General features: G+C 59.2%; 56 protein-coding genes (2 of these 56 running past the window's edge). 26 read left to right on the plus strand and 30 right to left on the minus strand.

Features of this window, described 5'->3' with window-relative positions:
- The 3 genes from rplM to BLQ98_RS04780 form a co-directional block, all read left to right on the plus strand.
- On the plus strand, positions 1-424 hold the 3' portion of the coding sequence (gene rplM / locus BLQ98_RS04770; protein ID WP_093732202.1) for a 50S ribosomal protein L13. 38 nt of this gene lie to the left of the window's left edge; 424 of the gene's 462 nt are visible here — the last part of the coding sequence; the start codon falls outside the window, past its left edge; its stop codon occupies positions 422-424.
- Between the two features lie 2 nt (positions 425-426).
- On the plus strand, positions 427-927 hold the full coding sequence (gene rpsI, locus BLQ98_RS04775) for a 30S ribosomal protein S9 (RefSeq protein WP_093732203.1): 501 nt from the start codon (positions 427-429) through the stop codon (positions 925-927).
- A 177-nt stretch (positions 928-1104) separates the two neighbouring features.
- Positions 1105-2085 carry an LLM class flavin-dependent oxidoreductase gene (locus BLQ98_RS04780; RefSeq protein ID WP_093732204.1) on the plus strand — a complete coding sequence of 327 codons (981 nt, stop codon included), beginning with the start codon at positions 1105-1107 and terminating at the stop codon, positions 2083-2085.
- Between the two features lie 5 nt (positions 2086-2090).
- Here BLQ98_RS04780 and BLQ98_RS04785 read toward each other — a convergent pair whose 3' ends face one another.
- The 8 genes from BLQ98_RS04785 to guaA form a co-directional block, all read right to left on the minus strand.
- Positions 2091-2708 (minus strand): TetR/AcrR family transcriptional regulator, encoded by a 618-nt coding sequence (locus tag BLQ98_RS04785; RefSeq protein ID WP_093732205.1) that lies wholly within the window; start codon positions 2706-2708, stop codon positions 2091-2093.
- Positions 2701-3570 carry a polyphosphate kinase 2 gene (ppk2, locus tag BLQ98_RS04790; protein WP_093732206.1) on the minus strand — a complete coding sequence of 290 codons (870 nt, stop codon included), beginning with the start codon at positions 3568-3570 and terminating at the stop codon, positions 2701-2703. The genes BLQ98_RS04785 and ppk2 overlap by 8 nt, the downstream gene beginning before the upstream one ends.
- Positions 3571-3622: 52 nt before the next feature.
- On the minus strand, positions 3623-4591 hold the full coding sequence (locus BLQ98_RS04795; protein ID WP_093732207.1) for an alpha/beta fold hydrolase: 969 nt from the start codon (positions 4589-4591) through the stop codon (positions 3623-3625).
- 1 nt (position 4592) lies between these two features.
- Entirely contained in the window at positions 4593-5525 is a 933-nt protein-coding gene (gene metA, locus BLQ98_RS04800) for a homoserine O-acetyltransferase MetA (RefSeq protein ID WP_093732208.1), read from the minus strand.
- An 81-nt stretch (positions 5526-5606) separates the two neighbouring features.
- Positions 5607-6461, minus strand: coding sequence for an ATPase (locus BLQ98_RS04805; protein WP_093732209.1), 855 nt, complete (start codon positions 6459-6461; stop codon positions 5607-5609).
- 134 nt (positions 6462-6595) lie between these two features.
- Complete coding sequence (locus BLQ98_RS04810; protein WP_244148371.1) at positions 6596-7726, minus strand: OmpP1/FadL family transporter; 1131 nt, start codon at positions 7724-7726, stop codon at positions 6596-6598.
- A 144-nt stretch (positions 7727-7870) separates the two neighbouring features.
- Positions 7871-8704, minus strand: coding sequence for a DMT family transporter (locus BLQ98_RS04815; RefSeq protein WP_093732211.1), 834 nt, complete (start codon positions 8702-8704; stop codon positions 7871-7873).
- Between the two features lie 103 nt (positions 8705-8807).
- Positions 8808-10370, minus strand: a complete 1563-nt coding sequence (guaA, locus tag BLQ98_RS04820; protein WP_093732212.1) for a glutamine-hydrolyzing GMP synthase — start codon at positions 10368-10370, stop codon at positions 8808-8810.
- Positions 10371-10568: 198 nt separating this feature from the next.
- Here guaA and BLQ98_RS04825 point away from each other — a divergent pair, with 198 nt between their 5' ends.
- Positions 10569-12107: a trimethylamine methyltransferase family protein gene (locus BLQ98_RS04825; protein ID WP_093732213.1), complete on the plus strand. Its 1539-nt coding sequence runs from the start codon at positions 10569-10571 to the stop codon at positions 12105-12107.
- A gap of 4 nt (positions 12108-12111) precedes the next feature.
- Here the strand turns inward: BLQ98_RS04825 and BLQ98_RS04830 are convergent, their stop codons facing one another.
- Positions 12112-12411 carry a DUF6477 family protein gene (locus BLQ98_RS04830; RefSeq protein ID WP_093732214.1) on the minus strand — a complete coding sequence of 100 codons (300 nt, stop codon included), beginning with the start codon at positions 12409-12411 and terminating at the stop codon, positions 12112-12114.
- 243 nt (positions 12412-12654) lie between these two features.
- Between BLQ98_RS04830 and BLQ98_RS04835 the strand changes: the two genes are divergently transcribed.
- Positions 12655-13758, plus strand: coding sequence for a DUF6456 domain-containing protein (locus BLQ98_RS04835; protein ID WP_093732215.1), 1104 nt, complete (start codon positions 12655-12657; stop codon positions 13756-13758).
- Positions 13759-13873: 115 nt separating this feature from the next.
- Positions 13874-14821 carry a lipoyl synthase gene (gene lipA / locus BLQ98_RS04840; RefSeq protein WP_093732216.1) on the plus strand — a complete coding sequence of 316 codons (948 nt, stop codon included), beginning with the start codon at positions 13874-13876 and terminating at the stop codon, positions 14819-14821.
- Between the two features lie 124 nt (positions 14822-14945).
- Here the strand turns inward: lipA and BLQ98_RS18220 are convergent, their stop codons facing one another.
- Complete coding sequence (locus tag BLQ98_RS18220; RefSeq protein ID WP_167354508.1) at positions 14946-15119, minus strand: hypothetical protein; 174 nt, start codon at positions 15117-15119, stop codon at positions 14946-14948.
- Positions 15116-15652: a hypoxanthine phosphoribosyltransferase gene (hpt, locus tag BLQ98_RS04845; RefSeq protein WP_093732217.1), complete on the minus strand. Its 537-nt coding sequence runs from the start codon at positions 15650-15652 to the stop codon at positions 15116-15118. Before hpt ends, BLQ98_RS18220 begins: the two co-directional genes overlap by 4 nt.
- A 67-nt stretch (positions 15653-15719) precedes the next feature.
- Between hpt and BLQ98_RS04850 the strand changes: the two genes are divergently transcribed.
- Complete coding sequence (locus tag BLQ98_RS04850) at positions 15720-16175, plus strand: type II toxin-antitoxin system RatA family toxin (protein ID WP_093732218.1); 456 nt, start codon at positions 15720-15722, stop codon at positions 16173-16175.
- A gap of 61 nt (positions 16176-16236) precedes the next feature.
- Here the strand turns inward: BLQ98_RS04850 and BLQ98_RS04855 are convergent, their stop codons facing one another.
- The 4 genes from BLQ98_RS04855 to BLQ98_RS04870 all read right to left on the minus strand — a co-directional run bounded on the left by BLQ98_RS04855 (position 16237) and on the right by BLQ98_RS04870 (position 19675).
- A complete protein-coding gene (locus BLQ98_RS04855; protein WP_093732219.1) occupies positions 16237-17418 on the minus strand; it encodes an ammonium transporter in 1182 nt (393 codons plus the stop codon).
- 160 nt (positions 17419-17578) lie between these two features.
- Positions 17579-18046, minus strand: a complete 468-nt coding sequence (locus BLQ98_RS04860; protein WP_093732220.1) for a CinA family protein — start codon at positions 18044-18046, stop codon at positions 17579-17581.
- Entirely contained in the window at positions 18039-18536 is a 498-nt protein-coding gene (locus BLQ98_RS04865; RefSeq protein WP_093732221.1) for a phosphatidylglycerophosphatase A family protein, read from the minus strand. The genes BLQ98_RS04860 and BLQ98_RS04865 overlap by 8 nt, the downstream gene beginning before the upstream one ends.
- Complete coding sequence (locus BLQ98_RS04870) at positions 18533-19675, minus strand: bifunctional 2-C-methyl-D-erythritol 4-phosphate cytidylyltransferase/2-C-methyl-D-erythritol 2,4-cyclodiphosphate synthase (protein WP_093732222.1); 1143 nt, start codon at positions 19673-19675, stop codon at positions 18533-18535. Before BLQ98_RS04870 ends, BLQ98_RS04865 begins: the two co-directional genes overlap by 4 nt.
- A gap of 182 nt (positions 19676-19857) precedes the next feature.
- On the opposite strand from BLQ98_RS04870, the gene dusB reads away from it, so the two are divergent.
- The 5 genes from dusB (at position 19858) to ntrX (ending at position 27072) form a co-directional block, all read left to right on the plus strand.
- Complete coding sequence (dusB, locus tag BLQ98_RS04875; protein WP_093732223.1) at positions 19858-20844, plus strand: tRNA dihydrouridine synthase DusB; 987 nt, start codon at positions 19858-19860, stop codon at positions 20842-20844.
- A complete protein-coding gene (locus tag BLQ98_RS04880; RefSeq protein WP_093732224.1) occupies positions 20844-21935 on the plus strand; it encodes a two-component system sensor histidine kinase NtrB in 1092 nt (363 codons plus the stop codon). Before dusB ends, BLQ98_RS04880 begins: the two co-directional genes overlap by 1 nt.
- Positions 21936-21938: 3 nt before the next feature.
- Positions 21939-23312, plus strand: coding sequence for a response regulator (locus BLQ98_RS04885; RefSeq protein ID WP_093732225.1), 1374 nt, complete (start codon positions 21939-21941; stop codon positions 23310-23312).
- A 132-nt stretch (positions 23313-23444) separates the two neighbouring features.
- Positions 23445-25667, plus strand: a complete 2223-nt coding sequence (locus BLQ98_RS04890) for a sensor histidine kinase NtrY-like (RefSeq protein ID WP_093732364.1) — start codon at positions 23445-23447, stop codon at positions 25665-25667.
- The gene (ntrX, locus tag BLQ98_RS04895) at positions 25660-27072 is read left to right on the plus strand and encodes a nitrogen assimilation response regulator NtrX (protein WP_093732226.1); all 1413 of its coding nucleotides are present in this window, start codon (positions 25660-25662) and stop codon (positions 27070-27072) included. The genes BLQ98_RS04890 and ntrX overlap by 8 nt, the downstream gene beginning before the upstream one ends.
- 10 nt (positions 27073-27082) lie before the next feature.
- Here ntrX and BLQ98_RS04900 read toward each other — a convergent pair whose 3' ends face one another.
- Complete coding sequence (locus tag BLQ98_RS04900) at positions 27083-27553, minus strand: hypothetical protein (protein ID WP_093732227.1); 471 nt, start codon at positions 27551-27553, stop codon at positions 27083-27085.
- Between the two features lie 152 nt (positions 27554-27705).
- Here BLQ98_RS04900 and trkA point away from each other — a divergent pair, with 152 nt between their 5' ends.
- The 5 genes from trkA (at position 27706) to BLQ98_RS04925 (ending at position 32842) form a co-directional block, all read left to right on the plus strand.
- Entirely contained in the window at positions 27706-29082 is a 1377-nt protein-coding gene (gene trkA / locus BLQ98_RS04905; RefSeq protein WP_093732228.1) for a Trk system potassium transporter TrkA, read from the plus strand.
- A gap of 34 nt (positions 29083-29116) precedes the next feature.
- A complete protein-coding gene (locus BLQ98_RS04910) occupies positions 29117-30652 on the plus strand; it encodes a TrkH family potassium uptake protein (RefSeq protein WP_093732229.1) in 1536 nt (511 codons plus the stop codon).
- Between the two features lie 140 nt (positions 30653-30792).
- Positions 30793-31032, plus strand: a complete 240-nt coding sequence (hfq, locus tag BLQ98_RS04915; protein ID WP_005853497.1) for an RNA chaperone Hfq — start codon at positions 30793-30795, stop codon at positions 31030-31032.
- On the plus strand, positions 31029-32327 hold the full coding sequence (hflX, locus tag BLQ98_RS04920; RefSeq protein WP_167354509.1) for a GTPase HflX: 1299 nt from the start codon (positions 31029-31031) through the stop codon (positions 32325-32327). Before hfq ends, hflX begins: the two co-directional genes overlap by 4 nt.
- Before the next feature lie 113 nt (positions 32328-32440).
- Positions 32441-32842: a DUF2177 family protein gene (locus tag BLQ98_RS04925; RefSeq protein ID WP_093732231.1), complete on the plus strand. Its 402-nt coding sequence runs from the start codon at positions 32441-32443 to the stop codon at positions 32840-32842.
- A gap of 77 nt (positions 32843-32919) precedes the next feature.
- On the opposite strand, the gene BLQ98_RS04930 is transcribed toward BLQ98_RS04925, so the two are convergent.
- Together BLQ98_RS04930 and BLQ98_RS04935 are read right to left on the minus strand one after the other, a co-directional pair.
- Positions 32920-33483: a pseudouridine synthase gene (locus BLQ98_RS04930; RefSeq protein ID WP_093732232.1), complete on the minus strand. Its 564-nt coding sequence runs from the start codon at positions 33481-33483 to the stop codon at positions 32920-32922.
- Entirely contained in the window at positions 33480-35948 is a 2469-nt protein-coding gene (locus BLQ98_RS04935) for a penicillin acylase family protein (RefSeq protein WP_093732233.1), read from the minus strand. Before BLQ98_RS04935 ends, BLQ98_RS04930 begins: the two co-directional genes overlap by 4 nt.
- Before the next feature lie 48 nt (positions 35949-35996).
- Here BLQ98_RS04935 and BLQ98_RS04940 point away from each other — a divergent pair, with 48 nt between their 5' ends.
- On the plus strand, positions 35997-36920 hold the full coding sequence (locus BLQ98_RS04940) for an NAD(P)-dependent oxidoreductase (RefSeq protein WP_141135302.1): 924 nt from the start codon (positions 35997-35999) through the stop codon (positions 36918-36920).
- Between the two features lie 45 nt (positions 36921-36965).
- Here the strand turns inward: BLQ98_RS04940 and BLQ98_RS04945 are convergent, their stop codons facing one another.
- On the minus strand, positions 36966-37532 hold the full coding sequence (locus BLQ98_RS04945; protein WP_093732235.1) for a lipid-binding SYLF domain-containing protein: 567 nt from the start codon (positions 37530-37532) through the stop codon (positions 36966-36968).
- Between the two features lie 143 nt (positions 37533-37675).
- On the minus strand, positions 37676-38674 hold the full coding sequence (gene hemB / locus BLQ98_RS04950) for a porphobilinogen synthase (protein ID WP_093732236.1): 999 nt from the start codon (positions 38672-38674) through the stop codon (positions 37676-37678).
- Positions 38675-38826: 152 nt separating this feature from the next.
- Here hemB and BLQ98_RS04955 point away from each other — a divergent pair, with 152 nt between their 5' ends.
- The gene (locus BLQ98_RS04955; RefSeq protein WP_093732237.1) at positions 38827-39354 is read left to right on the plus strand and encodes a component of SufBCD complex; all 528 of its coding nucleotides are present in this window, start codon (positions 38827-38829) and stop codon (positions 39352-39354) included.
- A gap of 31 nt (positions 39355-39385) precedes the next feature.
- Positions 39386-42874 (plus strand): transcription-repair coupling factor, encoded by a 3489-nt coding sequence (gene mfd / locus BLQ98_RS04960; protein ID WP_093732238.1) that lies wholly within the window; start codon positions 39386-39388, stop codon positions 42872-42874.
- 49 nt (positions 42875-42923) lie between these two features.
- On the opposite strand, the gene BLQ98_RS04965 is transcribed toward mfd, so the two are convergent.
- The 5 genes from BLQ98_RS04965 to mazG form a co-directional block, all read right to left on the minus strand.
- The gene (locus tag BLQ98_RS04965; protein ID WP_093732239.1) at positions 42924-43742 is read right to left on the minus strand and encodes a tellurite resistance TerB family protein; all 819 of its coding nucleotides are present in this window, start codon (positions 43740-43742) and stop codon (positions 42924-42926) included.
- Between the two features lie 142 nt (positions 43743-43884).
- The gene (locus tag BLQ98_RS04970) at positions 43885-45297 is read right to left on the minus strand and encodes a protein adenylyltransferase SelO (RefSeq protein WP_093732240.1); all 1413 of its coding nucleotides are present in this window, start codon (positions 45295-45297) and stop codon (positions 43885-43887) included.
- A 42-nt stretch (positions 45298-45339) separates the two neighbouring features.
- Positions 45340-45789: a GNAT family N-acetyltransferase gene (locus tag BLQ98_RS04975; protein ID WP_093732241.1), complete on the minus strand. Its 450-nt coding sequence runs from the start codon at positions 45787-45789 to the stop codon at positions 45340-45342.
- Entirely contained in the window at positions 45786-46727 is a 942-nt protein-coding gene (locus BLQ98_RS04980) for a nucleoside hydrolase (RefSeq protein WP_093732242.1), read from the minus strand. Before BLQ98_RS04980 ends, BLQ98_RS04975 begins: the two co-directional genes overlap by 4 nt.
- A gap of 72 nt (positions 46728-46799) precedes the next feature.
- Positions 46800-47624: a nucleoside triphosphate pyrophosphohydrolase gene (gene mazG / locus BLQ98_RS04985; protein WP_093732243.1), complete on the minus strand. Its 825-nt coding sequence runs from the start codon at positions 47622-47624 to the stop codon at positions 46800-46802.
- 62 nt (positions 47625-47686) lie between these two features.
- On the opposite strand from mazG, the gene BLQ98_RS04990 reads away from it, so the two are divergent.
- The 3 genes from BLQ98_RS04990 (at position 47687) to BLQ98_RS05000 (ending at position 50339) form a co-directional block, all read left to right on the plus strand.
- Positions 47687-48856 carry a M20 aminoacylase family protein gene (locus tag BLQ98_RS04990; RefSeq protein ID WP_093732244.1) on the plus strand — a complete coding sequence of 390 codons (1170 nt, stop codon included), beginning with the start codon at positions 47687-47689 and terminating at the stop codon, positions 48854-48856.
- Between the two features lies 1 nt (position 48857).
- Positions 48858-49835, plus strand: coding sequence for an agmatinase (gene speB, locus BLQ98_RS04995; RefSeq protein ID WP_093732245.1), 978 nt, complete (start codon positions 48858-48860; stop codon positions 49833-49835).
- 72 nt (positions 49836-49907) lie between these two features.
- Entirely contained in the window at positions 49908-50339 is a 432-nt protein-coding gene (locus BLQ98_RS05000) for a DUF1499 domain-containing protein (protein WP_093732246.1), read from the plus strand.
- On the opposite strand, the gene BLQ98_RS05005 is transcribed toward BLQ98_RS05000, so the two are convergent.
- Positions 50280-50585 carry a hypothetical protein gene (locus tag BLQ98_RS05005; protein WP_208596020.1) on the minus strand — a complete coding sequence of 102 codons (306 nt, stop codon included), beginning with the start codon at positions 50583-50585 and terminating at the stop codon, positions 50280-50282. The two genes, BLQ98_RS05000 and BLQ98_RS05005, sit on opposite strands and share 60 nt — an antisense overlap.
- 62 nt (positions 50586-50647) lie before the next feature.
- Here BLQ98_RS05005 and prfA point away from each other — a divergent pair, with 62 nt between their 5' ends.
- The 3 genes from prfA (at position 50648) to BLQ98_RS05020 (ending at position 53433) form a co-directional block, all read left to right on the plus strand.
- On the plus strand, positions 50648-51703 hold the full coding sequence (prfA, locus tag BLQ98_RS05010; RefSeq protein ID WP_093732247.1) for a peptide chain release factor 1: 1056 nt from the start codon (positions 50648-50650) through the stop codon (positions 51701-51703).
- Positions 51700-52542, plus strand: coding sequence for a peptide chain release factor N(5)-glutamine methyltransferase (prmC, locus tag BLQ98_RS05015; protein ID WP_093732248.1), 843 nt, complete (start codon positions 51700-51702; stop codon positions 52540-52542). Before prfA ends, prmC begins: the two co-directional genes overlap by 4 nt.
- A 216-nt stretch (positions 52543-52758) precedes the next feature.
- The gene (locus BLQ98_RS05020) at positions 52759-53433 is read left to right on the plus strand and encodes a DUF4167 domain-containing protein (protein ID WP_093732249.1); all 675 of its coding nucleotides are present in this window, start codon (positions 52759-52761) and stop codon (positions 53431-53433) included.
- 77 nt (positions 53434-53510) lie between these two features.
- Here BLQ98_RS05020 and rsmA read toward each other — a convergent pair whose 3' ends face one another.
- The 4 genes in view from rsmA to BLQ98_RS05040 are tightly spaced (at most 40 nt apart) and all read right to left on the minus strand, a layout consistent with a single transcriptional unit that may run on beyond the window.
- Positions 53511-54353 (minus strand): 16S rRNA (adenine(1518)-N(6)/adenine(1519)-N(6))-dimethyltransferase RsmA, encoded by an 843-nt coding sequence (gene rsmA, locus BLQ98_RS05025; protein ID WP_093732250.1) that lies wholly within the window; start codon positions 54351-54353, stop codon positions 53511-53513.
- A 40-nt stretch (positions 54354-54393) separates the two neighbouring features.
- Complete coding sequence (pdxA, locus tag BLQ98_RS05030) at positions 54394-55380, minus strand: 4-hydroxythreonine-4-phosphate dehydrogenase PdxA (RefSeq protein WP_093732251.1); 987 nt, start codon at positions 55378-55380, stop codon at positions 54394-54396.
- Positions 55377-56594, minus strand: a complete 1218-nt coding sequence (locus tag BLQ98_RS05035; protein WP_093732252.1) for a peptidylprolyl isomerase — start codon at positions 56592-56594, stop codon at positions 55377-55379. Before BLQ98_RS05035 ends, pdxA begins: the two co-directional genes overlap by 4 nt.
- 5 nt (positions 56595-56599) lie before the next feature.
- A protein-coding gene (locus BLQ98_RS05040) for an LPS-assembly protein LptD (RefSeq protein ID WP_093732253.1) crosses the window boundary here: on the minus strand, positions 56600-56727 show its final stretch. The gene runs 1987 nt beyond the window's last position; 128 of the gene's 2115 nt are visible here — the last part of the coding sequence; the start codon falls outside the window, past its right edge; the stop codon is at positions 56600-56602.

Here is a 56727-nt window from a genome sequence, read left to right on the forward strand (position 1 = left end):
GAAATGGATCATCGTCGACGCTGAAGGCGTCGTCCTTGGTCGTCTTGCATCGATCATTGCCACTCGTCTGCGCGGCAAGCACAAGCCTTCCTTCACCCCTCACATGGATTGCGGTGACAACGTCATCGTCATCAATGCCGAGAAAATCCAGATGACCGGCAAGAAGCGTGAAGAAAACTTCTACTGGCACACAGGTCACCCCGGCGGGATCAAAGAGCGGACCAAAGCTCAGATCCTCGAAGGCGCCCACCCAGAGCGCGTTGTGACCCAAGCGGTCAAGCGCATGCTGCCCGGCAACCGCCTGAGCCGCCAGATCATGACCAACCTGCGCGTTTACGCCGGTTCCGAACACCCCCACGAGGCGCAAAGCCCCGAGGTTCTGGACGTGAAATCCATGAACTCTAAAAACACGCGGAGTGCATAAGCATGGCTGATGAAATCAAAACACTCGAAGGCCTCGAAGCGGCCGTAACCGAGAACATCGGTGGCGTTCAGGGTACAGAAGTTGACATGACCCCGCGCGAGCCCGTTCGTGACGCGCTTGGCCGTGCCTATGCAACCGGTAAGCGTAAAGATGCGGTTGCCCGCGTCTGGATCAAACCAGGTTCCGGTAAAGTCATCGTAAACGGCAAGCCGCAAAACGAATATTTTGCACGCCCCGTTCTGCAGATGATCCTGGCACAGCCCTTCACCATCACAGGCACCGACGGTCAGTTTGACGTTGTTGCAACTGTGAAAGGTGGCGGTCTGTCCGGTCAAGCGGGCGCGGTAAAGCACGGTGTTTCCAAAGCACTGCAGCTTTATGATCCCTCGCTGCGCGGCGCGCTGAAAGCGGCAGGCTTCCTGACACGCGACAGCCGTGTTGTTGAACGTAAGAAGTACGGTCGTGCAAAAGCGCGTAAGAGCTTCCAGTTCTCCAAGCGTTAAGCTTTACTTTACAGTATTTGGAAAAGGCCGCTCCGGTATGGGGCGGCCTTTTTCGTTTGAGCATGGGGCCAGCCGACCCTTCGGGGAGAGTTTATTTCGCAAAATGAAGCGGGCGAGGTGGTTTTGTTTTCAAGGCAGCGTGCTTAGGTAAAGGATACGTAAAAACGGAGCCATCCCATGCAATTTTCAGTTCTTGATCTTTCCCCCGTGCCGGAAGGGTCAGATGCCCGCCAAGCCATTGCAAACACAATTGATCTGGCGAAGCGTGCCGAGGCTGCGGGCTACCATCGCTACTGGATGGCAGAGCATCACAACATGCCAGGTATCGCATCGGCTGCGACATCGGTATTGATCGGGCATGTCGCTGACCATACATCGACTATCCGCGTCGGCGCGGGGGGAATCATGCTCCCCAACCACGCGCCCTTGGCCATTGCAGAGCAATTTGGCACATTGGCCACGATCCATGGTGACCGGATCGACCTGGGCCTTGGCCGTGCGCCCGGCGGTGATCAGGCGGTGTATCATGCATTGCGACGTGGGATGCAGGGGGGCGACCGGTTCCCCGAAGATGTAGCCGAGCTGATCGGCTATCTGGGCGACGCCCCTGCCGGTGCACGGGTCATGGCCCATCCTGGACAGGGCACCCATGTGCCGGTGTGGATCTTGGGGTCGTCGCTTTATGGCGCACAACTGGCTGCGCATTTCGGTCTGCCCTATGCCTTTGCCTCGCATTTCGCGCCAGACGCACTGGAGGATGCGGTGGCGATCTACCGCCGCGATTTCAAACCATCCGCCCAGTGTGAAAAACCTCATTTCATGCTCGCGGCGAATGTATTCGCTGCCGATACCGATGAAGAGGGCGCTTACCTGCGCACATCCATGCAGCAAGCGTTCGTGCGTCTGCGCACCGGCACTCCGGGCAAGCTGCCGCGTCCGGTCCGTGATATTGATGCCGAGGTTGGCATTCAGATGCGGCAGGCCGTCGATCAGGCGCTGCGGATCACGGCAGTTGGCAGCCCCGAAAGCGTAGAGCGTCAACTGTCGCAGATGATTGAGAGATATCAACCTGATGAGCTGATCCTGACAGGGCAGATCCATGACCATGCCGCGCGCCTCAAGTCGTTCGAGATTGCCGCCAAAATACTGGCCGGATAAGCCGTTCAGTCGTCCGGGCCAATCAGGCCGAGGCCTCGAAGGTAGATACCGATGCCGCTTTCCAGCAGTTCATCTGCTGGAAAGGGTGACGCACGCCCCGGAGAGTTGCGCGCAAAAAGTTCTACCACGCCATGGCTCAGTGCCCAAATATGGGCCGAAAACATGGATGCTGGCGGTCGTTTTTCGAAAGGGATATGCTGGCTCAGATCGCTCGCGGCCTGCTCAAGCACCCCACTGGCACGCGCCGCTGCAGCGGCCAGATCGGGCGTGCGGTTGACCGAGATACCGCTTTCGAACATTGCGATGTAATGGCCGGGGTAATCGCGGGCAAATGCGAGGTAGGCACGGCCTGTCGCTTCGAACGCCTTTAACGCCGAGGGTTGGCCGGATTGATAAGCCGCCTCCATCAGTTCGGCAAAGATATGATACCCTTGCAGCGCGCCTTCAGCGATCAGGTCTTCGCGGCCTTCGAAGTGGCGATAGACGGCGGCGGGGGTCACGCCCGCCTGCTTTGCCGCCTCTGACAGCGTAAACCCTGTGGGGCCGCGATCTTCGATCAGTTTTAGCGCGCCGTCGATGAGCGCCTGTCGGAGGTTGCCGTGGTGATAGCCGCGTTTAGGCATCCCAGATATCGGGGGCACCGCAAATTTGGTCGTCAATGGTCCCAATCGCCTTTGGGTCTTTATCGGCGTAGTCAAAGGCATGCAGCACGGTACGAATGGCGGCCAGCCGCGCGCGACGTTTGTCGTCAGAGCGGATCACGGTCCAAGGTGTCCGGGCTGTATGGGTGCGCTGCAAGGTCTCTTTGATCGCGGCACTGTATTCATCCCATTTTGCCAAGCCTTTGACATCGATCAGACTGAGCTTCCACTGTTTCAACGGGTCGTGTTCGCGCGCAAGCATCCGGCGCAGCTGTTCGCCGCGGCCGACGTTCAGCCAGAATTTGAACAGATGAAGCCCGTCGTCCACCAGCATCTTTTCAAGCGGCACGACCTGTTCGAAAAACGCCTCTCGTTCGGTGTCGGTGCAAAACCCGAACACCGGTTCGACAACGCCGCGATTGTACCAACTACGGTCAAAAAAAACCATATCGCCTGCCGTCGGCAAGTGCTTGATATAGCGCTGAAAATACCACTGTCCGGCTTCGGTTTCGGTGGGTTTCGGCAAGGCAACTACATGAGCTGCGCGTTGGTTCAGATTATGACGGAACCGCGCAATGGTGCCGCCTTTGCCTGCCGCGTCGCGCCCCTCGAATATCATTGCGATGCGCGTGCCGGTGTCGCGGGCCCATGCTTGCAGTTTGACCAGTTCGATCTGAACGCGGTCCATTTCGCGGTCATACTGCTTGCGTCCCAGACGTTCGCAATGGGGGTAGCTGTTGCTGAGGATGTCATCCTTATCGGCACGCTTGATCGCTTTGTTGATCGGCGCGGGGGCGTCGTTTTCGAAATAGGCGCTGATCGCACCGTCAAAGGGCAGGTCCATGGGGGCCTCCTCAAAAATCCTGTTCACCCTAACTTATGGAGCGTTCTGCGCCCTAGCGCAAACCCGCACGTGTCGCCGCGCGGTCGATGGCCGCGACAACCTCGGGTTGAGAGACATGTTGCGGCATATGGCCGATCCCGGGCAGGGTGGTCAGTATTGCATCGGGCAGTTGCGGGGTCGCAATGGCGGCGTGTACCTCTAGCGGGACGATGGTGTCTGCTGTCCCGTGGACCAGTTCTATCGGCATGGTCAGCGTGGCATATTGTGCGACCATCTTTTTGATCTCGGGCAGCAAGGTGTTTACCTGCTGTGCGTTGGCACGCATGGAGGTTCGGCGAAGGGCCAGACCTGTGCCGATATGATCGTTGTAACCGTCGGGCGTATCTTGTGGTGCAAAGATAGCGTTGACGCTGGCGCGGATGAACCCTTGGGGCAGAAAGGCGGTGACCAACGGGATCACGATGCCTGACCCAAAGGCAGACCCTGTCAGCTTGTACTGCCAGCCAAGATCACCCTCCCACGGCTCTGACACGCCCGAGGCGAGCACCAGCGCCGCCGTTTCATCGGGACGCAAGAGCCCCCATGCCAGCGCAACCGCCCCGCCATAACTGTGGCCCAAGACGATCGGATTGCTCACCCCAAGGCGGTCCGCTGCCTTTTGCAACAGTGTGGCCTGTTCGTGCGGCGTCGCTGCGGTGGCATTCCATGCGCCCGCATGTTGGGGCAGGTTGTCGGTCCAACCGAGCCCCGGACGGTCGAACAGGATAACGCGGTAGCGGTCGGCAAGCTGGTCCACCATATCAAAGGTGAAATCCCGCATGTTCCCAGAGGCCCCGTGGATCAGTACCAGATCCGGCCCACCGCCTTGCACCCTAGCATGCACCGTGACGCCATCGATATCGATTAACTCGCCAATCGGGGGATAGGCAGCGTCGGCTGCGGCCTCGCGCGTAGTGGCCCGCCATTGCACCAAGATGACCAGCCCCAGCACAACCGCAATAATCGTCAGACTAAACAGCATGCTACGTCCCAAATGAGCCACGACCGATGTCGTTCAGGTCATAGTGGGTCGTCTGGTAGATCTCGTTTATCCAATTGCCGTAGAGCAGATGCGCGTGGCTGCGCCAACGATTCAGCGGCACCTGTGTGGGATCGTCGTCGGGATAGTAATTACACGGAACGTTGATCGGCGTGCCTTGGGCGACGTCCCGGTCATATTCGTCCTTCAAGGTGTCGCGGTCATATTCGAGATGATTAAAGATATACAGCGCGCGGTGGCCGGCATCTTCAACGAGACAGGGGCCGACCTCCTTGCTGCCGAGCAAGGTTGTCAGGCTTGGCACCGCGTCGACCTCTGCTGCGCGCATTTCAGTCCAGCGGCTGACGGGCACCACAAGATCGTCCGAAAATCCCCTCAGGTAGGGTGACGACGGCTCAAGGTTGCTGTGCCGGAAGCACCCGAACGCTTTATCTTCCAGCAGGTGTTTCTTGATGCCGTGGAAATAATTGATCATCGCCATGCCGCCCCAGCAGACGCCAAAGGTCGAATGGACATTGGTTTGCGTCCAGTCAAAGACGCGGGTGAGCTCTTCCCAATAGGTGACATCATCGAAATCAAGATGTTCGATTGGCGCGCCGGTGATGACCAGACCGTCGAATTTTTCATCCGTGACCTCTTCGAAGGGCCGGTAGAAGCTTTCAAGGTGGTCGGCGGCGGTATTGCGTGACTGGTGGTCCGACATGCGGATCAGGCTGAATTCGATTTGCAGCGGTGTCGCCCCGATCAGCCGTGCGAACTGGTTCTCGGTCTGGATTTTCTTGGGCATGAGATTGAGCAAGGCAATACGCAGCGGACGGATATCCTGACGCGCCGCCATTTCCTCGTCCAGCACCATGACACCCTCGCGCGTTAGCACGTCATAGGCAGGCAGGTCTGAAGGCAGTTTAATCGGCATGTCAGTATTCCACGTCTTGGGTCATTGCTTGAATTCTCTGCGCTGCATTTAGATAAGCGCCCGCACAAAGGGCGCCAAGGGTCACGCGCCTAACGTCCCCGCGATCAGATCGACGAAGTCATCCTCGGACCTGAGCTGGGCCACCTGATCCGCAGTCACCGTTACGCCCCAACGCGACATCGCCTCGTAGCGGGGCTGTCGGTGAGCCAAGGCTTGGGCGTAGGTCCAGCGAATAAAGGCATCCGGATCAACATCGTCCTCTTGACAGTTGTTTTCATTTAGATATTCCTGCCAGACACGCAGCAGGAATTCGGGCTGGTAGGCCATCGGTTTGGGCGCTTTATCAAAACGGCGGATCAGCTCTTGGGTGTGGGCATCGTCGCCCTTGATCCAGACCGGCAGACATTCCGCCGAAAGCGTTTGCATCAGCGGATCATTGTCGTCGTCGGGGTCCACCCATTCGCAGATCGACCCGCCGGTGTCACAGATGAAATGCGGGTATCCATATAGCATCTCGCCGCGGCGGGCGAAGTAACCAGTGTCACGCAGCGCCGCGATCTCTGCCTGTTTGAACGCCTCTTGCCGCGACGCATATTCCGTCATGGGCAACCCGCCCTTGGCCGGATCACCGGGTTTTCCCAGCCAGGTGGCGACAGGCGACAGGTTATCAAAGGTAATATTGGACCCGATATAGATACTATCGCTCAGCAACAGATCGCGCAGGAAAGGCACCTTCATCGCCTCGGCCTTGGCGTTATCTGCGATGGTTTCGCCCAAGTAGCGGGTGCCAATCCGGTAATCGATGGAATAGTGGAACCAATCGCCCGACTGCCGCAACAAATGGGCCATATGCGTCTTGCCCAGACCCGACATGCCAAAGACCAGCACATGTTTATGCGGCGCAGCACGCCACGCAGCGGCAGAGGGGTAAAGCATCGGTCGTCATCCTTGGAACGTCTTGTTTCGCAATGAGTACCGCAGCCAGACACAAGACGCCAGTGACCGCATTCTCACGAAAAAGCCCGCCACATTACTGCGGCGGGCTGACATCGGGTTCGGTGTGGTAGGGCTTAGAACGTGAAGCCGACTTTTACGCCGATTGCGACGGCATCATTGTCTTCGAAGACCGCTGCTGTTTGCCCGCCCCCGAGCGTTGTTTCCGCATCGCCGATGTTGATGTAACGGATGCCCGTCGTGATCTTCATGCTGTCGCGGGTATAGGTCGCTGCCAGACCGAGGCTCTTGTTGCCATCAGTCGGGCCGAGGTCGCTCGAGAAACCACCGTTGGATTTTTCATAGCCAGCAACTGCGGCGACGGACCATGTGTCGTTCAGGCGGCGACCGACACCTAGGCTGTAGGTATATACGTCATCTTCATAGCTCAGCAGTGGAGGATTTCCAGTACCGCCGCCGAAAGCAAAGGGGGCAATCTCAAACGATGACCAATCGACCCAACGAACGCCGCCAAATACCAGTGTGTCCGCCGCAATACCTGTTTGGAATTCGAGGTTAACCGACTGCGGCGTTTCAATATGCGTTGGTCGAGTAGAAACCGTTGCGCCGTTTACGCGCTCGACAGTATCAACATCGTACTTAATCTTTGAACTATAGGTCAGCGATACGCGCATAGCGATCTCTGGCTTTTCGTAGGCGACACCTGCGACATAGCCGACACCGGTGTCACGATCTCCCTCGACATTGTAAGTTGCTCCCGGCGCAGGGCGATTTGGAAGAGTAGCTGTCGCTTCGATTGTCTGGACACGAATACCGCCGTGTACGCTAAAATTATTCGGCATTTTGTACCGCAGCAGACCGGTTAGGGCATTGCTATTGAATTCAGCCTTAGACCCTTGGGCAAAATAGCCAGTGCCGGCTGGATAATCCACATCAGCGCCAAAGGGCTGGTCATAGATGATTGCATAGGAAAGCTGATCATTGATGTCGGCCTTGTAAGCGGCACCAAAGGTCAGAAAGTTGTCCGTCATGTTGCCGGAATTCGCACCCGGCGTCGGCGCGGCAGCAGACCGAGGCCCTGCACCAACACCTGACGTGTCAGGGGACACCGACCCAAGGCTAAATTCAGCATAGCGGCCGCTCTCAAACAGGGCCGTGATCGACTGACCAGACCTGTCGATGCCACCCGCATGCACCGTGGACGCGCTGCCCAACAGGGCTGCCATTGCGATTACTCGATACGTCATCGTAGAATACTCCTCCCCAGAAGCGATGCAGCCACGGGGTCGCGGCTACAAGTTATAGAGCAACTGAACGGCAGGGTGCGTCAATCTGTCAATTCTTGACCAAGGGGAAGCCAGCGGGGCTGTCGCAAAACTGTTGCAGTTTCGTTACGCAACGCGTCGTGCTTCGACCCAAAGGTTCAAATAATTGCCTGCAAAGATTATCGCGCCACCGATGAAGACCCAGATATCCAAGGCCTCGGCGTAAACCAGCATCCCGATTACGGCAATCAAAGGCAGGCGGATGAAATCAATTGGTACGACCACCGTCGCGGGCGCAATGGAAAGCGCGTTGGTCAAACAGAAATGCGCCAAAAGCCCCGCAATCCCGATCAACAACAGCAATGGCATCTGCGCGGTATCCGGCACCGCAATTTCCCCATCATAACCAGCCATGACTACCCCAAAGACCAGCTGCGTTACCGTTAGATAGAACAGGATGCAGGTGATCGTCTGGCTGCGCGTCAGACGTTTGGTCAGCATGATCGTCAGCGCAAAGAAGATCGCCGATGAGGCGGCGGTAATTACCCCCGTGTTCAGACCAGCGATCGTGGGGCGCGCGACACATAGGATGCCCACAAATCCAAGCACCGCTGCCAAGGCGCGCACTTTGGTCAGCCGTTCGCCAAGGATAAAGGGTGACAGCACGATCACCCAAAGCGGAGACGTGAATTCAAGCGCGAACACCTGCGCCAGCGGGATCACCGTGACTGCATAAAACCACAGGTTTTGTCCGGTAAAATGCGCCAGATTGCGCCCGATCTGTATCCCGAAGTTCCGCCGGTTGATCTGCCCCCATGTGCCATACAAACTGGCCAGCGTGACGACAGTGATCACCCCGACCAGTGACCGATACATCATGATCTCGAAGGTATCGAGGTGGCCGCCAAGCTCGCGCCCGGCGACGGCCATCGCAGAAAACGACGTGATCGACCCCATCATCCACAAAGCTGCCCTTAGCGTGGGCGTCACGGTCTATTTTCCAAATGGAAAAAAATCCCCGCCGGAGGCATCTTCGTCATGCGGCCGATCACAGCCATTCAGATCATTCCCATTCAATGGTCCCGGGAGGTTTCGACGTGATATCGTAGGTCACACGGTTGATACCGGGGATCTCGTTGATGATCCGCGTCGCTGTCTCGCCCAGGAATTCATGGGTGAACGGATAGTAATCCGCAGTCATCCCGTCGACGGATGTCACCGCGCGCAGTGCACAGGCAAAATCATAAGTCCGGCCATCGCCCATGACACCGACGGTGCGCACGGGCAGAATTGCCACGAAGGCCTGCCAGATATCATCATAAAGCCCGTGTTTGCGGATTTGGTCGATATAGACCGCATCGGCTTCGCGCAGGATGTCCAGCTTTTCGCGGGTGATTTCGCCCGGGCAGCGGATCGCGAGGCCGGGTCCAGGGAAGGGGTGACGCCCGATAAACGACGGCGGCAGCCCCAGCTCGCGGCCGAGCTCGCGCACCTCGTCCTTAAAGAGTTCGCGCAAAGGTTCGACCAGCTTCAGCCCCATCTTTTCGGGCAAACCGCCGACATTGTGGTGCGACTTGATCGTGACGGAAGGACCGCCCGAGAAAGACACCGATTCAATAACATCGGGGTAAAGTGTACCCTGCGCCAGGAAGGTCGCATCGCCGACGTCTTTGGCATGCTTCTGGAACACGTCGATGAACAGCTTGCCGATGATCTTGCGCTTGGTTTCCGGGTCCGAGACGCCGTCAAGCTGGCCAAGGAAAAGCTCCTGCTCTTCCGCGTGGATCAGCGGCATATTATAGTTGTCGCGGAACATGGTTACGACTTCTTCGGCTTCGCCCTTGCGCAGCAGGCCGTGGTCCACAAACACGCATGTCAGCTGGTCGCCGATGGCTTCGTGGATCAGCACGGCAGCGACAGAGGAATCGACTCCGCCGGACAAACCACAGATGACCTTTTGATCGCCAACCTGCTCGCGGATCGCCGCGATGGCTTCATCGCGATAGGCGCTCATTGTCCAGTCGCCCTTGAAGCCCGCGAGACGGACAAAGTTTTCGTACAGGCGTGCGCCGTTGGGGGTGTGGTGGACTTCGGGGTGGAACTGCACAGCGTAGAAATTGCGCGATACATCACCGGTCACCGCGAAGGGCGCATGCGGTGAGGTGCCATAGACTTCGAATCCGGGGGCGATGGCACTGACGTGGTCGCCGTGGCTCATCCAGACTTGTTCTTTTTCGGTGAGGAACCAGCCTTCGAGTAGCTCAAGACGAGCCTCGGATGGTGTCACAAAGGCGCGGCCGAATTCAGCAGTACCGTGACCGCGTTCAACCTTGCCGCCCAGGCAATGCATCATGACCTGTTGGCCATAGCAGATGCCAAGGATCGGCACGCCAAGCTCGAACACCGATTGCGGTGGCATCGGCGCACCTTCGGCGAAGACCGAGGACGGCCCCCCCGACAGGATCACCGCCTTGGGCGCAAAATCCTTGAGAAAGGCATCATCCACCGTGTTGAACGGGTGGATTTCGCAGAACACATTAAGTTCACGCAAACGGCGGGCGATCAGCTGGGTGACCTGGCTGCCGAAGTCGATGATGAGAAGGCGGTCATGGGAGATATCTGTCATGCAGTCTGATTATGGGCGGATGGCCTTCGTGGCAAGAGTGGAGTGGGGGCCAGCCCCCAGACCCCCGGAGTTTATTTAGCAAAATGAACGGGCGGCGGATCACGATGTCGGTTTTTGACCTTTAAGGCCGTAATCCGCGTAAAGGCCGCTGCGCGAATGGGGTAGCTAGACCTCAGTTTTGGCGAAAAGGAATACCTCATGGCGGAATCAGCAAGACGCGGGCGCGGTGGTGGCGGTGCAGCACGGCGGGCAGCGCGGTCGGCTGTGTCGTTCGAGACAGCAAAGTACATCGAACGCAACATCCCCAACTATGAGGTGCTAACCGAAGAAGCGCTGGAGGTCATCGAATATAATGCCGATACAGTATTGGAAGAAATCGGCGTAAACTTTCCTGACAACCCAGAGGCCTTGGCGCTGTGGCGCGCGGCCGGGGCCGAGGTGACCGGCGACCGTGTGCGTATTCCACGTGGGCTGGCGCGCGAACTGTGCAAGACCGCCCCGTCGCAATTTACCCAACATGCCCGCAATCCCGCCCGTAACGTCGAGATCGGCGGGCGCAATCTGGTGCTGGCACCGGTCTATGGCCCGCCGTTTGTGCGCGATACGGCCGGTGGCCGTCGCTATGCAACGATGGATGATTTCAATAAATTCGTGAAGCTGGGCTATATGTCCAAATGGCTGCACCATTCTGGCGGCACAGTTTGCGAACCGACGGATGTGCCCGTGAACAAGCGCCATCTGGATATGTTGCACGCGCATATGACGCTGAGTGATAAGCCGTTCATGGGGTCGGTGACTGAACCCAGCCGCGCACAGGATTCGGTGGATATGTGCAAGATCCTGTTCGGGGCCGATTTTGTCGACCAGAACACGGTCATGACATCGCTGGTCAACATCAATTCGCCCCTGACCTTTGATGACGTGATGATGGGGGCGCTGAAGGTTTTCGCCGAAAACAATCAGGCCTCGATCATTTCGCCCTTTATTGTTGGCGGTGCGATGGCGCCGGTTTCCGTCGCGGGGACGTTGACCCAGGTTCTGGCAGAGGTCATGGCCGGAATCGCCTATAGCCAACTGATCCGCAAAGGCGCACCGGTGATCTTTGGGGCGTTTGTGACCTCGATCGACATGAATTCGGGCGCGCCAACCTTTGGGACGCCGGAGGCCGCGCATATCACCTATGGTGCGGGGCAACTGGCGCGGCGGATGAACCTGCCGTTCCGGTCTTCGGGGTCGTTCTGCGGGTCAAAGCTGCCCGATGCGCAAGCCGCGTACGAAACAGCCAACAGCCTGAACATGGGGCTGCTATCGGGTGTGAACTTTATGCTGCACGCCTGCGGCTGGCTGGAAGGCGGACTGGTTGCGTCGTTCGAGAAGTTTGTAATGGATGCCGATCAATTGGGCGCTTTGCACCATCTGGCACGTGGCGTGCAGATTGATGAAAATGCGCAAGCAATGGACGCGATCCGCGAAGTTGGTCCCGGTGGGCATTATCTGGGCTGCGCCCATACCCAAGCCAACTTTAAGGAAGCGTTCTGGAAATCCGACCTGCTGGACTACAAGCCGTTCGAGACATGGTCGGACGAAGGCGCGCGCGATACGCAAGCACTGGCGGCGGCGCGGGTTGAAAAGCTGTTGGGCGACTATGTGCAGCCCGAAATGGACCCTGATACCCGCGCGGCGCTGGATGCCTTTGTCGCTAACCGCAAGGCAGCCGAACCCGACAGCTTTATGTAGGCGGTCAATCAGGCGCGCTGCGCGGGGTGGCGCGCAAAAGCTCTGCTTCAGCGACAATCGCGATCATGACTTCGATATGACGGACCAGGTTATAACCTGCGTCCGTCTTTTTACGTCTGGTGTTCAGGTCTGCTTCGATCTCGATCAGTTGCAACAGCGCGACGGCGCTGCGAGGTAGGGCGGTGCGCCCCAAAATACGACGCAAGAGTGGCCCGCGCCGATACCCGTCTTTGCCAATATTAGCAGCACGAACAAGAATGGCAGGGCGGTGGATGTTGCCAAGCCGCGTCATAATATCTTGCATGAATTCATATCCTTGAATGACCTGAAGCCCCGAATAGACGCGGCCTAACGCACTAAGGATTCCACCCAAACCACGCGTGTTGCGCAGCGGGACCACTCGCCGTGCGACGTGGTTACGAGTGTTTACCATTTGGAAACAATTATGGGGTTGGGCCACATATATTAACAAATCCATAACCAATTAACCTTTTGCTACTGTGGATAAATCTGTGGATATCCACGCTGCTTTTGGAAAGGACAGTGCATGACGCAAATACTGAATACACGACCAGACGGGACCGAATTGCCGGGATGGGTGCCCGACGCCGCGCGGCATTACCTGTCTCATATAGAGATGGGGCACCCTATTCGGGCGTTAGCGCGAACTGCGGAATGCCATGCCTCGACAATTTTGCGCCAGATCCGTCGGCTGGAAACGCGGCGCGACGATCCGCTGGTGGATGATGCTCTGGATGTTCTGGGGCAGGTCAGCCGCTGTAAAACCCACCCCATGCAGGAGCCCGTTGCGATGAACAACAGTGCACAACCGATGATGCCCGATGACGAAACCCTGACCAGCGAAGCACAGCGGATCTTGCGCCGTTTGCGTGAAACGGGTGCCCTGCTTGCTGTCGCTGCCGAAATGGACAAAGGCGTCGTGGTGCGCAACGGGCCTGAGGGCGCGCAGACGCGCACGGCAGTCGTGGATCGCTGCGTAGCACAAGCGATGGCGTTGAACGGCTGGATCGCCACCGATGGCGAAGGGCGCATCTTGCGCTATCATATCACCGCTGCGGGACGGAACGCGCTAGAGGATATGCTGGCGAAGGCGACGCCAGAGGCACTCGGGACCGAGTTTTGCGAGGAACAGACGTCTTTCGCCGCGACGCCACCGCCTGCGGGCGCCCTCCAAAAGACCGCGCGGCGGTTGCGCTATACGCTTGCGGAGAGCCCCTTGGCTGCTTTGGCCCGCCGTCGTGATGCTCACGGCGCGCCGTTCCTGTCAGATAATCTGGTACAGGCAGGCGAACGCCTGCGTGAAGATTTTGAGCTGGCGCAAATGGGCGAGGCCGTGACCCAGAATTGGGACCGGTTTCTGGCACCGGGCGGGCAGGGGGACAGTGTCTCGTTTGAAGGCAGTGCGCCCTCTGCGGCCCGGGCACGCGTCGGATCAGCGCTTGCAGATCTGGGGCCGGGACTGTCGGACATTGTGCTGCGGTGCTGCTGTTACCTTGAGGGATTGGAGACCGCGGAAAAACGTCTTGGCTGGTCTGCGCGATCTGGCAAAATTGTGCTGCGCATTGCGCTTATGCGGTTGCGCAAACATTATGTCGAAACGCTTGGACCGGGCAGTGCTATGATCGGCTGACCAATGGGCTTGAAATCGTGGCGACACGCAAGGCTGTCCTGCGGATGAGAACTCCCTCTTTCATGCGCCGCGCGAAGCGACTACATAAGGGGCGTATTCCCAACGGAGCCTGATCATGCGAGACCTGAAAATCCCCGAGCAGCGCCACCCTGAAAAGGCCCGACGCCCCGATAATCCACAGCCGAAAAAGCCGTCTTGGATTCGGGTAAAGGCACCGGGTGGGAAGGGGTATGCAGATACCGCCAAGATCATGCGCGAGAACAAACTGGTCACGGTTTGCGAAGAAGCGGGCTGCCCGAATGTCGGCGAATGCTGGTCGCAAGGCCACGCCACCATGATGATCATGGGCGAGGTCTGCACCCGCGCCTGCACCTTCTGCAACATCGCCACGGGGCGCCCGCCAGAAGCTCTTGATATCTTCGAGCCCGGGCGCGTCGCCGATGCGGTGTCTAAATTGGGGCTGAACCATGTGGTCATCACCAGCGTCGACCGCGACGATATCGAAGACGGCGGGGCAGAGCATTTCGCACAAACCATCCGCGCCGTGCGCAAACGGTCGCCGGGCACCACGATCGAGATTCTCACACCCGATTTCATCCGCTGTGACCCAAAGGTGCTTGAAACCGTGGTCGAGGCGCGGCCGGACGTGTTTAACCACAATCTGGAAACGGTCCCCGGGCTGTACCCCGAAGTCCGCCCCGGTGCGCGGTACTTCCATTCGCTGCGCCTGTTGCAACGGGTGAAAGAGCTTGACCCGACCATGTTCACCAAATCTGGCATCATGGTGGGCTTGGGCGAAAACCGTCAGTCCGTGATGCAGGTTATGGAAGACATGCGCGCGGCAGATATCGATTTTCTGACCATTGGGCAGTATTTGCAGCCGACGCCAAAGCACCACGCAGTGGACCGGTTTGTGCACCCTGATGAATTCGCCGCCTATGAAAAATCGGCCTACGGCAAGGGATTCTTGATGGTATCTGCGACGCCGTTAACTCGGTCCAGCTATCACGCGGGCGACGACTTTGCGCGCTTGCAGGCGGCGCGGTTGGCGAAGCTGGGTTGAAGATAAGGGGCGCTGCCCCGCAATCTCAAAAACCATAGTGAGGGGCGCTGCTCCTCAAACTCATTCCCGAGAATGAGGGGCACTGCCCCTCAAACTCCCCGGGATTTTTTGCCATTTGGAAGAATCAGAAGGGTTTCTTGATGCGTTCGGTCGTGGCCCATTCAGGCCAGTAGCCAAAATATTCTGCGCCAAAGATCAACGCGCCGGCCAGTACGACCGCAAAGACAAACTTAACGCGACTGGCCGAGGGCGGATTTTGCACCCAACGTCTCATGCGCATCAGCCATGCGATGTTCATGTAAAGCGGACCTTGCCGATAAACGGCTGGTTGCGGTCGCGCTGTGCGTAATCGATGCCATACCCCACGACAAATTCATCGGGAATTTCAAAGCCGATCCAGTCGGCCTTCATGTCCACCTCGCGGCGGCTGGGTTTGTCGAGCAATGCGATGGTTTTTAGCCGCGCAGGTTCGCGCGACAGCAGCAGGTTGCGCACGTGGTGTAGGGTGTGGCCCGTATCGACGATATCTTCGACGACCAATACGTCACGGCCTTCGATTGCGCCGCGCAAGTCCTTGAGAATGCGGACTTCCCGCGTGCTTTCCATACCATCGCCATAGCTGGACGCTTCTAGGAAATCGACTTCGATGGGCAGGTTTAGTTCACGCACAAGATCAGCGATGAATACGAAGGACCCGCGCAGCAAACCGACAACTGTCAGCTTTTCAGTGCCTTCGAATTCGGTCTGAATTTCACGGCACAGGGTTTCGATCCGCGCGGCAATTGCCTTGGCCGAGATCATTTCGTCGATGACATATGGTCGCGTTGTCATGGGTTTTACCTTGAAAAAGGAGGAGTTAAGATTTCATAAGGGCTAACTTCATGACAGATGGAAATCAATGCCTACCCATTCAGAGACCCGCGAGCTGCCGTATACCGCCCAACAGATGTATGATCTGGTGGCCGATGTGGCGTCATACCCCGAATTTTTACCCTGGACCGCCGCCGCGCGGATCAAAAGCCGTGAGGACAAGGGCGATCACGAGGTGATGGACGCCGATCTTGTCATCAGTTTCAAGGTGTTTCGTGAACGGTTCACCAGCCGCGTTGTCCTGTGGCCAGAGACCAAAAAGATCGACACCGAATATCTGGACGGCCCGTTCAAGTATATGAAGTCGAACTGGGGGTTCGAGGACATCGGCGACAGCAGATGCAAGATACATTTCTTTGTCGATTTTGAATTCAAGAATGCGATTTTGCAAAAGATCATCGGTGTCGTATTTAACGAGGCGATGCAGCGGGTGGTGCGCGCATTCGAGAAACGCGCCGCTGTGCTATATGGCCCGGGGGCATAGCGCCGTTTAAAACGACAAAGGCCCCAAGAAGGGGCCTTTGTGTGTGTTTGTTCGATTTGGGTCAGCTGCTTAGATCATAGGCCCGTTCACCATGAACCGACAGATCGAGCCCGTTGACCTCGACCTCTTTGCTGACACGCAGTGGCGTGATTGCCTTGCAGACCAACACCAGCACGACCGTTACCACCGTGGTATAGACCCCAACAATTGCCAGCGATCCTAGCTGTGCGGTCCACGTGCCCGCACCAAGCGCAGCGATCATGATGGTGCCAAAGATACCACCGACACCGTGCACAGCGAAGACATCGAGCGTGTCGTCGATTTTGACCTTGTTGCGGATAAGCACGACGGCTTCTTGACACAGGATACCAGCGACAGCGCCGATCAGCAGGGCTGCCCACGGGCCGACGAATCCGGACGCCGGCGTGATAGAAGCGAGGCCCGCAATGGTGCCCGTGACGATGCCCACCAGCGAAGCTTTGCCGAATTTGATCCGCTCCCACAATGCCCATGTCAGCGACGCCGTTGCGGCAGAGATGTGGGTCACGGTGATTGCCATCGCGGCCCCGCCGTCAGCCGCCAGTTGCGAGCCACCATTAAAGCCGAACCAGCCGACCCACAGCATCGCTGCACCTATCATCACAAAGCCGGGGTTATGAGGCGGCGTGTTGTGGTTCAAACGTGGGCCGAGGAACACGGCAAGGATCAACGCGGCAAGACCGGCTGTTTCATGCACGACGATGCCACCTGCAAAATCGCGCACGCCGACCTCGCCAAAGATACCGCCATCCGCAAGAAAGCCACCGCCCCAAATCCAGTGCACCACCGGCGCATAGCACAGCAGCATCCACAGGCCTGAAAACAGCATCACAAAGCCAAAGCCGATGCGTTCAACATAAGCGCCGACGATGAGCGCTGGTGTGATGATCGCAAAGGTCATCTGGAAGGCGAAGAACAGGATCTCGGGCAGGGTGCCTGACAGGCTGTCAGCAGTGACCCCCGACAGGCCGATCTTGCCCAAGCCGCCCCAGAGGCCCGATGTGTCGGGACCAAAGGCGATGGAGTATCCGGCGAAGAACCACAGCACGCTCATCAGACAGGCGACGCCGTAGGTATGCATGAAAACGCTCAGCACGTTGCGGCTGCGCACGAGGCCGCCATAGAAGAGCGCGAGCCCCGGTAATGTCATGAACAGGACCAAGGCCGTGGCGGTCATGATCCAGGCCGTATCAGCTGCGTTCATCTTGGTTTCCTCCCGAAAGGTTTTAGGTTGCAAACGGGTGAAACGGATGTGCGCGCGCGACAAAAGTTAAAATGTGGGCAAAGCCGGTGATTAAACGGGCATTTCTACATTAGCCACATATTTAGGCAGCAATTTAGCCATGCCGCCTGTTTTGCGGGCGTTATGCAATCGCCTCAAAAATCAGCCCCAAGGCGAAATCGCGGGCAGCGCGGCGGACCTTATCGCGGCCCAATGCGCCGAACTCTTGCGTTTGGGTGGTGATACCGGACGGCGTGGCGAGGCCGAAACAGACGCGGCCTTCGGGCTTATGCTCTGACCCGCCGGGGCCTGCGATGCCGGTGATCGACACGGCGATTTGCGCGCCGGATCGTGCCAAGGCACCACGCGCCATTTCAAGGGCGACCTGCTCGGACACCGCGCCGTGGACGTCCAGCGTCGCGGCGCTGACGCCGAGCAAGTCGATCTTGGCGGCATTGGTATAGGTGACAAAGCCGCGGTCAAAGATCGCCGATGATCCGGGCAATTCGGTCAGCGCGGCAGCGACCATGCCGCCGGTGCAGCTTTCTGCACAGGCGATCATGACCTCGCGCGCGCGCGCACGATCCAGAAGGGCATGCAGATCAGGCAAAGAGATACACGTGATAGAGCACGGCCAGTGCAATCACCCCGAGCAGAGCGAAGATGCCTGCAAAGATATCATCCAGCATCACGCCAAGCGCATCTCCGCGCCGGTCGGCCCAGCCGATGATCAGCGGTTTCCAGATGTCGAACAGACGGAACAGGGCAAAAGCCGCGATCCAGCCGGGCCACATCACAAGGATGTTCATATCCATCGTCCAACTGGCATAGCTGAGCGGCAGCAGCGCGACCCATTGGCCCGCAACCTCGTCGATCACGATCTCGGACGGGTCATGGTCGGTGCTGCCTGCGGTCATCTGCGCAGTGGCCCACCAGCCTGCTGCAAATGTGAGGATCACGCCCGCAATCAGCAATGGCAGCCCGCCGATCACATGCAGCAGCCACGCCCAAGGCAGCGCCACAAGCGAGCCCCAAGTGCCTGACGCGGGGCGGATATAGCCAACCCCCAGAACAGTCGCGATCAGCTTTGCCAAAGTCATAGTTTCGCCAATGTTGCTGTGGCCATGCAGGCGATGCCTTCGCCGCGGCCGGTAAATCCCAAACGTTCGGAAGTGGTTGCCTTGACCGAAACGCGGTTTTCTTCAAGCGACAGTATATCGGCCATCACGCGGCGCATCTCTGCGGCATGAGGCCCCACTTTGGGGTATTCGCAGATCAGCGTGCAATCGACATGGGTCAGGGTGAACCCTTCGCTGCGCGCCAGATCGGCGGCATGACGCAAAAAAATGTGGCTTTGCGCGCCCTTCCATTGCGGATCAGACGGGGGGAAGTGCTGGCCGATGTCGCCCATAGCCAGCGCGCCATAGATCGCATCGGTGACAGTATGCATGCCGACATCGGCGTCGGAATGGCCGACAAGCCCCTGATCATGCGGGATATCGACTCCGCAAAGGGTCACATGATCCCCCGGACCAAAGGCGTGTACGTCGAACCCGTTGCCGGTGCGAATATCCATCGAAGACTCCAATATGCGGGCGGCGCGGGACAAATCACCCGGCACCGTGATTTTCAGGTTATCCACGCTGCCAAGGGTGATGGCAACCGCAACACCCGCGGCGCGGGCGACTTCGACATCATCGGCGGCGACACCTTTGAACGCGGCATGAGCGGCGCGGATTGTGGCGGCGTCGAACCCTTGGGGCGTTTGTGCGGCATAAAGCGCCGTGCGGTCCTGCGTGCCTGCAACGGCACCGTCTTCGGCAACCCAAAGCGCGTCAGTGACAGGCAGACCGGGGGCGGCCGCGGCATCTGTGGCCAGCGCGTCGATCACGCCGTCGATAATCTGCGGCGTGACACAGGGGCGGGCGGCATCGTGGATCAGCACCAGATCGGCATCGCCCAGCAACGCCAGCCCATTGCGGACAGATGCTGCGCGATCCGCGCCCCCTTCGGCCACAAGGCAGCCTTGTGCGGTAAACCCTTCGGCCTCAGCCATGTCACCGGCGCTCAGAACGATGATGATCCGCTCGATCTTGGGATACCTCTGAAATGCGGTCAGCGTGTGGTCGATTACGCGTTTCCCGCAAAGCGGCTGCCACTGCTTGGCCACGGCGCCACCCGCACGTGTGCCCCGTCCGGCAGCCACGATGAGAGCTGCGATTTTCGGTGTCGACGTCATCGTCCACTCCCTTAGATAAACTCGCCCCGTTCTAAGCAGGGAAAGCTGCCGGCGCAATCGGCTGCACCATGTGATTAAATTTTAGGCAATAGGTCAGTTTTTCACCGGCCAGAGCTGCTGGTTTGATTGAGTTCCCACCCTTGGCTCGGTACACCAAAGGCAACTGCACAAGGATTAAGCGTTTGGATCTCTCGGATCTACCTTTCAAACTCAACCCGCCGGTTCTGCTGGCCCCTATGGCGGGGATCACCGATTTACCGTTCCGCAATCTGGTCGCGTCCTTCGGCGCAGGGCTTGTGGTGTCCGAGATGGTCGCCAGCGTCGATATGATCAATGCCCGCCCCGGTACGCTGGAAAAGGCCGAACTGGGTCTGGGTATTGAAGGCACTGCCGTGCAACTGGCGGGCCGCGAAGCCGCGCCAATGGCCGAAGCCGCGCGCATGGTCGAAGGGCAGGGTGCGCGGGTGATCGACATCAATATGGGCTGTCCGGCCAAAAAAGTGACGCAAGGCTTTTCCGGCTCTGCGCTGATGAAAACGCCCGACCACGCGCTGCGCCTGATCGAAGCGGTCGTGAATGCCGTCAAGGTGCCCGTCACGCTCAAGACGCGGTTGGGTTGGGACGACGATATGCTTAACGCGCCGCAGATCGCTGCGCGGGCCGAAGAAGCGGGGATCACCATGATCACCATCCACGGGCGCACGCGCTGCCAGTTCTATAAGGGTGCCGCCGATTGGGCTGCCATTGCGGGCGTCAAACAGGCGGTCTCCATTCCTGTGATCGCCAATGGCGATATCATCAGCACCGATGCCGCGCGGCAGGCGTTGGCGCAGTCGGGTTCCGACGGTGTCATGATCGGGCGCGGTGCCCAAGGCAAACCGTGGCTGCTGGCTCAAGTGGCCCATGATCTGTTCGGCGCGCCCGCACCGGTTATCCCGCAGGGAGCCGAATTCGCGCGCATGGTGGCGGACCACTACGAGGCGATCATCCGGTTCTATGGCGAGGTGATCGGCCTACGCGTCGCCCGCAAACATCTGGGTTGGTACATGGATACCAGCAACACGCCCGCCGATCTGCGCCGTGCCATGTTGACCGCATCCAGCCCCGCCGAGGTGCACCGTCTTATTCCGTCCGCCTGCTTGCCGGACCACCAGTTGGAGGCCGCCTGATGTCGCTGGATGCCGTCTTTGCATCGCTGCCCGTGCCCGCCATTTTGATTGACACCGATGACATGATCGCCGAGCTGAACTCCGAAGCCGAAGGGTTTTTGAACGCCTCTGCCAAATCCGTGCGCGGCGTGCCGGTGTGGGACATGATTGCCGTCGATGCTCCGTTAGAAGAGGCGTTCACGCGCGCCCGCGACAACGGCACGCCCTTGTTCGTGAATGATGTGGATGTCGGCAGCGGTCAGCGTCCGCCGGTGCAATGTGCGCTGCATTTTGCGCCGCTGATCGATGCCGCCGGGCAGATGATCCTGATGATCACCCCGCGCGAGATGGCCGGTCGGATGACGCAGAATAATTCAGTCAAATCCGCCGCCAAATCCGCCATCGGCATGGCCGAAATGCTGGCCCATGAGATCAAGAACCCGCTGGCAGGGATCACGGGTGCCGCGCAATTGCTCAGCATGAACCTGAGCACCGAGGATCTGGAGCTGACCGATCTGATCGTCGCGGAATCGCGCCGAATCGTGAAGCTGCTGGAACAGGTCGAACAATTCGGTAACCTCATGCCGCCGGAGCGCAAGGCGGTGAACCTGCATGACGCGCTTGATCGTGCGCGCCGTTCCGCGTTGTTGGGATTTGGCGCGCGCATGAAGATCATCGAGGATTATGACCCCTCGCTGCCGCCGGCCTTGGGCGACAAGGACCAGCTGTTGCAGGTCGTGCTGAACCTGATCAAGAACGCGTCAGAGGCGGCGGGCCCATCGGGCGGCACGATCCGGCTGCACAGCTATTACGAACATTCCTTCCGCCTGCGGCGCTCTGACGGGACGGCACAGTCGCTGCCGCTGCAGATCGAGGTGATTGATGACGGCCCCGGCCTGCCCGAAGCGATCCGCGCCGATGTCTTTGAACCCTTTGTGTCGGGGCGCGAGAACGGCACCGGTCTGGGGTTGGCGCTGGTGAGCAAGATCATTTCCGACCACGGCGGCTGGATCACGGTAGATTCGGTTCCCGGCAAAACCGTGTTCCGCATTTCGCTGCCGCGGGCCGACAAGACCCAAATTGAAAATACAGCTTCCGAACAGGAGAGATAACAGATGGATGGCACAGTTCTGGTTGCTGACGACGACCGCACAATTCGCACCGTTCTGACACAGGCACTGACCCGCGCAGGCTGCAAGGTGCACGCGACATCCAGCCTGACGACCCTGATGCGTTGGGTGGGTGAAGGCAAAGGCGATGTGGTCATCTCGGATGTGGTGATGCCTGACGGCAACGGGCTCGAGATGCTGCCAAAGATTGCACAGGACCGTCCCGGCCTGCCTGTGATCGTGATCTCGGCGCAGAACACGATCATGACCGCGATCAAGGCAGCAGAGGCCGAGGCCTACGACTATCTCCCCAAGCCTTTCGATCTGCCTGACCTGATGAAACGTACGGCTCGCGCGCTTGAACGCAGTGGTCCGACGCGGCGTCCGGCGCAGACAAGCTCTGACACCGATGGGGACCGCGATGATCTGCCGCTGGTGGGGCGCACGCCAGTAATGCAAGCGCTGTACCGCGTGGTGGCGCGGGTGATGAACACCGATCTACCGGTCCTGATCTGGGGTGAATCCGGCACCGGCAAGTCGCTGATCGGCAAGGCTATCCACGATTTTTCCGACCGGCGGAACCTGCCGTTTGTCACCGTGACCTCGGCCGACTTGCAAGACATCGAGGGCCCGATGCGCGCGCTGGCACGGGTGCGCGGCGGCACGCTGTTGATCGACGAGATCGGCGATTTCCCGGAGGAACTTCAGGCGCGTATCGCGCGGATGATGGATTCTCCCGGTGAACATGCGCCGCGTTTTCTTGCGACCAGCCAGTCCGACATGGCCGCCGCGATGAAAGCGGGTACGCTGCGCCGCGACCTGTACTACCGTCTTTCGGGCGCAACGCTGCATGTCCCTGCGCTGCGCGACCGGGTAGATGACATTGCCTTGCTTGCAGCGCATTTTCTTGAACGGTCTGAAACCGGCAATTCCGCGCCACGTGCCCTGTCTGAAGGGGCGGCAAAAGTCTTTGCTAACTATCAATGGCCCGGTAACGTGCGACAGCTGGAACACGCGATGCGCCAACTGGCCCTGACAAGTCGTGCGCCAGAGATCACCCAATCCGAGGCAGAGCAAGTTCTGGGGGCCCAGCCCGATCCCGAACCCCTGCGCGCGCAGGCCAATACCGAAAAGCTCGGGGCGTCCGTAGAGCGGCATTTGCAACGATATTTCGATCAGCATGGTTCAATGCTGCCGCCCCCCGGTCTTTACGCCCGCATTTTGCGCGAAATCGAAGCGCCCTTGATCGAGATTGCACTGGCCGCAACCGCGGGTAACCAGGCGAAATGTGCCGACTTGTTGGGAATCAACCGTAATACATTGAGAAAAAAGATCACCGATCTCGATATTGAGGTGACACGCGGTCGAAAAATGATGTAAAAGCGCCACATAACCGTGGCCATCTAGCCTCAAGGCTGGATCAGGATCACATAAATGGGCGGTTGATGCATTCGTGCATCACATCATCGGTGAGGATAGCGGGTGCTTACCCGGTCACGCAGCTATTATCTTATGCGGCTTGAGCGCCTGCGCCGGATCAGGCGCGTGCGTAATCTGGCGACCCTGGGGCTTGTGGTTCTGGGGCCGGTGCTTGCGCTTGTCACCTATCTGGTGCTCGGGCCCCTCGAACAGGGCGGCAATACGCCAAGCTTGCGCATCATTCTGCTGATTGATCTGGTCTATATCCTGCTGGTCGCCGCACTTGTTCTGAGCGAGGTCGCGCGGTTAATCGCGGCACGTCGGGCGAAATCCGCAGGATCGCGGCTACACCTTCGGCTGACCGGCGTGTTCGCGTTGATGGCGTTGATCCCGACGGTCAGCGTCGCGGTTTTTGCGGGGCTGACGATCAATGTCGGGCTTGAGGGGTGGTTCTCGGATCGGGTGCGGTCTGTGGTGGGGAACTCTCTTGCTGCCGCCGAAGCCTATGAAAACGAACAAAGCGATGATCTGCGGGAGGATGCGATAGCACTTGCCCGTGCGATCGATCAGGCCCGCAATCAGGGTGTTGATGTGCCCGATACACAGCTTTTGGCGGATGGGCAGCGCCTGATCCAGCGGGGTCTGCGCGAGGCCTATATGATCGACGGCACCGGCGAGATCCGCGCGCGCGGCGACCGGTCCTATCTGTTTGATTTCGAACAACCGACCCCCGAACAGATCCGCGCGGCGCAGGCGCTGGACGGTGCACCGCTGGTGATCGAGGACTGGGCCAACAATGAATTCCGCGCTCTGGTTTTGATGGAGGCCTTCATCGATCGCTACCTCTACGTCAGCCGCGACGTGGATGGCAAAATCCTGTCACTGCTTGATGACACCAAGGAAACCGTGCGGCTGTATCAACAGCTTGAAAACGAACGCGGCAAGCTGCTGTTCGAATTCGGGCTGCTTTACGTCGGGTTTGCGGTGATCCTTATTCTGGCGTCAATCTGGCTGGGGCTCTGGTTCGCGGAACGTCTTTCGGGCCCCGTTGGCCGTTTGACGGGGGCGGCACAGCAGGTTGGTGCCGGTGATCTTGAGGTGCAGGTACGTGAAGAAGACGGCGATGACGAGATCGCGATGCTGGGGCGCTATTTCAACCAGATGACGAAGCAGCTTAAAGGCCAGCGTGAAACCTTGCTCGACAACACGCGCCAGATTGAACGCCGGCGCCGCTTATTTGATTCAGTGCTCAGCTCGGTCACCTCGGGCGTTGTAGGTTTGGACCCTGAAGGGCGGGTCGCCTTTGTGAATCGGTCCGCCGCGCGGCTGCTGGACTGGAGCGAGGACCAGCAATCGTTCGCGCTTTCGGTCGCAGTCCCAGAATTCGCGACGTTGTTCAACACTGTGGTGACTGGCAAGAACGAGGTGGCGCAGGGCGAGATCAAAGTCTCGCGCCAAGGGCAGATGGAAAACCTGCTGGTGCGTGTCGCCACCCGCCGTAGCGAGGACGGCCGGCTCGAGGGCTATGTTGTGGCCTTTGACGACGTGACCGATCTGGTCAGCGCGCAACGTATGGCGGCTTGGGGCGACGTCGCGCGCAGGATTGCACACGAGATCAAGAACCCGCTGACCCCGATCCAGTTGAGCGCAGAGCGGATCCAGCGCAAGTTCGGCCCCAAGCTACCTGATGATGCGGCGAGCCTCGAACAACTCACTGGTGTGATCATCCGACAGACCGGCGATCTGCGGCGCATTGTCGACGAATTCTCGAAATTTGCGCGCATGCCAGAACCCGAGACATCGGTGCAAAACGTGGTTCAGGTGCTGCGGGATGCGGTCGTGCTACAGCAGTCAGGCCAGCCAGACGTCACCATCAGCGCCAATCTGCCGACGCAGGACGTCATGGCGCGCATTGATCAGACAATGCTGTCGCAAGCCTTAACAAATTTGATTAAGAACGCGGGCGAAGCCATTGAAAGCCGACACGAAAACAATCCTGACGCAGAGATTGAACCCCGTATCAAGGTGCAGTTGACCACCAGCCAAACAGCGCTACAGATTACCATAGCGGATAATGGCATCGGATTGCCGGAAGACCGCGCACGACTGTTCGAGCCATATGTCACCACCCGATCCGAAGGGACTGGCCTTGGCTTGTCCATCGTGAAAAAGATCATTGAAGAACACGGCGGGACATTAACGTTGGAAAACGCACCGGTCTTTGCAGGCGAAACACATTTCGGCGCGATGGCGGTCATCACGCTCCCCCTTGCTGCCCCCACCGGAACACCAGAACTGGAGACCCATAATGAGTGACATTCTGATCGTTGACGACGAGCGCGACATCCGCGAGTTGATTTCGGACATTCTGGAGGACGAAGGTTTTGTCACGCGACTGGCGGGCAATTCGGACGACGCGATCGCGGCCATCAATGCCGAACCGCCTGCGCTGATGATCCTTGATATCTGGCTGAAAGACAGCCGGATGGACGGGATCGACATTCTGAAAACAGTAAAACGGGACAATCCGGATGTGCCTGTTGTCATCATCTCCGGGCATGGGAATATCGAAATCGCGGTCGCGGCGATCAAGCAGGGTGCCTATGACTTCATCGAAAAACCCTTTAATATTGATCAGCTGATGGTGGTGATCCGCCGCGCGATGGAGACCTCTCGCTTGCGCCGCGAAAACCAGAGCCTCAAGCGCCGCGAGGTGGTGAGCACCGATATGATCGGTAGCTCGACCTCATTTAAGACCCTCATGGGGCAGCTTGATAAAGTTACCAAATCCAACGGCCGCGTCATGTTGCGCGGGCCTGCGGGCGCGGGCAAGGAAATCGCCGCGCGCTATATCCACGCCAATTCCAACCGCGCTTCGGCACCGTTTGTCACGGTCAATTGCGCCAGCGTTGCGCCGGACCGGATGGAAGAAGTGCTGTTTGGGCGGGAAACCCCCGAACGCGGCGTCGAACCTGGGCTGCTTGAACAGGCGCATGGCGGTGTGATCTTCTTTGACGAAGTCGCCGATCTACCGCTTGGGACGCAATCGAAAATCCTGCGGGTTCTGGTGGATCAGCAGTTCACACGCGTCGGCGGCAACGACAAGGTCCGCGTTGATCTACGCGTTATATCCAGCACAAGCAAAGACTTGGATGCCGCAATCAAGGAAGACACATTCCGTCAAGAGCTCTTTCACCGGCTGAACGTCGTGCCGATCTCGGTCCCGTCACTGGAAGACCGTCGCGATGATATTCCGGTTTTGGCCCGCCATTTTATTGCCGATTTCAACACCTCGCAGGGTCTGCCGCTGCGTGAATTCTCTGATGATGCAGAAGCGCTTTTGCAGACGATGGTCTGGCCCGGCAACGTGCGCCAACTCAAGAACCTTGTGGAACGCGTGCTCATCCTTGGCGATGGGACTGGGCCGATTGAGGCGCGCGAACTGCCGGGCGAAGAAGAGACCACCGACGACGAAGGGCGTGTCGTCTTGTCGGGGGCCTTGGCCACTTTGCCGCTGCGTGAAGCACGCGAAGCATTTGAACGTGAATATCTGCTCACCCAGATCAATCGTTTCGGCGGGAACATCAGCCGCACGGCGAATTTCGTTGGAATGGAACGGTCTGCCCTGCACCGCAAGCTCAAGAGCCTCGGGGTGGTGACCTCTGCCAAGTCCGGCACGCGGGTGGCGCATGTGGATGATGACGGGGCCAGCGAAGGCTGACCCCCGTGGCCTAGCCTTGGGTCACGATCTGGAAGCTGCCATCGCCATTGCGGATCACGCAGGACTTGGCGTTCAGCGCGGGCAGGGCGGTGGTGCGCCCTACCGGCGCGGATTTGGCGATGCCTGCAGGGCATTGCGGGATCGACACCGGCGCAAAGCCCGCGTCTGCCATGCACTGTGTTTCGACCCGTTTGCGCAGATCGGCACCTGGGTCCACCGTATAGGTCTGACCCGGTTCAAAATATCCCGCGCGGGTATAGCAGCGACCGTCGGACCGGCAAATCTGGTGCGGCGGGATAAAACGCGGCGGGGTGCGTAGGGTCTGTAGTGCCACTGGCACCTTCGCCAGCGCATCGACCTGACATTGCGTTGTCTGCCGTTCAACCACTGCAACAGTGGCACCAGGTTTATAGTAGGTATTAAGCGGTGCGCAGGCCGCCAGTGCCACGCCACCCCATATGATCAATGCAGCTTTGCGCATCAGTTGACTCCTTCACACTATGGCGCAACTCTGACATTTGAATTGACCCTTGCATAGCCATCTGTCATTCAAATCACTGGCATATCACGGGTCACGCGGGCACGCCCAGCTGGTGACGCAAGGCAAGGCTTTACGCCAAAGGAACCCCATTTATGAAAGTGATCATTTGCGGCGCAGGGCAGGTCGGGTGGCAGATCGCCCGCCATCTTTCGGGCGAACGCAACGACGTCACGATCGTTGACAGCAACGCCGATCTGGTGCGCCGTGCGACGGATACGCTGGACGTGCAGGGGATCGCGGGGTTTGCAAGCTATCCCGACGTGTTAGACCGTGCGGGGGCACGCGACGCCGAGATGATCATCGCTGCGACACATTCGGACGAGGTCAATATGGTCACCTGTCAGGTGGCGCATTCGGTCTTTGGCATCAACCGCAAGATCGCACGCCTGCGCAGCCAATCCTATCTGACGGCGATCTATTCGGATCTTTACCGCCGCGACCACATGCCGATCGATGTTGTGATCTCGCCTGAAAAAGAGGTCGCCAATGCAGCGCTGCAACGGCTTTCGGCGCCTGCGGCCTTTGATACTGAAACCTTCATGGACGGTATGGCGCAATTGCTCGGCATCCAGATCGACGAGGACTGTCCGGTCGTAAACACGCCGCTGCGCCAATTGACCGACCTGTTTTCCACGCTGCGCGCGGTTGTGGTCGGGGTGCGCCGGGATGGCACGCTGTTTGCGCCTGAATCAAAGGACCAGCTGTTTGTCGGCGATGCCTGCTATGTCTTTTGTCACCGTGATGACATCCCCCGTACGCTCGAGATTTTTGGCAAAAAGACCAGCAAACTTGAGCGCGTTGTGCTGGTGGGTGGCGGCAATGTCGGGTTGGCCGTCGCGCAAAACCTTGAAACACGCGGCAAGCGCGTCCGCACCAAGATGATCGAAAAGAACCGCCGCATTGCAGAACGGGCCGCCGAAGCATTGGAACGGACCATCGTGTTGAACGGCGATGGCCTTGATGCGTCTTTGCTGGCCGAAGCCGGCATTGGCCGTGCCGATGCGATGATGGCGATCACGGATGATGATAAAACCAACATGCTGGCCTGTGTGCGCGCCAAATCCGAAGGCTGCCCCTATGTTATTGCGCTGATCAACGACCCGACGCTGGTCCTCCTGATGGAACCCTTGGGCATCGACGCCTATATCAACCCGCGTTCCACGACCGTCAGCTCTATCCTGCGGCACATCCGTCACGGGCGGGTGCGGTCGGTCTATTCCATCGGCGACGCCGAGGCAGAGGTGATCGAAGCCGAGGTGCTGTCAACCTCTCCGATTGCGGGCAAACGCGTCTCTGACATTGATTTCCCCGAAGGTGCGCTGATGGGCATGGTTCGCAAGGGCGACGAAGTGATGCGCCCGCTTGGCACGACCCGCATTGAAGAAGGCGATGTCATCGCTGTGTTCTGTCTGGCAAAAGACGTGCCGCAGGTCGAACAGCTGATGCAGGTCTCGATCGACTTTTTCTGATGGCACCTGCGCCCATATCACCGGAGCGCCGCACGTGAGACGCAAATCCTATATCCGCCGCGAGATCCTCGAGCTGCCGCTGTTCCTGCTGATCTTTGGCGTGTTCAGCGCCTCAACGATCTTCCCGGCGATCTTTGCCCTGTCCACGCAGGACCATCTGGCGTCGCGGGCATTTTTCTATTCGGGGCTGCTGGGGGTGATTATCTTTACCCTGATCGCGGTCGCCCATGGCGGACGGCGCGCGCGGCACGGGGCCTTGGGGCCGTTGATGTCGCTGTTTTCCAGCTTTGTCTTTTTGCCCGCGCTGCTGGCGATCCCGTTTCTTGAGGCCCTGCCGACCACGCGCTTCCTGCACGCCTATTTCGATATGGTCAGTTCTATCACTACGACTGGCGCGACCCTGTTCGACGATCCGGGCCGGATCAGCGACACGCTTCATCTGTGGCGCGCGCAGGTCGCATGGATGGGCGGGCTGCTGATGTGGATCGCGGCCTCGGCGATTTTGGCTCCTTTGCACCTCGGCGGGTTCGAGGTCACTTCGCAGGCCGAACCGGGGAACCCGGACGAGCGGCGCAGCAATATGGGCCAGATCAATCCGCGCCAACGGCTGCTGCGGGCGGCTGGCGCGTTAACGCCCACATATTGCGCTTTGACGTTGATGCTGTGGGTGCTGCTGCTGGCCAATGGCGACCGGTCGTTGGTGGCGCTGTGCCACGCGATGTCGGTACTTGCGACGTCGGGCATATCGCCCTTGGGCGGTACCCATGAAACCGGTGTCGGCTTTGGGTCCGAAGCAATGATGATGCTGTTTATGCTGTTCGCGCTGTCGCGGCTGACCTTTTCAAAGGACACGGTGACGGCAACCCAAGGCGGTCTTTTCACCGACCCCGAATTTCGCATCGGCCTGGCGTTGATCCTTGGCGTCCCTGCGCTTCTTTTTGTGCGCCATTTCCTGGGGGCGTTCGATGTAGACGCAAGTGCCGAAGCGCTTGAAACCGGTAGCGCGTTCTGGGGTGCGATGTTCACGGTAACCTCGTTCCTGACGACCACCGGATTCGTCAGCGCATCCTGGGCCGAGGCCCAAAGCTGGTCGGGGCTCGAAACACCGGGGCTAATCCTGATGGGGTTGGCGCTGATCGGGGGCGGGGTGGCGACCACCGCGGGTGGGGTCAAACTGCTGCGGGTCTTTGCGCTTTATCGCAACGGTGTGCGCGAAATGGAGCGCTTGGTCCATCCGCACTCTGTTTCCGGAGCCGGACAGGCGGGGCGGCGGCTGCAAAGCAACGGGGCGTTTATCGCTTGGATCTTCTTTATGCTCTTCGCCTTGTCGCTCGCGGCGGTGACCTTGCTCCTTACCTTTGTGGGTGCGCCTTTTGCCGACGCGCTGGTCATGTCGGTGGCGACGCTTTCCACCACAGGCCCGTTAATGGAATTCGCCGCCGATGCGCCAATCATGCTGATTCAGCTCGGCGACGGGGCCAAAATCATCCTATGCGCGGCAATGGTGCTTGGGCGTCTCGAAACCTTGGCTATTATTGCACTGCTAACCCCTGCTTTGTGGCGCACATGACACGCAAGGTAGCTTTGGGCGCAACAGTTCTGACATTTTGGGGTGGAAACTCCCTTCACAGGTCTTCATAGTCTTTCGAAGGGGGGACCGATCCGCGGTTGCCAGCAAGAATAACAGCAAGAACAAGAGCGAGACCAACAATGGCGGCTGACCGACAAAACCTGCAAGACGCATTCCTGAACCATGTGCGTAAGACAAAGGTGCCGGTAACGATTTTCCTGATTAACGGCGTGAAGCTTCAAGGTGTTATCACGTGGTTTGACAATTTCTGTGTTCTGCTACGCCGCGATGGCCAATCGCAGCTTGTTTATAAACACGCGATTTCTACGATCATGCCAAGCACGCCAATCTCACTATACGAGGGTGAAGACGCTAATTGAGCCGACCTCCATTCCAAATTGATGACACCGCAGGCCCGAAGCGTACTCGGGCTTGGGTGATTCACCCTGACATCAAGTCAGACAATGACCGCCGCGTTGCAGAGCCCGCCTTGGCCGAAGCCGTCGCACTGGCGCATGCCTTGCCGCATCTGGATGTCGAAGGGTCGAATATCGTGCCCCTGCGCACCGTGAGCGCGGGCATGCTGTTCGGCTCCGGTAAAATCCAAGAGCTCAAGACCGTCTTTGAAGAGGCTGAAGTTGACCTTGTTCTGGTCGACGGACCCGTCACACCTGTGCAGCAGCGCAACCTTGAAAAGGCGTGGAACGTCAAACTGCTGGATCGCACCGGTCTCATCCTCGAGATTTTCAGCGACCGTGCTGCGACCCGCGAGGGTGTCTTGCAGGTCGAGATGGCAGCATTGAACTATCAGCGTACGCGGTTGGTCCGCGCCTGGACCCACCTTGAACGTCAACGTGGTGGTTTGGGCTTTGTCGGTGGCCCCGGCGAGACGCAGATTGAATCGGACCGTCGTGCCATTGACGAACAGCTAGTGCGCTTGCGCCGGCAGCTGGACAAAGTCGTCAAAACCCGCGCCCTGCACCGCGCTGCGCGGGCCAAGGTGCCGTTCCCGATTGTCGCGCTTGTCGGCTATACCAACGCCGGTAAATCGACGCTTTTCAATCGCATGACCGGCGCCGAGGTAATGGCCAAGGATATGCTTTTTGCCACGCTGGACCCAACAATGCGCAGCCTTGTGTTGCCCGATGGGCCAGAGATTATCCTCAGCGATACCGTGGGCTTTATCTCTGACCTGCCGACCGAACTGGTCGCGGCCTTCCGCGCGACGCTGGAAGAGGTGCTTGCCGCGGATATCATCTGCCACGTGCGCGACATTTCCCACGCCGAAAGCGAGAGCCAGGCCCAGAACGTGCGGGATATTCTGACGTCATTGGGCGTGCCCAAAGATACGCGCAGTTTTGAAGTCTGGAACAAGCTCGACCAGCTTGACGACGACCGCGCCGACGCCGTGCGTGCCCGTGCGCAACGCGATGACAGTGTCCTTGCCATCTCTGCCATCACAGGCGAGGGGCTGGACGAGCTGCAAGCAGTCATCGCCGAAGCGCTTCAGGGGGCCGTACGCGAGGCAGAGCTGACGCTGGCCTTTTCCGATGGCAAAAAGCGTGCGTGGCTGTTCGAACAGGACGTCGTGATCGAGGAAACCCAGACCGAAGACGGGTTCAATCTGATCGTACGCTGGTCCGCGCAGCAAGAAGCGCAATACCAGCGGCTGTAAGGCCGGCGGGTCTCGGGACCATACAAAAGGAGATAAAAACCGCTCGGAAAAGTCGCATTTTCCGGGCGCTGCTGCATATGATTAGGGAGCGTTGATTTTTCCCGGAGCCCCCGATGACTTTGATTATTCTTTATGTACTGACATTCGCGATCTTTCTGGGGCTCGATTTTCTGGGCCTCAGCTATTTGATCAAACCGGTTTTCAGCCGTGATATCGGCCCCTTGCTGCTGGACCAGTTCCGGCTGCTGCCTGCCTTTGTCTTCTACGCCTTCTATATTGCTGTGCTGCTGTACTTCGTCAGTTGGCCCGCGATTGCGCAGGATAAATCCTTGCTGTGGGTTTTTTGCAATGCGGCGCTGATCGGGGCCTTGGGGTATGGCACCTATGAGTTCACCAACCTCGCGACGTTGAAAGACTGGACACCGCAGATGGTGGCGACGGATTTCTCGTGGGGGGTGGTGCTGACCGGGACCTCTGCCACGTTGGGCGTCTGGGTCACGCGGGTGTTTTCCTGACGGTTCAGGGGGTCAGGGAAGAGGGGGGCCAGCCCCCCGGCCTTTGGCCGCCCCCCGGGATTTAGGGCCATTCGGAATTAGCGGCCAAGCTCGGACGAGAAGCGCCATGCGCCGGGTTGGAGCTTGTGCAGTTCCCAGTCACCAACGCGCGCACGGATGAGGCGGAGTGTCGGTAGCCCTACATGTGCTGTCATGCGGCGGACCTGCCGGTTGCGGCCTTCGGTGATGGTAATCTCGAGCCATGCGTCGGGCACGGATTTACGAAAACGTACGGGCGGGTCGCGATTCCACAGGGGGTCGGGCGGGTCGATCAGCCGCGCCTTGGCGGGGGCGGTTTTGCCGTCTTTGAGCATCACACCGCTGCGCAGAGCGCTAAGGGCCTGTTCATCCGGCGTGCCTTCTACCTGAACCCAATAGGTTTTGGCCAGTTTGTATTTCGGATGCGAAATGCGGGCCTGAAGCGGGCCGCTGTCGGTCAAGACCATGAGCCCTTCGCTGTCACGATCGAGCCGGCCAGCAGGATAGAACCCTTTTTCGTCAATATAGGCAGACAAGGTCGGACGCGGCGATCCTTCGGTGCCTTTATCGGTGAATTGAGACAGTACGCCGAAAGGTTTGTTAAACAGGATAACGCGGTTCATGGGGTCTCCGGTATCAGCTTGGTGATGCCAACGGGGGCAGCGCGGGCAAGATCCTCGTCGAGCGACATGGGGATGTATTCGCCGCGCCGCCAGAGCTGTGCCAGATCGTCATAGTAGTCTGACAGGAAGTGCCCCGACTGCCCCGTCGAGGTGACAAACACCGATGAATCCGGGTCGGCGAAGTCATAGACACCGCGGAACCCTGCGCCGTGGACGTTGGCAAAAGGATCAGGCCCCGTGCCCCGTGTGCGGCCCCGCAGCAGCGTGTTGTCGCCACCTGAGGTCGACTGACGGATGTTCATGAAGTAGCGCAGCACGGGCACTTCGCCCAGGGTCTGGTGGTCGTGGGTTGCCTGATGCGCGTCGCCCCACCGCAGGGATTCAAGCTGGCTGCCCCAAGTTTCATTGATCCAGACTAGCGCATCGTCCAGCGCCAGACGCGCCATGTCGGGGCAGGTTTCTTTCGGCGCGGATTGCAATACATCGCACCAAGCAGCGGCACCGTCCACATCGCGGAAGACGCGTTCAATGAACAGCGGATCGACGTGGTCATATTCCTGTGCCAATGCGCCCAGTTCGTCCTGGATCAGGCGTTCTTGCAGCGCGCGCACCCAAGCCGCATAGATCAGCGGTTCGGGCAGGTGTTCGTTCATCTCTCCTGACCAGCCTGCCAACAGGGTAAGCGCCCGCTGGCGTTGACGTTCAGGCGTGCCGTCAGGCGCGGTTTCGCCCGTGAACCAAAGTTCGGCACCGATCAACGGAAGCAACGAGCGGGCCGTAAAGCTGACCGTATCAAGCTGCGCTTCGATAAAGCTGTCACGCGTGTGGACCTGCCGGCGCTGCATCAGGCTACGCCAACGCTGGATACGTTGGGTATCGCCCCAAAGGAAGGACACGTGGTTGGGAAAAGGCCGGTCGACGGTTTTGTTGTTCGTATTGCCGAGTATCCCCCCGCGCGGCGAGAGGAATTCGGGATTGGCGCTATAGGGCAAGCGACCTTGCCAGCGGTTGGCAGCGATCCACCCGGGCGTGGGCATCCGCCCTTGGCTTTGGTGGTCTGCGTCACGGGCAGGCAGCGCGCCGATGGTTTTCATCGCGATCGTGTTTACATCCACCAGCGTCAGGTTCTGCGACGGTGCGATATAGGCCTCGCCGGATGCGATCCCTTCCTCGACGGTCTTTGCCTCCATCAGCTGCATCGCGGCGGCGATAGAAGTATCGGCGGGATCAAGCGCGGTCCAGTTTAGCGCAGCGACATGGCCGGGTGGCGTGATTGCCGCCAAGTTATAGTGGCTGCCCGGTAGCACCGGCCCGTTGTCCGTCCAGCGCAGGGTCAGCGTGATGGGGTCGGCGTCTTTGACGGTGATGATTGATGCGCGTTTGCTGAACCTTTTGAACCCGTCGGGGGTGCGGTATTCCTCTGAGTTGTCGGGGTTCAACTCTTCGATATAGACGTCCTGATCGTCGGCATAGGACGATGTGATACCCCAGCCAAGCGCACTGCTGCGGCCTGTCAGCACCACGGGGATGCCGGGGATGGTACCGCCGATGACACCGCCCGATTGCAGTTCAAGCCGTGCGAGGTACCAGATGGTCGGTGCGGTAAAGCCCAGATGCGGGTCATTGGCGATCAGCGTCCCCCCCGAGGCAGAACGATCCCGCGCTGCGGCCCATGCGTTTGATGCGCCCGCAAGGTCAAAGGTTTTGAACGGTGACAGGGGCGACGGATCAAGCGGGATATTGGCGGCGAATTGCGGCAGGCCCGGTGCCAGTTGGGCATATTCAGGCAAGGCTGCGATGCCGCTGCCCGGCGCGTCGGGTAGGATGTCGGCCAGCCGATCTTGATCTGGCAGGGCAAGCGACGTGCGCGCACGTTTCACCTCGGCATCCAGATGGCCCGACAGCTGTAGCGCCATCAGCTTGACCAATGCGACGGAATCCGCCGCACGCCAAGGGGCAACGGGGGCATCGAACAGCAGCATTTCAGGGGCACCACGGCCTAAGGCTTCTTTGTTGATCTGGTCCAGACGCGCATTCACACCTTCAGCATATGCGTCTAGCGCCGCACGGGTCTTGGGGTCGAGCGCCTGAAGCGACTGCACCGACAAAGTATAAAGATCAAATCGGCGCAGCAGACGGTCTATGCGCACGGTGGCGGTGCCAAACACCTCTGAAAGGCGCCCCTGAACCGTGCGGCGCATGGTGATCATCTGCCACAGACGGTCTTGCGCATGGGCGAAACCCAGCCCGTAGAACACATCGCGGTCATTCTCACCGAAGATATGCGGCACATTGGCATTGTCGCGCACGATCTCTACCTCGGCGCTGAGGTGGGCCACCTTAACCGTATCATCATATTCGGGCAGCGACCGCGAGGCGAGCCAGTAGGCCCCGCCAACACCAATCACCGCGATCACCACCAACAGCGTTGCAATTCGCATCAGCCACCGAAAAACCACTGCCATGTCACGCTCCTGGGTAATATCCGGACGCAATTGACCAATGTGCGCGGGATGATAGGTTCCCCACAGGCAATAGCGCAACTGAATGGCAAGGAAAAGACGATGACAAAGCTCGCATTTTTGGGACTGGGTGTGATGGGGGGGCCGATGGCCGCACATCTGCAAAAAGCGGGACATGACGTGACCGTCTATAACCGCACTACGCAAAAGGCCCGCGCTTGGGCAGAGACACACGGTGGCAAGATGGCAGAAACGCCGAAAGCCGCTGCCAAGGGGGCGGAAATCGTGTTTTCCTGCGTGGGTAATGATGATGATCTGCGGTCGGTTTGCCGAGGCGACGATGGCGCCTTTGCGGGCATGGACGAGGGCACGATCTTTGTGGATCACACCACCGTATCGGCAGCTGTCACGCGCGAATTATATGCTGCTGCCGCTAAGGGCCAGATCAGCTTTGTCGATGCGCCAATTTCGGGGGGTCAAGCGGGGGCCGAGAATGGCCAATTGTCAATCATGTGCGGTGGCGACACCAGCGCGTTTGAAAGGGCGTTGCCCGTGATGGAGGTCTACGCCAAAATCTGCCGTCGCCTGGGCGGCAGCGGTGCCGGCCAAATGACCAAGATGTGCAACCAGATCGCCATCGCTGGTCTGGTCCAGGGCCTGAGCGAAGCGCTCCATTTCGCCCAGAAGGCCGGATTGGACGGGCGCGATGTGGTCGAGGTGATCAGCCAAGGTGCCGCTGGCAGCTGGCAGATGGCCAACCGCTACGAGACGATGCTGGATGATAAGTTCGACCACGGGTTCGCCGTAGATTGGATGCGCAAGGATCTGGGGATTTGTCTGGATACCAGCAACGAGATTGACGCGAGCCTGCCTGTCACGGCGCTGGTCGACCAGTTCTATAAAGATGTGCAGAAAATGGGTGGCGGACGTTGGGATACGTCGGCGCTGTTCAAACGATTGAACGCTTTGGGGTAGGGAAAAAGCTGCCCGACCCGCACAGATGCAGGTCGGGCGTATCCCTTAGGGGATGATGCGCGAGTATTTGGTGCCTTCGAGCGTCGCGCCAAGCCGCAGACCGGCGCGGCCGAATACCGCCGCCACGACAGGGGCAAGCGCGGTCGTCGTGTCTGCCTCAACGCTTTCGCCACGGTCCGAGATGACATATTCCAGATCGGCACCCGCAGCCCAACCGGGGGAGCGGCGAAAATCGCTTAGGGCGGCTTCGGTCATAAAGAATAGCACGTGAGCATATTGCTGCGCGCCAATTTGCAGCCCGCCAGTTGCCTTGGTGACAGAGTAATAATCGACAGTCACATTGTTCACTTGCAGCGCGCCACGGCCATAGGCCCCGCCAAAGCCAAGCCCGGCTTCGGTCACAAGCGGCATCACAAGCATGCCGTTCGATTTATCGGCCAGTTGCCGCGTGTTGGGATAGGTGCGGTACATGGCGTCAAGCGTGGCTCTTACACGCGCATCTATCATCCCGCTGCCACGGCTGCCCACACCGTTGCCACATGCCGCAACGGCACCCGCGCTTGCAATCGCACCCAAGGCAAAAGCCCGGCGCGAGAAAGTGTTGTTTGTCATAGTGTTCTGCCTGTAATTATCAATACCGGTTCATCCGGTTACCTTGCGACCATATGCGCAAAACCCGCGGGTGTCACGGATTTAGGGCCTAAATCGGCGATGATCTGCCACGTTTGACGTGATTTACCCGCGCAAACGCAGAATTAACCGTTCATCAGCCGCGCCACTGAAGGGGCGAAATAGGTCAACACCCCGTCACATCCCGCACGCTTAAAGCCCATCAGGCTTTCCATCATTACGCGTTCTTCGTCGATCCAGCCATTCTGCGCAGCGGCCTTGACCATGCTGTATTCGCCCGACACCTGATAGGCAAAAGTCGGGGCGCCGAAACTGGATTTTACGCGGTGGCAGATATCAAGGTAGGGCATGCCGGGTTTGACCATGACCATATCGGCCCCCTCTCGCAGGTCGCGTTCGATCAGGCGCAACGCTTCGTTGCTGTTAGCGTAGTCCATCTGATAGGTCTTTTTATCGCCGGTCAGTGCGCCGGATGCACCAACGGCATCGCGGAACGGGCCGTAGAACGCCGAGGCGTATTTCGCGGCGTAGCTCATGATCATCACATCCGAATGGCTGGCAGCTTCAAGGCCGGCGCGGATCGCGGCGATACGCCCGTCCATCATATCCGATGGTCCGATGATATCCGCGCCCGCATCCGCCTGTGCCAGCGACATCTTGACCAGCGCTTCGACCGTACGATCGTTCACGATGATCCCGTCTTCGACAAAGCCATCGTGGCCGTTGATATTATAGGTATCCAGCGCCACATCCGTCATGATGACCATATCGGGCACAGCCTTGCGGATCGCACGAATGGCGCGGTTGGCATTATTTTGCGGGTCCCAGGCGCCGGCGCAGTCTTCTGTCCGGTCCTCTATCCCGGTGTAGGGAAAGATGCACATGGCCCCGATCCCAAGATCCGCGGCCTCGCGAGCGGCCTCGACCAGCTTGTCGACGCTACGACGATAGACACCGGGCATAGAGGGCACGGGCTCTTCCACACCGTCACCGCTGCGCACAAAGACCGGCCAGATCAAATCCCCCAAAGACAGCGTATTTTCACGCACCAAGGCGCGCACACCTTCGGATTGGCGGGTACGGCGCAGGCGGGTGGCGGGAAAGGGGGCTTGTTGGGGTCTCATGTAAAATACCTCGGATGCTTTGGCGCAAGGCTTGCCATGTATTTTTGCACGGCTCAAGGCTAGGAATTTCGCCTGACCGTCGTTATGACTGACATTGGATTGTAGGGCAGCACGTCTGAACGCAATGATTTCACTCAAAAGACGAGCGCACCTTGACCCTCTATCAGACAATCTTCGAAGTCATCGACATGCGATCTTTCTCTAATCTGTGGTACTGGATTGCCGTAGCTGTGGTCTGGTCGTCGGCCAGTCATTGGGTGTTGGGCGTGCCCTTTGATCTGGTGTTGCGGGCGCGGCGCAATGGCGAACAGGCGCTCGCTGACCTCGAGGATCTGGCCCGCATCAATGTGAACCGTATTCTTTATATCACCCAAGTGTCAGGCATCTGGATTATCGGCTTTAACTGCTTTTTTATGACGATGCTGTTTACACTGGCGATATTCTACGACTTTGAATTCGCCCAAGCCGTACTGCTATTGGCATTTCCGCTGTCGTTGGTTGCCCTTCTGAGCGTGTCGACTGCGCAGCAAATCCGCGAAGATTCCGGCACCGGCGAACGGCTGATCAAACGCCTAAACCGTCACCGTCTTTACACCCAGATCATCGGAATGTTCTCTATTTTCGTCACATCGATGTGGGGGATGTATCAAAACCTTTATACGGGTCCGTTTGGCGGTTGAAAAACACGCGATCGGATACAGGTAACTGCTGATGTCACAAAAATCCCAAATCACGCTTTCCGGTGTCCCCGAAGGCTTTGATGCACAGGCAGTGCTGAACGAACTGGGCAAAAGTGGCTCGCCTGTGTTGCATATTGCACGCGATGACAAGCGCATGGCAGCGATGCAGGCCGCGTTGCGCTTTTTCGCGCCGGATGTGCCGGTAGTTGTGTTTCCGAGCTGGGATTGTTTGCCCTATGATCGTGTATCGCCCAATGCCGATATTTCGGCGCAGCGCATGGCGACGTTGGCCGGGCTGGTGCATGGGATGCCGGACCAATTCATTCTGCTCACCTCTCTGAACGCCGCGACGCAACGGGTGCCGGCACGCGATGTGCTGCGAACTGCCGCGTTTTCCGCCCGGGTGGGTGACCGTATCGACGAATCCGCATTGCGGGGGTTTCTGGTACGCATGGGGTTTGTGCAAAGCCCGACAGTGACCGAACCGGGGGACTACGCGATCCGCGGTGGCATCATTGACATTTTTCCACCCGGTGACCTTGGCCCCGTGCGGCTTGATCTGTTTGGCGACACGCTGGACGGCGCGCGGCGCTTTGATCCTGCCACGCAGCGCACCACCGAAAAGCTGGAACTGATCGAACTGGCCCCCGTCAGCGAGGTTATTCTGGACGAAAGCGCGATCACCCGTTTTCGCCAAAATTACCGGATCGAATTCGGGGTCGCGGGCACCGATGATCCGCTGTACGAGGCGATCAGTGCAGGCCGCAAGCATCAGGGTGCGGAACACTGGATGTCGTTCTTTCACGAGACTCTTGAGACGCTGTTTGATTACGTCCCGCAGGCCACGATTACGCTGGACGACCAGCTCACGGCGCAGCGCTTGTCACGGTGGGACAGCATCGCCGACCAGTATGAAACCCGCAGGCTGGCCATGGCGAACCGGTCAAAGATGGACAGCGTGTATAAGCCCGCGCCGCCCGAAGGTCTGTACCTGACCGATACCGCATGGGAAACGGCGTTAATCGGCAAGCGCGTGATCAGCTTCAAGCCGCTGCCACAGCCTACGGGACCGAATGTATTGGACGCTGGCGGACGTCTAGGACGTAACTTTGCACCTGAACGACAACAGGAAACTGTTAGCCTTTTCGGGGCCTTGGCAACGCATCTTAAAGAGAAACTTCAAGACGGCCCCGTGGTCATGGCCAGCTATTCCGATGGTGCCCGTGAACGGCTGACCGGCCTGATCGAAGATGAAGGCATGGGGGAGACCATCGCCATCAAGAACGGCACGCGGATTGGAAAACGCGGGTTGCATCTGGCGGTTTGGGCGTTGGAACACGGGTTCGAGGCCCCTTGGGAAAGCGGCAGCAGCACGTCAAAGCTGACCGTTATCTCTGAGCAGGATATTCTTGGCGATCGCTTGATCCGCTCTGCCAAGCGCAAACGCCGTGCCGACAACTTCTTGACTGAAACTCAATCCCTAAGCCCCGGTGATCTGGTCGTGCATGTGGATCACGGCGTGGGTCGGTATCTGGGGATGGAGGTCGTGACCGCTGCGGGTGCCGCCCACGAATGTCTGCTGCTGGAATACGCCGAAAACTCTAAACTGTATCTGCCGGTCGAAAACATTGAGCTGCTGTCGCGCTATGGGCACGACGAAGGGTTGCTCGACAAGCTTGGCGGCGGCGCATGGCAATCCAAAAAGGCTAAGCTCAAGGAACGCATCCGCGAGATGGCGGACAAGCTGATCCGCATAGCCGCCGAACGAGCGCTACGCAAAGCGCCTGTCATGGACCCGCCGCCAGGCATGTGGGATGCGTTTTCTGCACGCTTTCCCTATGCCGAAACCGACGATCAGCTTAGCGCGATCTCGGACGTGTTGGACGACCTGACCAGCGGCAATCCAATGGATCGGTTGATCTGCGGCGACGTGGGATTCGGCAAAACCGAAGTGGCAATGCGCGCGGCCTTTGTAGCGGCGATGTCGGGGCTACAGGTGGCCATTGTTGCGCCCACAACCCTGTTGGCACGCCAGCACTATAAATCCTTCGCCGAACGCTTTCGTGGTTTCCCGCTTGAAGTCCGCCAGCTGTCCCGCTTTGTCAGCGCAAAAGAGGCGAACGCCACGCGCGATGGCATCACCCGTGGCACGGTCGATGTGGTCGTTGGCACGCATGCGTTGCTGGCGAAAAGCGTCAAGTTCAAGAACCTTGGCCTGCTGATCATCGACGAAGAGCAACACTTTGGCGTGGGCCACAAAGAGCGCCTGAAGGCGATGCGCACGGATATTCACGTGCTGACACTGACCGCAACGCCGATCCCTCGGACCTTGCAGCTGAGCCTTACGGGCGTGCGCGACCTGTCGATCATCGGCACGCCGCCCGTCGACCGTTTGGCGATCCGCACCTATGTCAGTGAATTTGACGCCGTAACCTTACGCGAAGCGCTGCTACGCGAGCATTACCGCGGCGGGCAATCCTTCTATGTGGTGCCACGCATTACCGATCTTCCAGAGATCGAGGCGTTTTTGAAGGACCAACTGCCCGAGCTGACCTATCTTGTCGCCCATGGCCAGATGGCCGCCGGAGAGCTGGACGACCGGATGAACGCATTCTACGACGGTAAATATGACATCTTACTGGCGACCACGATCGTGGAATCCGGTCTTGATATTCCGACGGCCAACACGATGATCGTGCACCGTGCCGATATGTTCGGACTGGCGCAGCTGTATCAGATCAGGGGCAGGGTGGGCCGATCCAAAACCCGCGCCTATGCCTATTTGACAACCAAACCCCGCGCTAAGCTGACCACCACTGCCGAAAAACGACTGCGGGTGTTGGGCAGCCTCGACACGCTTGGGGCAGGCTTTACGTTGGCGTCACAGGATCTGGATATCCGCGGGGCCGGCAACCTGCTGGGCGAAGAGCAATCCGGCCAGATGCGCGATGTGGGCTTTGAGCTTTACCAATCCATGCTGGAAGACGCGATTGCCAAGATCAAGTCGGGTGAGCTAGAAGGCATGATCGACGACGACGGCCAATGGGCGCCGCAGATCAATCTGGGCGTACCGGTGCTGATCCCCGAGGACTATGTGCCCGATCTGGATGTGCGTCTTGGGCTTTATCGTCGCTTGTCCGAGCTGACCACCAAGGTCGAGCTTGAAGGCTTTGCCGCCGAGCTGATCGACCGCTTTGGCAAGCTCCCACGCGAGGTGAACACGCTGATGCTGGTGATCCGGATCAAGGCGATGTGCAAACGTGCGGGAATTGCCAAGCTCGACGGGGGCCCCAAGGGCGTCACGATCCAGTTCCACAACGGTAAATTCGCCTCGCCCGAAGGGTTGGTCAGCTTCATTCATGACCAACGTGGCCTGGCGAACGTCAAAGAGAACAAGATCGTTGTCAAACGGGACTGGAAGACCGATGCCGACAAGATCAAAGGGGCTTTTGCCATCGCCCGTGATCTTGCAGAGCACGTGATCGCCAAGGAAAAGCAGACCAAAAAAGCAAAAGCCTGACCCGTTGCGGGGTCAGGCTTTCATGGTTGTTGCGTAAAACCGGATCGCGTCAGGTATAAAGCGACGGTACACCCATCTTTTCATGGATATCGTTCACTTCAGCAGCTTGCATGCCATAAGCGCTGGCCAGTTTGTGCAAATACTGCGCCTCTTCCTGCGTATCCAGATCGATGGCCAGCAGAGACATCGCGTAGATCTGCGGCCCCATACCCTCTGGCGTTTGGGCAACCAACGCATCCACGTCCACTGGTGCCGCCATCTGAGCCTGTACGAAGGCGGCCTCGTCGGCGTCAGCTTCGTCCAGATGGTTCAGCAGCTTTTCGCGTTCATTGTCATCAAAGATGCCATCTGATTTCGCCGCTTGGATCATCGCCGCGATCATAAGGGCCGCGGTCGACTCTTGATCGCGCGAGGGGGTGATTTCAGGCGTGGGGTTACTGTCGAATTGGGAGTTTAAAACGGCACCAAAGTCAGCCTCGGGGCGTTCGGGCGCAGATTGGGTCTTCTCTCCCAATCCACCCAAGAGCCCGCCGGCACCGGCAGCGCCGGCCAATCCGCCCAACAGACCTCCCAGCCCGCCAGAGGAGCTTGCGCCACGGCTGCCACCCAGCTGGTTCAACAATCCGCCTAAACCGCCGCCGCTGGCCCCCGAAGAACCGCCCATCAGCCCGCCAAGCATATCTTGCAAGCCGCCGCCGCTGCTGCGCGACGCGGTGCTGCCACCTGTCAACCCGCCAAGCAGACCGCCCAAGCCGCCGCCACTGCTAGCACGGCCGGAGGTGGATTTGTTCTTATTCATCATGGCGTTGGCCCCTTTGGCCACAGCCACGCCGATTGCCACTTTGGCCAATGTTTTCATCAAGCTCATTGTCGGTAATCCTTCTGGGTCTGATCGACTGCAAGTCTGTTGCAGTTTATCGAGCAAAACAACTGAAAGATCGCGGGGGTTCCCGCCTGAAAATTGGCCTGATGTGTTGGGAACGGGCGACCTGCGCCGTGTCTCCGCTGTATTACGTGCCGCAGAAGGTCGCGGGGACGATTTCCTGCGCTGTGGGGGCGCTGTGCAGTTCAGGGTCAGTTTCTTGATACGGGCGGGCAAGGGCGGCCATCAGGCGGTGAAACGGATCCATATCGCCGGCGACGGCGGCGTTGATCATCGCCTCTATCCGGTGGTTGCGCGGGATCACGGCAGGGTTGGCGGCCTGCATGATTGCTATGGGGTCGGGTTCGGATGCATTACGTTCTTGCCATGCATCATGCCAATTGGCAAAGGCCGCGCGGTCGGTGAACTGATCAGCGGCATTTTCCCCCGACAGAGCCCGAAACGCGTTGGTGAAATCAGCACCATCCGTTTGCATAAGTGACAGCAGCGCGTCAACCAAAGCGGTATCCTCGGCTTTGGGGGTTGTGATCCCGATCTTGGCGGCAAAGCGTTTGAGCCAGGCCTCTTCAATCAACGCGGGCATGGCGTGCACGATCTCTGTCGCCTCGGCGACGCCGGATTCAGGATCGTCAAGCTGCTGCAACAGCGACGTTGCCAGCTGCGCCATATTCCACACGACGATCTGCGGCTGGTTGGCATAGGCATAGCGCCCCTGACGGTCGATAGAGCTGAACACGCGATTGGGGTGGAATGCGTCCATAAAGGCACAGGGGCCATAATCAATTGTTTCGCCCGAGATGGCGCAATTGTCGGTGTTCATTACGCCGTGGATAAAGCCCACGGACATCCATGCCGCGATCAGATCGGCTTGGGCAGCACAAACGGCACGCAACAATCCCAAAGGACCAACGGCTTGCGGATAGTGACGCTGGATGGCGTAATCGGTCAAACGGCGCAGGTTCTCGGTCTCGCCCCGATGGGCAAACACCTGAAACGTCCCCACGCGCAAATGGCTTGCGGCGACGCGGGTCAGCACGGCACCGGGCAGGGCAGTTTCGCGAAACACGTCTTCGCCGCTTTGCACCGCTGCCAAGGCACGGGTTGTTGGGATGCCAAGGGCGTGCATTGCCTCTGACACCACATATTCGCGCAGCACTGGCCCCAGCCAAGCACGCCCGTCGCCACCACGCGAATACGCCGTGCGGCCCGATCCCTTGAGCTGGATGTCGCGACGCTGGCCATTTGCATCCAGCACTTCACCCAGCAGAATCGCGCGGCCATCGCCGAGCTGCGGATTATAGTTGCCAAACTGATGCCCCGCATATCGCTGCGCCAACGGATCGGCACCCTCGGGCAGTTCGTTCCCGCCAAAGATAAAGGCCAGATCGTCATGTGACCCGTGGGTGATCCCCAGCGTTTTGGCCAAAGGCGCATTGAACGCCAGCAGTTTGGGGTCGGCCACAGGGGTTGGCGTGGTGCGTGTGAAAAAGCCATCGGGCAACGCCGCATAGCTGTTATCGAAGGGGGCTGTTAATGTCATAAGGCAGATATAGGGTCCACGCGCCCTTTGTGCCAGCCCGCGTCAGAATTTGCGCGACATGAACATATAGTTTTCACGAGGGCGAAAGCCCGCACGGTGGTACAGCTTTTGCGCGATCGCGTTGCCGCGCTCTACCTCAAGGTGGATTGCACGCAGACCACCGCCCGCCAGTGCGTTCGGTACGGCCAGCAACGCTTCGGTGGCGATACCGCGCCCACGCACACCGGGCCGCACATAGATTTCGTCGATGATCGCATCCAGACCGCCAAATTCGACCGACCATCCGAAGGTGATGATGATATAGCCGATGGGAGCACGCGCCGGGCCAATCAGATAGGCAACACCGTAAGGCGTGCCTTCCAGCAGCGGTGCCAGACCGTTGTGGCGGTCGTCATCCGTCTGCTCGATCCCGGTCTCAGCATGAAAGCTGGCCACAAGGGCGACCAGCCGGTCCAGATGTTCGGGCTTGGCGAGGGTGAATGACGCGCTCATAGACGAGCCAACCGTTCTGTTAGCAGCGCAAAGAAACCGTCGGCATCCAGATCATTCATAAAAGTCGCATTGGGGGCGCGGTCTGTCACCCCCCACCAATCGGCCACGGTCATGCCCATGGTCAGCTCTGACTGTGTCTCGATCTCTACGTTGATGTGGCGGCCGCTGAACAAATCGGGATTGATCAGATAAGCGGTGACGCAAGGGTCGTGCAGCGGCGCCCCGTCAGAGCCGTATTTCTCTTTATCGAACCGTTCGAAAAAGTCGGTCATTTCGGCAACGGCGATGCCCACAGGGGACCCGATTGCGCGGAAAGCATCGTTGCGGGCCTTGGTCACCAGCGCCTTATGGGTCACATCAAGCGGCATCACAACAATAGGAGCGCCTGATTTAAACACAATGTCAGCAGCTTGCGGGTCGACGTAAATGTTGAATTCAGCCGTAGGCGTGATGTTTCCGCCTTCGAAATAGCCGCCGCCCATCAGCACGATCTTGGCAATGCGGTCGGCGATATCGGGAGCTTTCTGCAGCGCGGTCGCGATATTGGTCAGCGGCCCTAGGGGGCAGAGCGTGACCGTACCCGGTGCGTTCTCGCGCAGGGTATCGATGATGAAATCAACCGCGTGCCCCTCGGCCAACGACATCGTAGGCTCCGGCAGGTCGGGGCCGTCCAATCCGGTTTTGCCGTGCACATGCTCTGCCGTGACCAGATCACGACCCAAGGGACGGTCGCAGCCAGCAAATATCTTTACGGCGCGCTTGCCGGCCAATTCACAAACAATCCGCGCATTTCGGGAGGTGAGGTCCAGAGGCACGTTCCCCGCGACACAGGTGATGCCCAGAATATCGATCTCTTCCGGGCTTGCCAGAGCAACAAGGATCGCGACGGCATCATCCTGACCGGGGTCCGTATCGATAATTATCTTGCGCGGTGTCATGGGCTCTCCTGTCTTGGTTGTGCCAGAGCCTTGCCGCAAGTGCCGCGACTTGTCCAGCAGGCACGGGCGGACCTAGCTGCGTTCCGCCCGTTTCACATCATCCCACAGCGCATCCATTTCAGCCAGATCACTGTCAGACGGCGTTTTTCCCTGTGCGGCCAACCGTGCCTCTACACCGTTGAAGCGACGAATGAATTTGGCGTTGGCAGCGCGCAGGGCAGCTTCGGGCTCTACCCCCAGATGACGCCCCAGATTGGCCATGACGAACATCAGATCACCGTATTCCTCGGTCACCTCGGCTTGGGTCAGGGTATCGCGCGCCTCGACCAGTTCGGTCGCTTCTTCGGTGATCTTGGCGATCACATCTTCGACCTGCGGCCAGTCAAACCCCACGCGGGCCGCACGTTTTTGCAGCTTGTAGGCGCGCAGCAACGCCGGAAGCCCCACGGCCACGCCATCAAGCGTCCCCCCTTGGGCCTTGCCAGCACGTTCTGCCGCTTTGATCTTCTCCCAGTCGGCGGTCTGTTGTTCGGCTGATTTATCGCGGCTTTCATCGCCGAAAACATGCGGGTGTCGCGCGACCATCTTGTCCGAGATATTGCGCACCACCGACTGAAAGCTGAAACGCCCGTCTTCTTCGCCCATGGCCGTGTGATAGACGGTCTGGAGCAGCAGATCGCCCAACTCTTCCTCAAGCTCGGGCCAGTCGCGCCGTTCAATAGCATCGGCAACTTCATATGCTTCTTCAATGGTATAGGGGGCGATGCTGTCAAAATCCTGTTCGATATCCCACGGGCATCCGGTTTGGGGATCACGTAGGCGGCGCATGATTTCCAGCAAGCGTTCGATCCCGGCGTCCTGATCGTGGATCAACGCATCATTTCTTGTCTCGGCCATTGCAGCCCCCATGTGTCTGATGTCAGATGCAACCTGACCAAGATCCCCACAGGAGTCCAGTAATGCCCGTCGTCAACCGTATCGCGGATTATGCCCCCCAGATGACAGAGTGGCGCAGATATCTGCACACGATCCCCGAACTGGGGAATGACTGCTTTAAAACAGCGGCTTTCGTGGCCGACCGCCTGCGTGAATTTGGTGTAGACGAGCTGCACGAGGGGTTTGCGACAACTGGCATCGTCGCCATCATCAATGGGCAAGCTGACGGGCCGACCATCGGATTGCGTGCCGATATGGACGCGCTGCCGATCCCCGAGGAAACCGGGCTGGACTATGCCAGCACCCACGCAGGCAATATGCACGCCTGCGGGCACGACGGGCATACAACGATGCTGCTAGGCGCGGCGAAATATCTGGCGGAAACGCGCAATTTCGCGGGCCGCGTGGCGCTGATTTTTCAACCCGCCGAAGAAACCGGCGGCGGGGCCGAGGTGATGGTCGAGGAAGGCATTCTGGACCGGTTCAACATCGGCCAAGTCTATGCGCTTCACAATGCGCCTGGATTTGACAAGGGCGGCTTTTATACGTCCCCCGGCGCGATGATGGCGGCGGTCGATGAATTTCACATCCACATCACAGGCTTGGGCGGACATGGTGCCACGCCACATCTAACCCGCGATCCGGTCGTTGCCGCCTGTGGCATTGCAACGGCGCTGCAAACCATCGTCAGCCGCAACCACTATGCGCAGGATGATCTTGTCGTCTCGGTCACGCAAATCCACACGGGCACCACAGATAACGTGATCCCCGAAACTGCCTATATCAACGGCACGGTACGCAGCTTTGACAAAGACGTGCAGGCCATGGTGATCCGCCGGATGGAGCAAATTGTCGCCGGCCAAGCCGCCAGCTATGATGTCAGCGCGACACTTGAATATGAAAAGGGCTATCCCGCGACGGTGAACACCCCCGAAGAGGCGGGGTTTGCCGCAGTGGTCGCGTCAGAAATTGCGGGCGAGGATCACGTCATCGCAGACAATGGCCGCGAGATGGGGGCAGAAGATTTCAGCTACATGCTTGAAAAACGCCCCGGTGCCTATCTGTTCATCGGACAGGGCGATACGGCAGGGCTGCACCATGCGGCCTATAATTTCGATGATGAAATTGCGCCCGTGGGTGCATCCTTCTTTGCCCGTATCGTTGAACGGGCCCAACCATTGGGGGCCAAGTAACATGGGGTTAGAAGACGCAAAGAACCAAGTGGATCAAGCCTTTACCCGCGATGACCTAAAAGGGCCAAGCTTCGAGAACGCCTTTGGCGGGGCCACGTCCTTTCTGCGGCGGCGCTATACCAAAGATCTGCGCGGCGTGGACATCGCGGTGACCGGCGTGCCGTTCGATCAGGCCGTGACCAACCGACCCGGCACGCGTTTGGGTCCGCGCGCGATCCGCGAGGCGTCGTCTTTGCAGCCCTATGATCCGCCTTATGGTTGGGATTTCGACGTGCTGAGCGAGTTTGCAATCGCAGATTTCGGTGATCTGGCATTCGACTATGGCCATACCAGCCAGTTCCCCGGGGCGTTAACCAGCCATATCAAAGGGATACTAGACGCAGGTGCGGCAAGTGTCACCCTTGGCGGGGATCACTACATCAGCTTTCCGATCCTCAAGGCCTATGCCGAAAAATACGGCCCTATCAGTCTGTTACAGTTCGATGCGCATTCAGATACGTGGCCCGATGACGATATGGACCGGATCGACCACGGCACGATGTTCTACAAAGCCGTGAAATCGGGTATTGTTGATCCCAAAACCTCGGTTCAGGTAGGTATCAGGACGACCAATCCGGACACGCTGGGGGTCACTACGATCGACGCGCGCGAGGTGCATGAAAAAGGGCCACAGGCCGCAGTTGCTAAGATAAAACAAGTACTTGGAGACCGTCCTTGTTATCTTACATTCGATATTGATGCGCTTGATCCGGCTTTTGCACCGGGCACAGGCACACCGGTTTGGGGCGGGCTCACGACCGCGCAGGCGGCGATCATAATGCGGGATCTGGCCGGCATCAACATTGTGGGCGGTGATATTGTCGAGGTATCTCCGCCGTTCGACACAACCGGCGCGACAGCGATTGCTGGTGCCCATGTGGCGACTGAAATCTTATGTCTGTTGGGATGGAACATGCGGCAAGCCAAGGCCGGAAAATAGCGACTGGCAGAGCGTTCTGCGTTGGCGGGACGCTCCGCGGGGAGTTTAATCGGCAAAATGAAGGTGAAGATTATGATGATGTTTTTCTGGGTCGTTTTGGCGATTTTCGTGGGGCTACAGGCCTATATACGTCTGGCTCCTGCGCCGGCCTCTCGCTGGGAACTTGGCGCGGTCGACAAGGCCCCCGGCGACTATCCGTCAGAGGGTGGTTTTATGGCAGTGCGGCATCTGGACAATGACGGCTCTGCGTTCCTACAAAACTTTGACACCGCCATGCTAGAGCTCCCCCGCACAGAGCGTTTGGAGGCTGGCATTGATCAGGTGCTGTATGTCACGCGGTCGGGTTTTTGGGGCTTTCCCGATTACACCAGCGCGGCTGTCACGCAGGTCGAGGGTACGGACCATTCCCGAGCCATCGTGTCTGGGCGCTTGCGGTTTGGCCGCTCAGATCTGGGTGTGAACCGCAAGCGGCTGCGAAAGGTTCTGGCCCAGATCGGGGTCTGATCGCAGCGCAAGACCCGGACAGGATGTGCCAATGTCGCGCCACATCGGCACATTCAGCGACATCTGGCACTCCGCGGCAAACCGGCGGCCGTTCACATCAAGGCAGATGGTTTGCCCCAGTTCGACCCGTTGCCCCTCGCGGTCCGTGCAATAGCATTCAACCGGTTTGCGGGCCGGGGATGAGGGTTCCGCCGCAAGGGGCGGGGCAAGGCAGATCAGGCTAAAGACCAGTGAAATGCGTTTCATAGGTAAATCATAGCACAGGCTGCCTCTTGACCATAGCCACTCTATCGGCGACATCCAGCAGTATGATCCCCATGGACCGCCTCGCCCAAATCACCCAACGTTTCCAGTTTCTGGAGGCGTCGATGTCTGCTGGCTCTGACGGGGCGGATTTTGCCAAGCTGGCCAAGGAATACGCCGATCTGCGGCCTGTGGTGGAACAGATCGACGCCTATCGCCAGTTGCTGCAAGGCATGGACGACGCACGCGCCATGCTGAAAGACCCCGAGATGGCGGAGCTGGCCGAGGAAGAGCTGCCGCGCCTGAAAGCCGCCTTGCCGCAGGCGGAGGCTGATTTGCAAGTGGCCCTGCTGCCGCGCGACGAAGCTGACAAAAAGCCCGCGATGCTTGAAATTCGCCCCGGGACAGGTGGCGACGAGGCGGCGTTATTCGCAGCTGACTTGCTGCGCATGTACCAACGGTATGCCGAAGCGCAGGGCTGGAAAGTCGAACTGATCGAACAGCAGTTTACCGAACTTGGTGGTGTGAAAGAGGTCGTGGCCCATATCAAGGGCGAAAACGTCTTTGCGCGGCTCAAGTACGAATCCGGCGTGCATCGGGTGCAGCGGGTGCCATCGACCGAGAGTGGCGGGCGCATTCATACCTCTGCTGCGACCGTCGCTGTGCTGCCAGAGGCCGAAGACGTCGATATCCACATTGGTGCCAATGACTTGCGGATCGATACAATGCGCAGCTCTGGCGCGGGCGGGCAGCACGTCAACACGACCGATTCTGCCGTTCGGATTACCCACTTGCCGACAGGGCTGGTTGTCACGTCCTCCGAGAAATCACAGCACCGGAACCGCGAGATCGCGATGCAGGTGCTCAAGGCGCGACTATATGACATGGAACGCCAGCGGGTCGATGGTGAGCGTTCGGCCAACCGTGCCGCGCAAGTGGGCTCGGGGGATCGCTCGGAACGGATCAGGACCTATAACTTCCCACAAGGACGCATGACCGATCACCGTATCAACCTGACGCTCTACCGCCTAGAGGCCGTGATGCAAGGCGATCTGGACGAGATCATTTCGGCGCTGACAGCTGACGCGCAAGCGCAGCTGCTGGCCGAGATGGGTCAGTGAGCGCGCCCACTGCAGCGCAAGCGATGGTGGCCGCCACAGCGCGTTTGCGGGCTGCGGGCGTGCCCGATCCGGCGCGGGATGCGCGCATCCTGTTGGCACACGCGGCTTCTGTCGATGCGGCGCGCGTCACCCTGATCGCGCCCGAAGAGATCGCCCCCGATATTGCAGAGCGGTTCGAAAAACTGGTTTCCTTGCGGGCGGTGCGTGTGCCGGTGTCGCATCTGGTCGGGCAGCGGGCGTTCTACGGGCGTGACTTCAAGGTCAGCCGGGATGTGCTGGACCCGCGCCCCGAAACCGAATCCCTGATAGAACTGGCGCTGTCCGAGCCCTTTGAGCGGGTGCTAGATCTTGGAACGGGGTCGGGCTGCATCCTTGTGACGTTGCTGGCTGAACAACCTGAAGCGTGCGGCGTGGGGCTTGATCTGTCCGAAGCTGCCTGCTTGCAAGCCAGCGCCAATGCGGTGCTGCATGGCGTTCAGGCGCGAGCCGAAATCCGGCAGTCCAATTGGTTTAGCGCGGCCGAAGGGCGGTTTGATCTGATCGTGTCGAATCCTCCCTATCTGGCGAAAAGCGAGATGAACGATGTCTCTCCTGAAGTGCGGCTGCACGAGCCCGAGATGGCGCTGACCGACGGACAGGACGGGCTGAGCGTGTACCGAATTATTGCCGCGCAGGCGCAGGGCTTTTTGACCCCGACGGGTCGTGTTCTGGCAGAGTTCGGCTGGCAGCAAGGCCCTGACGTTAAGGCAATTTTTGAAGCCGCCGGATGGGGCCGGGTGCGGATCTTGCCTGATCTGGGCGGACGTGACCGGGTCGTTTGGGCCGATACACCAGCATAAAGCTGCTAAAACTTGGCGTTTGGCTATGTTTTTCGGTAATTTCTGCTTGCTCCAAGACCATAGCCGTGCTTATTCAAGGGTGTTGCAGCGGTGGATGCTTTTTTGGCGGTCCCGCGCGGCGTTAAGCCCAACAGAGCGTAAAGCTAGCCTTTCAGGGACGCATCTGCGTCCGGCAGCTTATTCCGAAGCCCAGCATAACAAGGCTGAACTGATTACATGAAATCTTCCAGATCACGGTCCCGGTCCAAGAATACTCGCAACCGTCAGCCGCAGGGTGGCAACGTCGTTAACCGCGTTTTCGACAGTTCCGGCCCCGAAGGCAAGGTACGCGGCACGCCGCAGCAGATTATCGAGAAATACAACCAGTTGGCGCGTGATGCCCATCTCAGCAATGACCGCGTGGCGGCAGAGAACTTTCAGCAGCATGCCGAACACTACCTGCGGATGTTGTCCGAGGCACAGCGCGAGATCGACCAGCGTCGTGACCAGCAAGAACGTGAAAACCGTGAACGTCAGGCTGAGCGTGACCGCGAGCGGGTAGAGCGTCAGGAACGCGAAGCGGCGCAAGGCGGGCAGAATAACGCTGATCAACCTGCTGCAGATGCCGACACAGGTGATAAGCCAGACAGCCAACAGCAGGGCAACAACGGTAATGCCGATGCGCCCAAGCGTCGCCGCCGCAGCAACCCGAACCAGAACCAGAACGACAACGCGCCCAAGTCGGACAGCGACGGCCAGCAAGATGGCGATGCACCCGAAGACAACCTTGTCGAGACACCCGAAAACAAGCCCAAGCCACGCCGTGCGCCGCGCCGCAAGCCTGCCCCGAAGGCAGACGCTGACGAGTCCGCCAAGGACAACAACGGCGACCAGCCTGAAGCGGCAGAATAAACACTTTGACAATGTAGAAAAGGCCCCGCGATTGCGGGGCCTTTTGCGTTTTGAAGCTATTGGTCGGGCTGCAGCGGTCAGGTCTTGGCGATCTCGCGGGCCAGCGCACAGAACCCTTCCAGTGGCACCTGTTCCGCCCGTTCGGTCGGCTTTAGACCCGCGGCCAGTAAACGGTCCTCGATATCCGGTGCGGCACCCTTTAGCGCCGAACGTAGCATCTTGCGCCGCTGGTTAAACGCCGCGGCTACGATCCGGTTCAACACGGCAGGATCGGCGGGAAACCGCGGTTCAGGCAGGGCCGTGAGATGCACCACCGCAGAGGATACTTTGGGCGGAGGGGTAAAGGCCTCGGGCGGCAGGTTCAGCACAATCCTTGCATCGGCCCGCCACTGTGCCAGCAGAGCCAGACGGCCATAGGCCTTGGAGCCGGGTTTGGCAACGATACGTTCAGCCACCTCGCGCTGGAACATAAGAGTAAGGCTTTGCCAGAACGGCGGCCATTCCTGCGGGGTCAACCAACGGACCAACAGTTCGGTGCCCACGTTATACGGCAGGTTCGCAGCAATGCGGATCGGTGGCGTCAAATGGGCTAAAGGGTCAATCTCGAGCGCGTCGCCTTCGATGACCATCAACCGATCAGGATAAGCGTCCGAAATTTCAGCGAGCGCAGGCAAGCAGCGTTTGTCCTTTTCGATCGCAAGAACGCGGCGCGCGCCTTCGGACAGCAACCCACGCGTCAACCCACCGGGACCTGGCCCGATTTCAAGCACATCACATTCAGTCATATCGCCCGCTTGCCGCGCGATCTTGGCCGTCAGATTGAGGTCGAGCAAAAAGTTCTGCCCCAAGGATTTGCGTGCCTTGAGGTCATGGGTGTTAATCACATCGCGCAGGGGCGGAAGGTTGTCGATTGTGCTCATCTGGGGGCCTGTGAAACGGGGAAAGACGGGGGGCGGACGCTCATGATTGCGCCATACGGTAGGCCATACGCAGCGCTTCAACCATGCTGGTAGGATTGGCAATACCCTGACCCGCGATGTCAAACGCAGTGCCATGATCAGGCGAGGTTCGAATGAACGGCAGGCCGAGCGTCACGTTGACGCCGCGGTCGAAATCCAGCGTCTTGATCGGGATCAGCGCTTGATCGTGGTACATGGCAATCGCCGCGTCATATCGTGCCCGCGCGGCAGCATGGAACATCGTATCAGCAGGGTGCGGTCCGCTGAGGTCAAAGCCTTCGCCCTGCATCTGCGTAACGAGCGTGTTCATCCAGTCGGCTTCCTGACGGCCCATCGTGCCACCTTCGCCAGCGTGGGGGTTCAATCCCGCGATGGCGATTTTGGGAGTTTTGATCCCGAATTGGGACATCAGCCCCGCCGATGTAATCTCTATCACGCGGCGCAGATGGGCAGGTGTCAGGACATTTGGGACCTGATCCAATGCAATGTGGATTGTTGCCGGCACGACCCGCAGCTGATCCGAGGCCAGCATCATCACGACGTCCACGCCACCGGCCAGCGCAGCAAGGTATTCCGTATGGCCCGGATAGCCGAAAGCCGCGCCGTCTTTCAGCGCTTTCTTGTGGATCGGGGCCGTGGTCAAGGCACAGGCCGCACCGCTGCGCACCAGATCAACGCCGCGTGCGATCACATCGATCACGCCCTGCGCATTGGCGGGGTCCGGGTGTCCTGCGACCGCGTCACCGGCAAAGTCGTGGCGCAGCACGGGTAGGGCGGTGTCGCCTGCCTCTCGCGCGTCAGACGGGCTATCGATGATGCAATGGGGGATATCACGGGGCAGGTGGCGCGGATCACCAATCCAGGCAAGCGGCACTTCGCCTGACAGCATCGCCCAAGCCCGTGCGGCGACCTCTGGCCCGATGCCAGAGGGTTCGCCGCAAGAGATCACAACCGGCTTGTCGGCCAAGCCCGTTTTAGCTTGGGTCATTTGCGAACGATGCGCGCGTCGGCCCGCAGTTGTTCGAGCAGCTGTTCCGCATAGCCGGTCAGCCGTTCCTGACGCAGCGCGTTTGTCACATCCTCGCGCGAGGCAGATGCATTGGCAGCAGCGGTACGGCCACACATCATCAGCAGCATCAGCGTTTGACCATTGGCACGGGTCAGTGTCGTTGAAACTTCGCCGGGGTCCAGCTTTGACAGTTCAATCGCCACGTCTTGCGGGATTTCTGCGGGGGCTTGGGTGACACGTTCCAGCACTTCGGCGGGCTGGCCTTTGGCAATACCGTATAGATCATCGCATCGGTCGATCCGGCCACGGATGCTTGCGGCCTGTGCCAGTGCTGCCTCGGTCCGTCCGCCGGGGATGTAGTAGGTCGCATATTCGATCGCCGAATAGGTCGGTGCAGTGACGTTCGTTTCCTCGATGTCGCGCAGCTGAAACAGCGCCACGGCGTTCGGGATTGGTAGAGGATCGGTGACTTCGCCCGGCGCAAGGCTGAGGATCAGCGGTTGCAGGCTCGGGGGCAGGTCAGTCAGGTTCTGCCACGGTAGATGTCCGCCACGACCCCGCGAAGCGGTCGCGGAATAGCGGCTGGCGTAGTTCGAAAATTCAGCCGCAGATTTGGACTGGGAAATCTGTTCGGCCAGTGTATTTACCCGTGCCGCCTGTTGCGGTGGGGCGGGTATGATAATCTCGGACACAAGAACGCGCACGCCGCTGCCATTGCTTTCCCCCAAGGCGCGGTCGATTTCCGCGTCAGTGATTTGCACCCGGCTGGCATAGCGGGCACGCACCAGTTCGCGCCACCCGATGGAATTCACGACGAAATCGCGAAATGTTTCAGGCGAGATACCGGATTGACCTAGCGCTTGGGTAAATTCTTCGGTGCTCAGATCCGCGCGCGACGCAAATTCGGACAGGCTGTCCGCGATGCCCTGCGGGGTCAGTTCGATCCCTGCCTCAGCCACCGCTTCGTTGCGAAGGCGTTCGTCGATAAGCGAATTCAGCGCCCCATCGCGGGTCGCACCAGGGGCGTTCAAAACTTCAAGAAAGCGCCGGCGTTGCTGCACCTCGAATTCAGTCACAATGGATTCATTCACCTTGGCCACGGGCGCAAAGAGGTTCTGCGCCGAAACGGGGGCGCTGGTCACCAGACCAAGCCCAAGTACGGCGATGCTTCGTGTCAGACGGTTCAGGTTCATCTTACTTATTTCCCACATGATCGCTCATATCTTTCTGTTCCGTTGGAGGCCGAGAAGCCCCGCAGGCCGACGTTAAACCCGATATCGGTAGAGGGCTCAACACTTGTTGAGGAGGTATAGCGGCGGCGCACCG

The organism is Sulfitobacter litoralis (assembly GCF_900103185.1).
GTDB classification, from domain to species: domain Bacteria; phylum Pseudomonadota; class Alphaproteobacteria; order Rhodobacterales; family Rhodobacteraceae; genus Sulfitobacter; species Sulfitobacter litoralis.

Coding starts and splice junctions, on each gene's coding strand:
- BLQ98_RS04855 (WP_093732219.1), bottom strand. CDS start 17,418: ATGAACGCAGCTGATACGGCCTGGATCATGACCGCCACGGCCTTGGTC.
- BLQ98_RS04805 (WP_093732209.1), bottom strand. CDS start 6,461: ATGCTTTACCCCTCTGCCGCTGCGTGGCGTGCTGCGCCGCATAAACAT.
- pdxA (WP_093732251.1), bottom strand. CDS start 55,380: ATGACCCAAGCTAAAACGGGCTTGGCCGACAAGCCGGTTGTGATCTCT.
- BLQ98_RS05020 (WP_093732249.1), top strand. CDS start 52,759: ATGAAATCTTCCAGATCACGGTCCCGGTCCAAGAATACTCGCAACCGT.
- BLQ98_RS04980 (WP_093732242.1), bottom strand. CDS start 46,727: ATGACACCGCGCAAGATAATTATCGATACGGACCCCGGTCAGGATGAT.
- hemB (WP_093732236.1), bottom strand. CDS start 38,674: ATGAGACCCCAACAAGCCCCCTTTCCCGCCACCCGCCTGCGCCGTACC.
- BLQ98_RS04990 (WP_093732244.1), top strand. CDS start 47,687: ATGCCCGTCGTCAACCGTATCGCGGATTATGCCCCCCAGATGACAGAG.
- ntrX (WP_093732226.1), top strand. CDS start 25,660: ATGAGTGACATTCTGATCGTTGACGACGAGCGCGACATCCGCGAGTTG.
- BLQ98_RS04930 (WP_093732232.1), bottom strand. CDS start 33,483: ATGAACCGCGTTATCCTGTTTAACAAACCTTTCGGCGTACTGTCTCAA.
- hfq (WP_005853497.1), top strand. CDS start 30,793: ATGGCGGCTGACCGACAAAACCTGCAAGACGCATTCCTGAACCATGTG.
- BLQ98_RS04870 (WP_093732222.1), bottom strand. CDS start 19,675: ATGACGTCGACACCGAAAATCGCAGCTCTCATCGTGGCTGCCGGACGG.
- metA (WP_093732208.1), bottom strand. CDS start 5,525: ATGCCGATTAAACTGCCTTCAGACCTGCCTGCCTATGACGTGCTAACG.
- lipA (WP_093732216.1), top strand. CDS start 13,874: ATGCGAGACCTGAAAATCCCCGAGCAGCGCCACCCTGAAAAGGCCCGA.
- BLQ98_RS04945 (WP_093732235.1), bottom strand. CDS start 37,532: ATGACAAACAACACTTTCTCGCGCCGGGCTTTTGCCTTGGGTGCGATT.
- ppk2 (WP_093732206.1), bottom strand. CDS start 3,570: ATGGACCTGCCCTTTGACGGTGCGATCAGCGCCTATTTCGAAAACGAC.
- rsmA (WP_093732250.1), bottom strand. CDS start 54,353: ATGAGCACAATCGACAACCTTCCGCCCCTGCGCGATGTGATTAACACC.
- BLQ98_RS05005 (WP_208596020.1), bottom strand. CDS start 50,585: ATGAAACGCATTTCACTGGTCTTTAGCCTGATCTGCCTTGCCCCGCCC.
- BLQ98_RS04795 (WP_093732207.1), bottom strand. CDS start 4,591: ATGCTGTTTAGTCTGACGATTATTGCGGTTGTGCTGGGGCTGGTCATC.
- BLQ98_RS04885 (WP_093732225.1), top strand. CDS start 21,939: ATGGATGGCACAGTTCTGGTTGCTGACGACGACCGCACAATTCGCACC.
- BLQ98_RS04825 (WP_093732213.1), top strand. CDS start 10,569: ATGGCGGAATCAGCAAGACGCGGGCGCGGTGGTGGCGGTGCAGCACGG.
- BLQ98_RS04935 (WP_093732233.1), bottom strand. CDS start 35,948: ATGGCAGTGGTTTTTCGGTGGCTGATGCGAATTGCAACGCTGTTGGTG.
- BLQ98_RS18220 (WP_167354508.1), bottom strand. CDS start 15,119: ATGAACATCGCATGGCTGATGCGCATGAGACGTTGGGTGCAAAATCCG.
- BLQ98_RS04850 (WP_093732218.1), top strand. CDS start 15,720: ATGCCTACCCATTCAGAGACCCGCGAGCTGCCGTATACCGCCCAACAG.
- hpt (WP_093732217.1), bottom strand. CDS start 15,652: ATGACAACGCGACCATATGTCATCGACGAAATGATCTCGGCCAAGGCA.
- BLQ98_RS04815 (WP_093732211.1), bottom strand. CDS start 8,704: ATGATGGGGTCGATCACGTCGTTTTCTGCGATGGCCGTCGCCGGGCGC.
- BLQ98_RS04780 (WP_093732204.1), top strand. CDS start 1,105: ATGCAATTTTCAGTTCTTGATCTTTCCCCCGTGCCGGAAGGGTCAGAT.
- BLQ98_RS04880 (WP_093732224.1), top strand. CDS start 20,844: ATGTCGCTGGATGCCGTCTTTGCATCGCTGCCCGTGCCCGCCATTTTG.
- BLQ98_RS04965 (WP_093732239.1), bottom strand. CDS start 43,742: ATGAGCTTGATGAAAACATTGGCCAAAGTGGCAATCGGCGTGGCTGTG.
- speB (WP_093732245.1), top strand. CDS start 48,858: ATGGGGTTAGAAGACGCAAAGAACCAAGTGGATCAAGCCTTTACCCGC.
- rpsI (WP_093732203.1), top strand. CDS start 427: ATGGCTGATGAAATCAAAACACTCGAAGGCCTCGAAGCGGCCGTAACC.
- BLQ98_RS04940 (WP_141135302.1), top strand. CDS start 35,997: ATGATAGGTTCCCCACAGGCAATAGCGCAACTGAATGGCAAGGAAAAG.
- BLQ98_RS04830 (WP_093732214.1), bottom strand. CDS start 12,411: ATGCAAGATATTATGACGCGGCTTGGCAACATCCACCGCCCTGCCATT.
- BLQ98_RS04785 (WP_093732205.1), bottom strand. CDS start 2,708: ATGCCTAAACGCGGCTATCACCACGGCAACCTCCGACAGGCGCTCATC.
- BLQ98_RS05035 (WP_093732252.1), bottom strand. CDS start 56,594: ATGAACCTGAACCGTCTGACACGAAGCATCGCCGTACTTGGGCTTGGT.
- BLQ98_RS04890 (WP_093732364.1), top strand. CDS start 23,445: ATGCGGCTTGAGCGCCTGCGCCGGATCAGGCGCGTGCGTAATCTGGCG.
- BLQ98_RS04835 (WP_093732215.1), top strand. CDS start 12,655: ATGACGCAAATACTGAATACACGACCAGACGGGACCGAATTGCCGGGA.
- BLQ98_RS04925 (WP_093732231.1), top strand. CDS start 32,441: ATGACTTTGATTATTCTTTATGTACTGACATTCGCGATCTTTCTGGGG.
- BLQ98_RS04810 (WP_244148371.1), bottom strand. CDS start 7,726: ATGACGTATCGAGTAATCGCAATGGCAGCCCTGTTGGGCAGCGCGTCC.
- BLQ98_RS04865 (WP_093732221.1), bottom strand. CDS start 18,536: ATGACTTTGGCAAAGCTGATCGCGACTGTTCTGGGGGTTGGCTATATC.
- prfA (WP_093732247.1), top strand. CDS start 50,648: ATGATCCCCATGGACCGCCTCGCCCAAATCACCCAACGTTTCCAGTTT.
- BLQ98_RS04975 (WP_093732241.1), bottom strand. CDS start 45,789: ATGAGCGCGTCATTCACCCTCGCCAAGCCCGAACATCTGGACCGGCTG.
- trkA (WP_093732228.1), top strand. CDS start 27,706: ATGAAAGTGATCATTTGCGGCGCAGGGCAGGTCGGGTGGCAGATCGCC.
- mfd (WP_093732238.1), top strand. CDS start 39,386: ATGTCACAAAAATCCCAAATCACGCTTTCCGGTGTCCCCGAAGGCTTT.
- BLQ98_RS05000 (WP_093732246.1), top strand. CDS start 49,908: ATGATGATGTTTTTCTGGGTCGTTTTGGCGATTTTCGTGGGGCTACAG.
- BLQ98_RS04900 (WP_093732227.1), bottom strand. CDS start 27,553: ATGCGCAAAGCTGCATTGATCATATGGGGTGGCGTGGCACTGGCGGCC.
- BLQ98_RS04970 (WP_093732240.1), bottom strand. CDS start 45,297: ATGACATTAACAGCCCCCTTCGATAACAGCTATGCGGCGTTGCCCGAT.
- guaA (WP_093732212.1), bottom strand. CDS start 10,370: ATGACAGATATCTCCCATGACCGCCTTCTCATCATCGACTTCGGCAGC.
- mazG (WP_093732243.1), bottom strand. CDS start 47,624: ATGGCCGAGACAAGAAATGATGCGTTGATCCACGATCAGGACGCCGGG.